41 protein-coding genes and 1 rRNA gene are annotated in these 46,449 nt (G+C 72.4%); 32 read left to right on the top strand and 10 right to left on the bottom strand.

Going from position 1 to position 46,449, the window contains the following annotated elements:
- From rrf to ACGFYV_RS34900, 3 genes are all read left to right on the top strand, one after another.
- Window positions 1–92 (top strand): 5S ribosomal RNA (rrf, locus tag ACGFYV_RS34890); the annotation flags it as partial.
- A 150-nt stretch (window positions 93–242) separates the two neighbouring features.
- Complete coding sequence (locus ACGFYV_RS34895) at window positions 243–1,562, top strand: hypothetical protein (RefSeq protein WP_393882589.1); 1,320 nt, start codon at window positions 243–245, stop codon at window positions 1,560–1,562.
- A complete protein-coding gene (locus ACGFYV_RS34900) occupies window positions 1,454–2,296 on the top strand; it encodes a hypothetical protein (protein ID WP_393882590.1) in 843 nt (280 codons plus the stop codon). Before ACGFYV_RS34895 ends, ACGFYV_RS34900 begins: the two co-directional genes overlap by 109 nt.
- 113 nt (window positions 2,297–2,409) lie before the next feature.
- Here ACGFYV_RS34900 and ACGFYV_RS34905 read toward each other — a convergent pair whose 3' ends face one another.
- The gene (locus tag ACGFYV_RS34905) at window positions 2,410–3,696 is read right to left on the bottom strand and encodes a DUF1015 domain-containing protein (protein WP_393882552.1); all 1,287 of its coding nucleotides are present in this window, start codon (window positions 3,694–3,696) and stop codon (window positions 2,410–2,412) included.
- A gap of 72 nt (window positions 3,697–3,768) precedes the next feature.
- Here ACGFYV_RS34905 and ACGFYV_RS34910 point away from each other — a divergent pair, with 72 nt between their 5' ends.
- The 4 genes from ACGFYV_RS34910 (at window position 3,769) to ACGFYV_RS34925 (ending at window position 7,843) form a co-directional block, all read left to right on the top strand.
- Complete coding sequence (locus ACGFYV_RS34910; RefSeq protein ID WP_393882553.1) at window positions 3,769–4,797, top strand: HAD hydrolase-like protein; 1,029 nt, start codon at window positions 3,769–3,771, stop codon at window positions 4,795–4,797.
- A 69-nt stretch (window positions 4,798–4,866) separates the two neighbouring features.
- The gene (locus tag ACGFYV_RS34915) at window positions 4,867–5,910 is read left to right on the top strand and encodes a FecCD family ABC transporter permease (RefSeq protein ID WP_393882554.1); all 1,044 of its coding nucleotides are present in this window, start codon (window positions 4,867–4,869) and stop codon (window positions 5,908–5,910) included.
- 14 nt (window positions 5,911–5,924) lie between these two features.
- Entirely contained in the window at window positions 5,925–6,980 is a 1,056-nt protein-coding gene (locus tag ACGFYV_RS34920) for a FecCD family ABC transporter permease (RefSeq protein WP_393882555.1), read from the top strand.
- Window positions 6,977–7,843, top strand: coding sequence for an ABC transporter ATP-binding protein (locus ACGFYV_RS34925; protein ID WP_393882556.1), 867 nt, complete (start codon window positions 6,977–6,979; stop codon window positions 7,841–7,843). Before ACGFYV_RS34920 ends, ACGFYV_RS34925 begins: the two co-directional genes overlap by 4 nt.
- Before the next feature lie 34 nt (window positions 7,844–7,877).
- Here the strand turns inward: ACGFYV_RS34925 and ACGFYV_RS34930 are convergent, their stop codons facing one another.
- Window positions 7,878–8,225: a sterol-binding protein gene (locus ACGFYV_RS34930; protein ID WP_393882557.1), complete on the bottom strand. Its 348-nt coding sequence runs from the start codon at window positions 8,223–8,225 to the stop codon at window positions 7,878–7,880.
- 42 nt (window positions 8,226–8,267) lie between these two features.
- Here ACGFYV_RS34930 and ACGFYV_RS34935 point away from each other — a divergent pair, with 42 nt between their 5' ends.
- The 6 genes from ACGFYV_RS34935 to ACGFYV_RS34960 all read left to right on the top strand — a co-directional run bounded on the left by ACGFYV_RS34935 (window position 8,268) and on the right by ACGFYV_RS34960 (window position 14,941).
- Window positions 8,268–8,657 (top strand): hypothetical protein, encoded by a 390-nt coding sequence (locus tag ACGFYV_RS34935; RefSeq protein ID WP_393882558.1) that lies wholly within the window; start codon window positions 8,268–8,270, stop codon window positions 8,655–8,657.
- A gap of 7 nt (window positions 8,658–8,664) precedes the next feature.
- The gene (locus ACGFYV_RS34940; protein ID WP_393882559.1) at window positions 8,665–9,480 is read left to right on the top strand and encodes a TlyA family RNA methyltransferase; all 816 of its coding nucleotides are present in this window, start codon (window positions 8,665–8,667) and stop codon (window positions 9,478–9,480) included.
- On the top strand, window positions 9,477–10,379 hold the full coding sequence (locus ACGFYV_RS34945; protein ID WP_393882560.1) for an NAD kinase: 903 nt from the start codon (window positions 9,477–9,479) through the stop codon (window positions 10,377–10,379). Before ACGFYV_RS34940 ends, ACGFYV_RS34945 begins: the two co-directional genes overlap by 4 nt.
- A 141-nt stretch (window positions 10,380–10,520) precedes the next feature.
- Window positions 10,521–12,263 carry a DNA repair protein RecN gene (recN, locus tag ACGFYV_RS34950; RefSeq protein WP_393882561.1) on the top strand — a complete coding sequence of 581 codons (1,743 nt, stop codon included), beginning with the start codon at window positions 10,521–10,523 and terminating at the stop codon, window positions 12,261–12,263.
- A 456-nt stretch (window positions 12,264–12,719) separates the two neighbouring features.
- The gene (locus tag ACGFYV_RS34955; protein WP_393882562.1) at window positions 12,720–13,475 is read left to right on the top strand and encodes a hypothetical protein; all 756 of its coding nucleotides are present in this window, start codon (window positions 12,720–12,722) and stop codon (window positions 13,473–13,475) included.
- 320 nt (window positions 13,476–13,795) lie between these two features.
- Window positions 13,796–14,941 (top strand): glycosyltransferase family 4 protein, encoded by a 1,146-nt coding sequence (locus tag ACGFYV_RS34960; RefSeq protein ID WP_393882591.1) that lies wholly within the window; start codon window positions 13,796–13,798, stop codon window positions 14,939–14,941.
- A gap of 55 nt (window positions 14,942–14,996) precedes the next feature.
- Here ACGFYV_RS34960 and ACGFYV_RS34965 read toward each other — a convergent pair whose 3' ends face one another.
- From ACGFYV_RS34965 to ACGFYV_RS34975, 3 genes are all read right to left on the bottom strand, one after another.
- On the bottom strand, window positions 14,997–16,646 hold the full coding sequence (locus ACGFYV_RS34965) for a PucR family transcriptional regulator (protein WP_393882563.1): 1,650 nt from the start codon (window positions 16,644–16,646) through the stop codon (window positions 14,997–14,999).
- A gap of 44 nt (window positions 16,647–16,690) precedes the next feature.
- Window positions 16,691–18,073 (bottom strand): FAD-binding oxidoreductase, encoded by a 1,383-nt coding sequence (locus ACGFYV_RS34970; RefSeq protein ID WP_393882564.1) that lies wholly within the window; start codon window positions 18,071–18,073, stop codon window positions 16,691–16,693.
- Between the two features lie 126 nt (window positions 18,074–18,199).
- Entirely contained in the window at window positions 18,200–20,002 is a 1,803-nt protein-coding gene (locus tag ACGFYV_RS34975) for a glycoside hydrolase family 15 protein (protein ID WP_393882592.1), read from the bottom strand.
- A gap of 554 nt (window positions 20,003–20,556) precedes the next feature.
- Between ACGFYV_RS34975 and ACGFYV_RS34980 the strand changes: the two genes are divergently transcribed.
- The 12 genes from ACGFYV_RS34980 (at window position 20,557) to ACGFYV_RS35035 (ending at window position 34,893) form a co-directional block, all read left to right on the top strand.
- Window positions 20,557–22,206: a CTP synthase gene (locus tag ACGFYV_RS34980; RefSeq protein ID WP_393882565.1), complete on the top strand. Its 1,650-nt coding sequence runs from the start codon at window positions 20,557–20,559 to the stop codon at window positions 22,204–22,206.
- 83 nt (window positions 22,207–22,289) lie between these two features.
- The gene (locus ACGFYV_RS34985) at window positions 22,290–22,916 is read left to right on the top strand and encodes an NUDIX domain-containing protein (protein ID WP_393882566.1); all 627 of its coding nucleotides are present in this window, start codon (window positions 22,290–22,292) and stop codon (window positions 22,914–22,916) included.
- A 268-nt stretch (window positions 22,917–23,184) separates the two neighbouring features.
- The gene (locus tag ACGFYV_RS34990) at window positions 23,185–25,260 is read left to right on the top strand and encodes a tetratricopeptide repeat protein (RefSeq protein WP_393882567.1); all 2,076 of its coding nucleotides are present in this window, start codon (window positions 23,185–23,187) and stop codon (window positions 25,258–25,260) included.
- A gap of 132 nt (window positions 25,261–25,392) precedes the next feature.
- Window positions 25,393–26,517 carry an alanine dehydrogenase gene (gene ald, locus ACGFYV_RS34995; protein WP_393882568.1) on the top strand — a complete coding sequence of 375 codons (1,125 nt, stop codon included), beginning with the start codon at window positions 25,393–25,395 and terminating at the stop codon, window positions 26,515–26,517.
- A gap of 414 nt (window positions 26,518–26,931) precedes the next feature.
- Window positions 26,932–28,065: a ParA family protein gene (locus ACGFYV_RS35000; RefSeq protein WP_393882569.1), complete on the top strand. Its 1,134-nt coding sequence runs from the start codon at window positions 26,932–26,934 to the stop codon at window positions 28,063–28,065.
- On the top strand, window positions 28,050–28,646 hold the full coding sequence (locus ACGFYV_RS35005; RefSeq protein WP_393882570.1) for a hypothetical protein: 597 nt from the start codon (window positions 28,050–28,052) through the stop codon (window positions 28,644–28,646). The genes ACGFYV_RS35000 and ACGFYV_RS35005 overlap by 16 nt, the downstream gene beginning before the upstream one ends.
- A 773-nt stretch (window positions 28,647–29,419) precedes the next feature.
- Window positions 29,420–30,490, top strand: coding sequence for a segregation/condensation protein A (locus ACGFYV_RS35010; protein ID WP_393882571.1), 1,071 nt, complete (start codon window positions 29,420–29,422; stop codon window positions 30,488–30,490).
- Window positions 30,487–31,140 (top strand): SMC-Scp complex subunit ScpB, encoded by a 654-nt coding sequence (gene scpB, locus ACGFYV_RS35015; protein ID WP_393882572.1) that lies wholly within the window; start codon window positions 30,487–30,489, stop codon window positions 31,138–31,140. The genes ACGFYV_RS35010 and scpB overlap by 4 nt, the downstream gene beginning before the upstream one ends.
- Window positions 31,140–32,264, top strand: coding sequence for a pseudouridine synthase (locus ACGFYV_RS35020; RefSeq protein WP_393882573.1), 1,125 nt, complete (start codon window positions 31,140–31,142; stop codon window positions 32,262–32,264). The genes scpB and ACGFYV_RS35020 overlap by 1 nt, the downstream gene beginning before the upstream one ends.
- Before the next feature lie 100 nt (window positions 32,265–32,364).
- Window positions 32,365–33,111: an NUDIX domain-containing protein gene (locus ACGFYV_RS35025; RefSeq protein WP_393882574.1), complete on the top strand. Its 747-nt coding sequence runs from the start codon at window positions 32,365–32,367 to the stop codon at window positions 33,109–33,111.
- Window positions 33,108–34,130 (top strand): ADP-ribosylglycohydrolase family protein, encoded by a 1,023-nt coding sequence (locus tag ACGFYV_RS35030; RefSeq protein ID WP_393882575.1) that lies wholly within the window; start codon window positions 33,108–33,110, stop codon window positions 34,128–34,130. The genes ACGFYV_RS35025 and ACGFYV_RS35030 overlap by 4 nt, the downstream gene beginning before the upstream one ends.
- 4 nt (window positions 34,131–34,134) lie before the next feature.
- The gene (locus tag ACGFYV_RS35035) at window positions 34,135–34,893 is read left to right on the top strand and encodes a DNA polymerase beta superfamily protein (RefSeq protein WP_393882576.1); all 759 of its coding nucleotides are present in this window, start codon (window positions 34,135–34,137) and stop codon (window positions 34,891–34,893) included.
- Here ACGFYV_RS35035 and ACGFYV_RS35040 read toward each other — a convergent pair.
- Complete coding sequence (locus ACGFYV_RS35040; protein WP_393882577.1) at window positions 34,810–35,571, bottom strand: DNA polymerase beta superfamily protein; 762 nt, start codon at window positions 35,569–35,571, stop codon at window positions 34,810–34,812. The genes ACGFYV_RS35035 and ACGFYV_RS35040 overlap by 84 nt on opposite strands.
- Before the next feature lie 105 nt (window positions 35,572–35,676).
- A complete protein-coding gene (locus tag ACGFYV_RS35045; protein WP_393882578.1) occupies window positions 35,677–36,174 on the bottom strand; it encodes a Rieske (2Fe-2S) protein in 498 nt (165 codons plus the stop codon).
- 247 nt (window positions 36,175–36,421) lie between these two features.
- Here ACGFYV_RS35045 and aroH point away from each other — a divergent pair, with 247 nt between their 5' ends.
- From aroH to der, 5 genes are all read left to right on the top strand, one after another.
- Window positions 36,422–36,784 (top strand): chorismate mutase, encoded by a 363-nt coding sequence (aroH, locus tag ACGFYV_RS35050; protein WP_393882579.1) that lies wholly within the window; start codon window positions 36,422–36,424, stop codon window positions 36,782–36,784.
- On the top strand, window positions 36,781–37,866 hold the full coding sequence (locus ACGFYV_RS35055) for a prephenate dehydrogenase (RefSeq protein ID WP_393882580.1): 1,086 nt from the start codon (window positions 36,781–36,783) through the stop codon (window positions 37,864–37,866). Before aroH ends, ACGFYV_RS35055 begins: the two co-directional genes overlap by 4 nt.
- A gap of 383 nt (window positions 37,867–38,249) precedes the next feature.
- Entirely contained in the window at window positions 38,250–38,942 is a 693-nt protein-coding gene (cmk, locus tag ACGFYV_RS35060) for a (d)CMP kinase (protein ID WP_393882581.1), read from the top strand.
- Window positions 38,900–39,607 (top strand): lysophospholipid acyltransferase family protein, encoded by a 708-nt coding sequence (locus ACGFYV_RS35065; RefSeq protein ID WP_393882582.1) that lies wholly within the window; start codon window positions 38,900–38,902, stop codon window positions 39,605–39,607. The genes cmk and ACGFYV_RS35065 overlap by 43 nt, the downstream gene beginning before the upstream one ends.
- A 75-nt stretch (window positions 39,608–39,682) precedes the next feature.
- A complete protein-coding gene (gene der / locus ACGFYV_RS35070) occupies window positions 39,683–41,173 on the top strand; it encodes a ribosome biogenesis GTPase Der (protein WP_393882583.1) in 1,491 nt (496 codons plus the stop codon).
- Window positions 41,174–41,245: 72 nt separating this feature from the next.
- On the opposite strand, the gene ACGFYV_RS35075 is transcribed toward der, so the two are convergent.
- Both ACGFYV_RS35075 and ACGFYV_RS35080 read right to left on the bottom strand, forming a co-directional pair.
- Window positions 41,246–41,653, bottom strand: coding sequence for a hypothetical protein (locus tag ACGFYV_RS35075; protein WP_393882584.1), 408 nt, complete (start codon window positions 41,651–41,653; stop codon window positions 41,246–41,248).
- Window positions 41,654–41,788: 135 nt separating this feature from the next.
- On the bottom strand, window positions 41,789–42,574 hold the full coding sequence (locus ACGFYV_RS35080) for a hypothetical protein (protein WP_393882585.1): 786 nt from the start codon (window positions 42,572–42,574) through the stop codon (window positions 41,789–41,791).
- 540 nt (window positions 42,575–43,114) lie between these two features.
- On the opposite strand from ACGFYV_RS35080, the gene ACGFYV_RS35085 reads away from it, so the two are divergent.
- On the top strand, window positions 43,115–43,810 hold the full coding sequence (locus ACGFYV_RS35085) for a transglycosylase family protein (protein WP_393882586.1): 696 nt from the start codon (window positions 43,115–43,117) through the stop codon (window positions 43,808–43,810).
- A gap of 19 nt (window positions 43,811–43,829) precedes the next feature.
- Here the strand turns inward: ACGFYV_RS35085 and ctaD are convergent, their stop codons facing one another.
- Window positions 43,830–45,527: a cytochrome c oxidase subunit I gene (gene ctaD, locus ACGFYV_RS35090; protein ID WP_393882587.1), complete on the bottom strand. Its 1,698-nt coding sequence runs from the start codon at window positions 45,525–45,527 to the stop codon at window positions 43,830–43,832.
- Between the two features lie 455 nt (window positions 45,528–45,982).
- On the opposite strand from ctaD, the gene ACGFYV_RS35095 reads away from it, so the two are divergent.
- A complete protein-coding gene (locus tag ACGFYV_RS35095; RefSeq protein WP_393882588.1) occupies window positions 45,983–46,198 on the top strand; it encodes an I78 family peptidase inhibitor in 216 nt (71 codons plus the stop codon).
- Window positions 46,199–46,449 lie beyond the last annotated feature (251 nt).

A 46,449-nucleotide genomic window follows, 5' to 3' on the forward strand; every position in this document is an offset into this window, starting at 1 on the left:
CGCCCGGTTACATTCCGAACCCGGAAGCTAAGCCTCACAGCGCCGATGGTACTGCAGGGGGGACCCTGTGGGAGAGTAGGACGCCGCCGAACAATCTTTGGAGGACCCCTGGTCCCAGCGTTCAGCTGGGACCAGGGGTCCTTTTGTTTTTACAATGCTTGCGGTACCTAAGACAGGAGTCACCATGTCCACCAACTCTCCCGACGACCGACCGGAGCGCGACCAGCGGCGACGGGACAGTGGTGACCGCGGTGATCGTGGCGGCTACCGCGGGGACCGTGGCGGCTTCCGGCGGGACAACGACCGTGGCGATCGCGGCGGTTACGGCCGGCGTGACGACAACCGCGGTGGCGGCTCCGGCGACCGGAGCGACCGCGGCGACCGTGGTGGCTTCCGTCGCGATGACCGACGTGACGACCGAGGTGGCGACCGTCGTGACGACCGCGGCGGGTTCCGCCGTGACGACCGAGGTGGCGACCGCCCCGCCTTCCGCCGCGATGACCGGCGCGACGACAATCGCGGCGGTAGCTATGGGCGACGTGACGACCGGGGTTCGCGTCCTGGGTTCCAGCGTGACGACCGCGACCGTGGGCCGCGTCGTGACGACCGCGGTGGTGAGCGCCCTGCCTTCCGGCGTGACGACCGTGGCGGTGAGCGCCCCGCCTTCCGCCGCGACGACCGCCGTGACGACCGCGGCGGGTTCCGCCGTGAGGACGACCGCGGCGACCGTGGTGGCTTCCGTCGCGATGACCGCCGTGACGATCGCGGTGGCGACCGTCGTGACGACCGCGGCGGGTTCCGTCGTGACGACCGCGGTGGCGACCGCCCCGCCTTCCGCCGCGATGACCGCCGCGACGACAATCGCGGTGGCGGCTACGGGCGCCGTGACGACCGTCGCGAGGACAGCCGTGGCGGCTACGGCGACCGGGGTTCGCGTCCTGGGTTCCAGCGTGACGACCGCGACCGTGGGCCGCGTCGTGACGACCGCGGTGGCGACCGTGGCGGGTTCCGTCGCGACGACCGCGGTGGCGACCGCCCTGCCTTCCGGCGTGACGACCGTGGCGGTGAGCGCCCCGCCTTCCGCCGCGACGACCGCCGTGATGACCGTGGCGGGTTCCGCCGTGAGGACGACCGCGGCGACCGTGGTGGCTTCCGTCGCGATGACCGCCGTGACGATCGCGGTGGCGACCGTCGTGACGACCGCGGCGGGTTCCGTCGCGACGACCGCGGTGGCGACCGCCCCGCCTTCCGCCGCGATGACCGCCGTGACGAGCGGCGCGACGACAGCCGTGGTGGCTTCCGTGGCCGGGACGACCGAGGTGCCCGTGGCCCCCGTCGGGACGACCGTGGCGGCCGGCCGACGGGCGGCGGCTTCCGGGGCCGGGACGACCGGCGTGATGGTGGCTTCCGCGGCCGGGACGACCGCGACCGCGACCGTGAGCCGATCAAGCGGCTGCCGATCCCGGAGGACGTCACCGGCGACGAGATCGACAAGGACGTCCGGCAGGAGCTGCAGAGCCTGCCCAAGACGCTCGCGGAGGACGTCGCCAAGAACCTGGTGATGGTCGCGCGGCTCATCGACGAGGACCCCGAGGGGGCCTACGGCTACTCCAAGGTGGCCCTGCGCCTGGCGTCCCGCGTGGCCGCTGTTCGTGAGGCCGCCGGGTTCGCCGCGTACGCCAGCCAGAAGTACAGCGAGGCGCTCGCCGAGTTCCGGGCCGCGCGGCGTATGTCGGGCAGCGTGGAGCTGTGGCCGGTGATGGCCGACTGCGAGCGTGGGCTCGGCCGCCCGGAGAAGGCGCTGGAGATGGCCGGCGCTCCGGAGGTGCAGAAGCTGGACAAGGCCGGTCAGGTCGAGATGCGGCTCGTCGCGGCGGGTGCCCGGCGTGACATGGGGCAGCTGGACGCGGCCATCGTGACCCTGCAGAGCCCCGAGCTGGCGTCCAACTCGGTCCAGCCGTGGACCGCGCGGCTGCGCTACGCCTACGCGGACGCCCTGCTGGCCGCCGGCCGGGAGGGCGAGGCGCGGGAGTGGTTCGCTAAGGCCGTCGAGGCGGACCGGGACGGCAGCACGGACGCCTCCGACCGACTGGCCGAGCTGGACGGCGTCGAGTTCGTCGACGCTCTCGACGAGAGCGACAGCGAGAACGACAGCGACAGCCAGGCCGAGTCCGGTACCGAGGCCCGGAGCGGCCGGGACGACGACGGCGACAGTGACGACGACAGTGACGACAAGGGCAAGGGCGTGAAGAGCGCCGAGTCCGCGGACGTCACCGCGACGGACGACGAGGACTGACCGACTGACCCGAACGGGTGAGGACGTGAGGACGTGAGCACGTGAGCACGTGACAAAGGGCGGGACCGAAACGGTCCCGCCCTTTTGTCGTATACGAGCGTCGTATATGGGCGTCACATCTCCAGGGCCCGCAGCACCAGCCCCGACGCCGGCTTGGGGCCGAACGACGTCGACTTGCGGGGCATCGTGACGCCCTGGCGGGCAAGATCGCGGACGACGTCCTCGCGCACGGGGTGCATCAGGACGGCCGTTCCGCCGTCGCGTTCCGCCTTGGCGACCGTGGCCGCCGTGTCGTGGATGTAGGCGATGTGGGCGGGGGAGTCCTCGGGGATGCGCCAGACGTGGTCGAGGAGCGTGGTGTGCAGGACGGTGGCGTCCAGGGAACGCCAGGCGGCCGGCCGGTCGGCCGGGATCGTCCGGGCGAGCAGGTCCGGGTCCGGGCGGTCGATCAGGTGGAAGGCGCCGTCGCCGGCCAGCAGGAAGGCGTTGCCCGCGCAGGACGCGTCCGCCAGCGCCTCCAGAGCCCCGGCCAGCGGCACGTCCGCGAGGTGCCGTACCCGGAACAGGCCGTCCAGGGCCGCCAGCGCGTCCGTGACCGGCAGCCGGTGCAGGAGACGGTGGATGGCGCGGACGCGCAGGGGATAGCGGGCGGTGTCGACCAGGAGGACCAGGCCGTGGTCCCAGGGGCTGGGGGAGGGGTGTTCGGCGCGCAGCCTGCGGTAGGTGGCCCAGCGGTGGTGGCCGTCGGCGATGAGGGCCTGGTGGTGGGACAGGTCGGCCTGGACGCGGGCCGTGTCGGCCGGGTCGGTGATCGCCCAGAGGCTGTGGAGGAAGCCGTCCTCGGTGGTCGTGGCGAGCAGCGGCGGCTGCTGCACCGTGCGCTCGACGACCTCGGCCGCACCGCCGTTGCCGTGGTAGGTGAGCAGCAACGGCTCCAGGTTGGCGCGGGTGGCGCGCATCAGGCCGGCGCGGTCGGCGACCACGGGCGGCATGACGTCCTCGTGCGGGAGGACGACGCCCTCGGCGGGGTCGGACACGCGCAGGGCGCCGATGACACCGCGCTGGAGCATCCCGTTGCCGTCGCGCTGCTCGTACACGTACAGGGCGGGGTCCGGGTCGGCGGTCAGGATGCCCTCGGCGAGCCAGCGGCGCAGGGTCTGCGCGGCCTGTTCGTTGCGGGCGCTCGGGTTGTCGGCCTGGGGAAGGATCAGCCGGACGATGTTGTGCGGATCGGCCGACTGGAGGTGGTACAGCCCGTCGGGGCGTACGACGACGTCGTACGGCGGGGAGGTGACGGAGGCCAGGCTGCCGACCCGGTCGGGGTCGTACCGAAGGCCGCGGAACGGGGTGAGTTCCAGGCCTCGGCGCGCCGTTGCTTCCGAGTGACCTGCAGTGTTCATCCCGGCATCGTACGTGTGTCAGTGGGGTGGGGGATGATCGGGGAAAGACGGTCGAACGAGGAGCGATGGGGAATGAGCCAGAGCGTCAGGACGAGGCCCGAGGGCGTGGGCCAGCCCCTGAGCGAGGCGTACGACACGGCGCTGCTCGATCTGGACGGGGTGGTGTACGCGGGCGGGAGCGCGATCGCGCACGCCGTCGACTCGCTGGCGCGGGCGCGTGTGGGCGGGATGCACCTGGCCTACGTCACGAACAACGCGCTGCGTACGCCGGACGCCGTGGCAGGGCACCTCACGGAGCTGGGGATACCGACGGGGGCGGACGACGTCATCACCTCGGCGCAGGCGGTCGCGCGGCTGATCAGCGAGCAGGTGCCGGCCGGGGCGAAGGTGCTGGTGATCGGCGGTGAGGGGCTGCGCGTGGCGCTGCGCGAGCGCGGGCTGACGCCGGTGGAGTCGGCGGACGACGATCCCGTGGCGGTCGCGCAGGGGTACGGCGGGCCGGATCTCGCCTGGGGGCGGTTCGCGGAGGCGTCGTACGCGGTGGCCCGGGGTGTGCCGTGGTTCGCGTCGAACACCGACCTGACGATTCCGGGCGACCGGGGCATCGCGCCGGGCAACGGCGCCGCGGTGGAGGTCGTACGGATCGCGACGGGCGCGGAGCCGCAGGTGGCGGGCAAGCCGCTGCCTCCCATGCACCGGGAGACCGTCCTGCGCACCGGGGCGAAGCGGCCACTGGTCGTCGGGGACCGGCTGGACACGGACATCGAGGGCGCGTTCAACGGCGGTGTGGACTCGCTGCTCGTGCTGACCGGTGTCACCGACGGTGCCCAGCTGCTGGCCGCGCCGCCGCAGCACCGGCCGACGTATGTGGACGCCGACCTGCGCGGGCTGCTCACCGGCCAGCCGGAGGTCGCGGGGACGGAGGCCGGCTTCCGCTGCGGAGGCTGGACGGCGACGGCCGGTGCCGACCGCCTGGAGCTGGAGGGGGACGGCGAGGCGCTCGACGGGCTGCGGGCACTGTGCGCGGCGGCCTGGACGGCGGCCGGGGAAGGGGTTTGCGCGCTGGACGGGGGCAAGGCGCTGGCCAGACTGGGTCTGTGACGCACGGGAACTTCGGGGACTTCCCGGCCCGCATCGAGATGGTTAGCGAGGGTAGGCTAACCTAACCTCGTGTTGGTTGACAGTCCTCCCGAACAGCGCGCGGAAACCGCCCCCGCGCCCCCAACCCGCCGTGCGGTACGCCCCCTTGGGCTCCTCCTGTCCCTCGTGGTCCTGGCGCTCGTGGCCCTCGTGAGCATCGCGATCGGGGCGAAAGCGCTGACGCCGGACCAGGTCTGGCACGGCCTGTTCCAGGACACGGGGACGTACGGCGACGTCGTCGTGGACGCGCGGATCTCGCGCACGGTCCTCGGGCTGCTGGCCGGTGCCGCGCTCGGGCTGGCCGGGGCCGTGCTCCAGGCGCTCACCCGCAATCCGCTGGCCGACCCCGGCCTGCTCGGCATCAACGCGGGTGCCTCCGCCGCCGTCGTCACCGCCATCACCTTCTTCGGCGTCACCAGCCTGACCGGATATGTGTGGTTCGCCTTCGCCGGTGCGGCGGCGGTCGGTGCGCTGGTCTGGTTCCTCGGCGGCAGCCGGGGCGCCACGCCGGTGCGGCTCGCGCTCGCCGGAACGGCCATCAGCGCGGCCCTGTACGGCTATCTCCAGGCCGTGATGATCATGGACGACGCGGCGCTGGGCAAGATGCGCTTCTGGACGGTGGGTTCGCTGGCCTCGGCCGACAACGCGACCATCGTGCAGGTGCTGCCGTTCCTCGCGGTGGGCACGCTGCTCGCCCTGGGGCTCGCCCGGCCGCTCAACGCCGTGGCCATGGGCGACGACACCGCCACCGCCCTCGGCGCCCACCTGAACCGCACGCGGGCGCTGTCCATGCTCGCCGCGACCGTGCTGTGCGGGGCGGCGACCGCCGCGTGCGGGCCGATCGCGTTCGTCGGGCTGATGGTCCCGCATGCCGTGAGGTCCTTCACCGGCCCCGACCTGCGCTGGATCCTGCCGTACGCGACGGTCCTGTCGCCCGTGCTGCTGCTCGGCGCCGACGTCATCGGCCGGGTGGTGGCCCGCCCCTCGGAACTCCAGGTCGGCATCGTCACCGCCCTCATCGGCGGGCCGGTCTTCATCCTTCTCGTGCGACGGCGCAGGACGGCCCAGCTGTGAAGACCGACCGAGTCATGAAGGCCAACCGAGTCAAGAAGGCCAACCATGTCATCAGGACGCCGGGCGGGCTCTCGCTGCGGCTGGACGTCCGTGCCGTCACCGTCGTCGTCCTGCTGCTCCTCACCGCGCTCGCCGCGAGCGTCGTACTGATCGGCACCGGCGACTTCCCGATCCCCGCGGGCGACGTCGTGAAGGCGCTGCTCGGCGACGGCAGCGCCGGCCAGGAGTTCGTGGTCAGGGAGCTGCGGCTGCCGAGGGTCCTGGTCGGGCTGCTGGTCGGCGGGTCCCTCGGGCTCGGCGGGGCGCTGTTCCAGGCCGTGACCCGCAACCCGCTGGGCAGCCCCGACGTGCTGGGCCTCGGGCAGGGGGCGACCGCCGGGGCGCTCGTGATGATCGTGCTGTTCTCCGGGAGCGCCACCCAGGTCACCGCGGGCGCGCTCGTGGGCGGTCTGGTGACCGGGTTCGCCATCTATCTGCTCGCCTGGAAGCGGGGCGTGCACGGATACCGGCTGGTCCTGGTCGGAATCGGCGTCTCCGCGATCCTCACGGCGGTCAACGGCTATCTGCTCACCGTGTCCGACATCGTCGACGCGGCCCGTGCCGTCGTCTGGATGACGGGCTCCCTCGACGGCCGCGACTGGGACCAGGTCGGGCCGCTGCTCGGGGTGTGCGCCGTGCTCGTACCGCTCGCGCTCGTCAACGCGCGCGGCCTCAGGACGATGGGGATGGGCGACGACGTCTCGAACGCCCTCGGCGTGCGCGTCGAACGCGTACGGGCCCTGCTGATGGTGACCGCCGTCCTGCTCACCGCGACCGCCACCGCCGCGGCCGGCCCCGTCGGGTTCGTGGCCCTCACCGCACCCCAGCTGGCCCGTCGCCTGACCCGTTCCCCGGGTCCGAACCTGCTGCCCTCCCTGTGCATGGGCGCCGCCCTCCTGGTCAGCGCCGACTGGGCCTCGCAGCGGGCCTTCGGCGCGGGACGGCTGCCCGTCGGCGTGGTCACCGGAGTCCTGGGCGGCGGCTACCTGCTCTGGCTGCTCGTCACCGAGCGCAGGGCGGGCCGGATATGAGCGCCGTCACCGAGTCAGACAGCACCGAGTCAGACAGCACGAGGAGCACCGTGAACCGCCTGTCCGCCGAGAACGTCACCCTCGCCTACGACCAGCGCGTCATCGCCGAACAGCTGTCGGTCCAGATCCCGGACCGGTCCTTCACGGTGATCGTCGGCCCGAACGCGTGCGGCAAGTCGACGCTCCTGCGCGGGCTGTCGCGGATGCTCAGGCCCAGCCAGGGCCGGGTGCTGCTGGACGGGCAGGTCATCCAGTCGATGCCCGCCAAGAAGGTCGCCCGGACCCTCGGCCTGCTCCCGCAGTCGTCCATCGCGCCCGAGGGCATCACGGTCGCCGACCTCGTGGGCCGTGGCCGCTACCCGCACCAGGGGCTGCTGCGGCAGTGGTCCGCCGAGGACGAGCGGGTCGTCCAGGAGTCCATGGCGCACACCGGGGTCGCCGAACTCGCGGACCGCTACGTGGACGAGCTGTCCGGCGGCCAGCGCCAGCGCGTGTGGATCGCCATGGCCCTCGCCCAGCAGACCCCGCTGCTGCTCCTGGACGAGCCGACCACCTATCTGGACATCCAGCACCAGATCGACGTCCTCGACCTGTGCGCCGAACTGCACGAGACCCAGGGCCGCACCCTCGTCGCCGTCCTGCACGACCTCAACCACGCCGCCCGCTACGCCACCCACCTCATCGCCCTGCGCGGCGGCCAGGTCATCGCGGAGGGCGCCCCGGCCGACATCGTCACGGCCGGGCTGGTCGAGGAGGTCTTCGGGCTGCGCTGCCAGATCATCGAGGACCCCGAGACGGGAACCCCACTGGTGGTGCCGGCCGCACGGCGGGCCAGGGCGGCGAAGGCCCCGGCGCCATCCTGAGCGGCGCGAACCCCGAGGGCGACCGGGCGGGGTGTCAGAGCAGCTTCCGCAGCCGGAACAGGTCCAGCAGGCTCGCCTCCAGCCTGACCCGTCCCGAGCCCCAGGCGGTCGCGAAGTTCAGCCCTCCGCCCACCAGGGCCACCAGGTCGTCGCCGGACATGGCGAGCCGGATCCGGGCCTTCTCCCGCGGCGGCCCCGGATACGTCTCGTCCACCTCCAGCCGGCCCCCGGTCATCCGGCCGGCGAAGGTCACGTCCAGGTCGGTGATGTGACAGCTCACCGAGCGGTCCAGGGCGGCGGCCTCGCCGACGTCGCCCTCGGCGCCCTGCATGTTGTCCGAAAGCTTTCCCAGTGCGGCGCGGCACTCCTCGATCGTGGCCATCGCGGACGACGGTACCGCAGCCGTTCGAGGTAGCGTCTGGGCATGAGCGAGTCCGTGTCAGAGGCCGTGGCCGGGGCAGAGGCCGAAACGCGAGCCGAAGCGCAAGCCGAAGCGCAGGCCGAGGCGCAGGTGGAAGCGGAGCCCGGGACGGGCGCCGGGCCCGAGGACGCCCCCGCCGCCCCCGCCGACCCCGCCCCCCTGGGCGTCCCCCGCGCCCCCACCGGCAACGCCGAGGTCGACGCCCGGCTGGAGCGGCTGGCCGACGCCGACCACCTCGCCACCGACGGACATCTCGAGGTGTACGAGGATGTACACGAGGGGTTGCGCGACGCGCTCACCGCGCTCGACGCCCGCCCGGGGCCGCCGGCCCCCTCACCCTCGTACCACCCACCGTCGTACAACCCACCCTCGTACCACCAGAGCAGGAGCTGAACCGAACGTGGCAGGAGTCGCACGCCGTCGTCTGGACGCGGAGCTGGTCCGCCGGAAGCTCGCGCGCTCGCGCGAGCACGCCAGCCAGCTGATCGCCGCCGGGCGGGTCACCGTCGGCAGGACCGTGGCGACCAAGCCGGCCACACAGGTGGAGACCGCCGCGGCGATCGTCGTCGAGACCGACGACAGCGATCCGGACTACGTCTCCCGGGGCGGCCACAAGCTCGCCGGCGCGCTGGAGGCGTTCGTACCGCAGGGGCTCGTCGTCGGGGGCCGGCGCGCGCTGGACGCCGGAGCCTCCACCGGTGGCTTCACCGATGTCCTGCTGCGCGCGGGCGCCGCGCACGTGGTCGCCGTGGACGTCGGCTACGGACAGCTCGCCTGGTCTCTGCAGAGCGATGAACGCGTCACCGTCAAGGACCGTACGAACGTACGTGAGTTGACGCTCGAAGCGATCGACGGGGAGCCGGTGGATCTTGTCGTGGGCGATCTGTCCTTCATCCCGCTCGGGCTGGTGCTGCCCGCCCTGAAGCGGTGCGTGAAGCCGGACGCCGACCTGGTGATGATGGTCAAGCCGCAGTTTGAGGTGGGCAAGGAACGGCTCGGCAGCGGGGGCGTCGTACGAAGCCCGCAGCTGCGGGCCGAGGCCGTGCGGGGGGTGGCCGAGAAGGCCTGGGAGCTGGGGCTCGGCGTGCGGGCGGTCACCGCGAGCCCGCTGCCCGGACCGTCCGGGAACGTCGAGTACTTTCTGTGGCTGCGTGCCGGGGCGCCCGCCCTGGACCCGGCCGATGTCGACCGAGCAGTGGCGGAGGGGCCGCGTTGACACAAGACCGAGCGCGTACTGTTTTCCTGCTCGCCCACACCGGGCGGCCCGCGGCGATCCGCAGTGCGGAACTGGTGGTCAAGGGACTGCTGGGGCAGGGCATCGGGGTGCGGGTGCTGGAGGAGGAGGCGCGCGACCTGCCGCTGCCCGACGAGGTGGCCCTCGTCAAGGAGGCGACACCGCAGTGCCTGGACGGCTGTGAGCTGCTGATCGTCCTCGGCGGCGACGGCACGCTGCTGCGCGGCGCCGAGTTCGCGCGGGCCTCCGGGGTGCCGATGCTCGGCGTCAACCTCGGGCGCGTCGGATTCCTCGCGGAGGCCGAGCGGGACGACCTCGACCGGGTCGTCGACCGGGTGGTAGCCCGCTCGTACGAGGTCGAGGAGCGGATGACCATCGACGTGGTGGTGCACCGCAACGGGGACATCGTGCACACGGACTGGGCGCTGAACGAGGCGGCCGTGCAGAAGGCCGGCGCCGAGAAGATGCTCGAGGTCGTGCTGGAGATCGACGGGCGGCCGGTCACCGCTTTCGGGTGCGACGGGATCGTGCTGTCGACGCCGACCGGCTCGACGGCGTACGCGTTCTCCGCCGGGGGCCCGGTGGTGTGGCCCGAGGTGGAGGCGCTGCTGATGGTGCCGATCAGCGCGCACGCGCTGTTCGCGAAGCCGCTCGTGACCTCGCCGGATTCCGTGCTCGCCGTGGAGGTTCTGCCGCACATCCCGCCGGGTGTGCTGTGGTGCGACGGGCGGCGGACCGTCGAGTTGCCGCCGGGGGCGCGGGTGGAGGTGCGGCGGGGGGCCGTGCCGGTGCGGCTGGCCCGGCTGCATCACGCGTCGTTCACCGATCGGCTGGTGGCGAAGTTCGCGTTGCCCACACATGGGTGGCGGGGGGCGCACTAGCGGAAGGCGGGGGGCGCGTGAGGAGCGTCGGCGGCCGTGGGAGCGTTGTGGCTGGTCGAGTGGTTCCCCGCGCCCCTGAAGCCGGACCACCCCTCGGAGTGACATGGGCAGCCTGTGTGCACTCTTCCGCCCGGACCTCGTATGGTCTGTTCCGTGTTGGAGGAGATGCGGATACGGTCACTCGGGGTCATCGACGACGCTGTCGTCGAGTTGTCGCCGGGGTTCACCGCGGTCACCGGTGAGACGGGTGCGGGCAAGACCATGGTGGTCACCAGCCTGGGGTTGCTGCTCGGCGGGCGCGCGGACCCGGCGCTCGTGCGGATCGGCGCCGACAGGGCGGTCGTGGAGGGACGGGTCACCGTGCCCGTGGGCGCCTCCGTCGCCGTACGCGCCGAGGAGGCCGGGGCCGAGCTGGACGACGGGGCCCTGCTGATCAGCCGTACCGTTTCGGCCGAGGGGCGCTCGCGGGCGCACCTGGGCGGGCGCAGCGTGCCCGTGGGCGTGCTCGCCGAGCTGGCCGACGAGCTGGTGGCCGTGCACGGCCAGACCGACCAGCAGGGGCTGCTGAAGCTGTCCCGGCAGCGGCAGGCGCTCGACCGGTACGCCGGGAACGCGGTCACGGTGCCGCTGGACAAGTACGGCGAGGCCTACCGGCGGCTGCGGGCCGTCTCCACCGAACTGGAGGAGATCGTCACGCGCGCGCGTGAGCGCGCCCAGGAAGCCGACATGCTCCGGTACGGGATCGAGGAGATCTCCGCCGTCGAGCCGCGCCCCGGTGAGGACGTGGAGCTGGCCGAGGAGGCGGAGCGGCTCGGGCACGCCGAGGCGCTGTCGTCCGCCGCGACCGCCGCACACGCCGCTCTCGCGGGCAATCCCGAGGACCCCGAGGGGATCGACGCCCAGGCGCTCGTCGCGGGCGCGCACCGCGCGCTGGAGGCCGTCCGGTCCCACGACCCGGCGCTCGCCTCCCTCGCCGAGCGGATCGGCGAGGTCGGCATCCTGCTCGGCGACGTGGCCGGGGAGCTGGCCGGGTACGCCGACGACCTGGACGCCGACCCGCTGCGGCTGGCCGCCGTGGAGGAGCGCCGGGCCGCGCTCACCGCCCTCACCCGCAAGTACGGCCAGGACGTCGGCGCCGTCCTCGTCTGGGCCGAGCAGAGCGCCGCGCGGCTGACCGAGCTGGACGGCGACGACGAGCGGATCGGTGAACTCACCGCCGAGCGGGACGCGCTGCGCACCGGACTGGGCGCCCTGGCACAGGCGTTGACGGACGCGCGCGCGGAGGCCGCCGAGCGGTTCGCCGCCGCCGTGACCGCCGAGCTGGCCTCGCTGGCGATGCCCCACGCGCGCGTGTCCTTCGACATCCGGCAGACCGAGGACCCCGAGGGCGTCGAGGTCGGCGGGCGCACGGTCGCGTACGGCCCGTCCGGCGCGGACGAGGTCGAGCTGCTGCTCGCCCCGCACCCGGGGGCGCCGCCGCGGCCGATCGCCAAGGGCGCGTCCGGCGGTGAGCTGTCCCGCGTGATGCTCGCCGTGGAGGTCGTGTTCGCGGGCACGGACCCCGTGCCGACGTACCTCTTCGACGAGGTCGACGCCGGTGTCGGCGGCAAGGCCGCGGTCGAGATCGGGCGGCGCCTGGCGAAGCTCGCCAGGACCGCGCAGGTCGTCGTCGTCACCCACCTCCCGCAGGTCGCCGCCTTCGCCGACCGTCAGCTGCTGGTCGAGAAGACCAACGACGGCTCGGTCACCCGCTCCGGCGTGAAGGTGCTGGAGGGCGAGGACCGCGTCCGCGAGCTGTCCCGCATGCTGGCCGGCCAGGAGGACTCCGAGACGGCCCGCGCACACGCGGAGGAACTGCTGGCCACGGCACGGGCCGAGGGCTAGGAAGCGGGCAGGGCGGCGGGGCGGGCGGGGCGGCGGGGCCGGGCACGATCCGTACCGGCCACGCCGTCGCCGCCGCCCGCTTTCCGCGCGTCACCGTCGACGCCCTTCCGCACGTCATCGGCAACTCCCTTCCGCACGCCATCGCCGGCCCCTTTCCGCACGCCATTGACGACCCCCTTCCGTGCGTCATCGGCAGCCGGCTTCCGCACGTCATCGCCGACCGCCTTCCGCAGGTCGTCGCCGCCCGCTTTCCGCGCGTCACCGTCGACTCCCTCCCGCGCGCCATCGTCGACTCCCTTCCGCGCGTCATCGGCAGCCGGCTTCCGCAGGTCGTCGCTGACCCCTTTCCGCAGGTCATCGGCAACCTCCTCCCGTGCGTCATCGGCAACCCCCTCCCACAGGTCATCGCCGACCCCCTTCCGCGTATCACCGTCAACCCCCTTCTACAGTGGCCGGATGAGTACGCGACCCGGCCGGTGTGCGGCCTTCCTCTCGGCGGCCGTGCTGAGCCGTGGGGCGAGCGCGGCGCTGCGCGTGGCCGCGCTCGGCGGGAGCGATCGCTGGCGGCGGAAGAACTACGCCGGCCGGAGCGTCGAGCTGTACGCCGGGCCCGCCACCGCCGTCGCCACGGCCCTCGCCGCCGCCCGGGTGCGTCCCTCGGCCGGGCTCGCCGTGCTTGCGGCCGGGGTCTGCGGGGCGTACGACGACGTCGCCGGGGCGGGTGACCCGCGGCGCGGCTTCCGGGCGCATCTTGGTGCGCTGCGGCAGGGTGAAGTGACCAGCGGTGCCGTCAAGTTGTTCGGGATCTCGGCCGCCGGGCTGGTGGCCGGCGTGCTGCTGAAGGAGCGTCCGCTCGACCGGCTGCCGGCGGGGGTCGTGATCGCCGGGGCCGCGCACTTCGTGAACCTCGTCGACGTACGGCCCGGACGCGCGGCCGTCGCGGTGCTCGCGCTCGGGGCGCCGGGGATGGCGCGGACGGGTGCGGGCGGCGCGCTGGCCGCCGTCGCGGCGGGTGGTGCCGCGGCCGTGCTCCCGGACGACCTCGGGGAGCGCGCGATGTTGGGTGACGCGGGGGCGCACGCCCTCGGGGCGGCGCTCGGCGGTGCGGTGGTGGCGTGCAACCAGCGCGCGGGACTGCTCGCGCACGCCGTCGCGGTGGTGGCCGCCGCGGTGTACGGGGACCGGGTGAGCGCGTGGGCGCGCGCCCGGTGAGCCGCTGACCTCGCGGTACGGTCCCGGGAGCCGCGCGTCCGCCCCCGAGCCTCCTTCACCCGTGTGGGTGATGTGCTCCGGCGCATTGCCCCGCCTGCCGCGCTGTGCGCCTGCCCGTGTTTCCCGGAACGGCCGTACGTACTGGCATGCTTGACGGGGAACGCGGGGCGGGCGGCGGACCGGACACGGTCCGCGTGAGAGGCGCGCGCGGTACGTCCTTCCGCTCCTTCCCGTCCGTCCCGCCCGCTACCGTCTGTACGTTCCCTCGTGACCCGTGACCGACCCGCGCCGACATCAGGAGCCCCGGCCCCGTGAGCCCCGTGAGTCCCGTGAGCAGCAACGCACCGCACGGCCAGTCGCCGCTGCGCACCGTGCAGGTGCTGGGCGGGGGCGACGCCGGAAGCAGTGCGCATGTGCGCTCCCTGGCCGAGGGACTCGTCGCCCGGGGCGTGCGGGTCACCGTGTGCGCCCCCGCCGAGGCCGACCACGCCTACGACTTCAGCGGCACCGGCGCCGACCACGTGCCCGTCCCGCGCAGCAGCGACCCCGGCTCCGTGGCCGCGCTCCGGGCGGCCTGCGCCGACGCCGACCTGGTCCACGCGCACGGCCTGCACGCCTCCTTCCGCACCGTCCTCGCGCTCGGCGGCCGGCGCACCCCGCTCGTCGTCACCTGGCACAACCGGGCGCAGGCCGAGGGCGCGCGGGCGCATCTGCTGCGGCTGCTGGAGCGGCGCGTCGTGCGTGCGGCCGCGGTGGTGATCGGCACCACGTCCGATCTGGTGGACCGGGCCCGCCGGACCGGCGCCAGGGACGCCCGGCTCGGTGCCGTCGCCCTGCCGGGGCGGCGCGTTCCCGTCAACACCGACGACACCGACGACACCGAGCGGCCGGGTCCCAAGCTGCGTGCCGAACTCGGCGCCACCGGGCGCCCGTTGCTCCTCGCGGTCGGTTCCCTCGACCGGCACCGGGGCTACGAGGTCCTGCTGGACGCGGCCCGGACCTGGCGCCGCCTCGACCCGCTGCCGCTGGTCGTCGTCGCCGGGGAGGGGCCCCTGCGGCCCGTGCTGCAGCGGCGGATCGAGGACGAGCGGCTGCCGGTCCGGCTCATCGGGACCCGCGACGACGTGCCGGAGTTGCTCGCCGCCGCCGACCTGGCGCTGCTGACCAGCAAATGGGAGTCCCGCTCCGTGCTCGCCCAGGAAGCCCTGCACGCACGCGTGCCGCTCGTCGCGACCGCCGTCGGCGGCGTCCCGGACCTCGTGGGCGACGCGGCCGAACTCGTCCCGTACGGCGACGCGCCGGCGCTCGCGGACGCCGTCGTACGGCTCATCGCCGACCCGGAGCGGCGCGAGCTGCTCCAGGAACTCGGCGAACGGCAGGCCGCGACCTGGCCCACCGAGGACGAGACGGTGGCCCAGGTCCTGAGCGTGTACGACGAACTGACCCAGCCGAGACCACTGGCCTGACCGCTGGCCCGGCCGCCGGAGTACTGGACTGCCGGGCTGCCGGGCTAGCCCTGGGCTAGGCCACGTGGCGGCGGGCGCGCAGGGCGAGGCTCAGGGCCAGGACCGTCTGCGGGTCGTCGAGGTCGGTGCCCAGCAACTCGCTGATGCGGGCGAGGCGGTTGTAGAGGGTCTGGCGGTTGAGGTGCAGCTCGCGGGCGGTCTCGGCCTTGCGTCCCGCGTGGGCGAGATAGGTCTCCAGGGTGGGCAGCAGCGGCGGCTTGGAGCGGTGGTCGTGGTCGCGCAGCGGGCCGATCGCGCGGTCCACGAAGGCCGCCAGGTCCGGGTGATCGCGCAGCCGCCACAGCAGCAGGTCGATGTCCAGGCGGCGGGCGTCGTACCAGGGGCGGTCGGTCAGGCCCTCCGCCGCCGTCGCCGTCTCCGCCGCGTGCCGCAGGCCCGCCGACGCGGCCGCCCAGCCGCCGGCCACCCCGACCACCACGACCGGCGGCGGGGTCCCCGGGCGCCGCATCCCGGCCCGCTCCACGCCCGCGCGCAGCGCCGCCGCGACCCGGTCCGCGACCGCCGCCCGCTCCGACTCCGAGCGCAGCCCGAGCAGTACGGGCACCCGGCCCTCGACCGGCCGCACACCCAGCAGCACCGGCACCCCCACCGAGGCCAGCTCCTCGGCGACCGCCCGCGCCAGCACCGCCCAGCCCCCGCCGGGGGAGAGGGCGTCCCCGACCCGCATCACCACCGGGAGCAGGGGGCTGTTGCCGGGCTTGAACCCCAGGACCCGGGCCTGCGCGGGCGCGTCCTCGGCGCTGACGCGGCCCTCGGCGAGATCGGTGAGGAAGTCGCCCCGGCCGCGCGCCGCCAGCTCCTCCTCCTGCCGGGCCTGCATCAGCACCACCGCCAGGATCCCGGCGGCCCGCTCGGCGGCGATCCGGTGCACCGGGGCCAGCGGCGCGCGCACCGGCAGCAGCACGAGGCGGGCCCGCACCGCACCCGGTCCCGCCCCGGGGCCGCCGCCGGGCACGTCCACGAGCACCGAACCGGCGGGCGGCGGCACGTCCTTGTGCGGGCCCCGCAGCCCCTCCCACACCTGCAGCGGATCGGCGCCCTCGGGGCCGGACCCGGCGGCGTACAGCAGCCGGCCGTCGGCCGTCTCCAGGAACACCGGGTTGTCGCTGAAGTCGGCCAGGATGCCCAGCACCTGCGGCACCCCGCCCCCGCCCAGCAGCGCCTCGGTACACCGCCGGTGCACCTCCTCCGCCCGCTGGAGCAGCGCGTAGTGCCCGTTGACGATCTCGGTGTGGATCTCCTCGGTGACGGCCACGAACGGCACCTCGCGGTGCAGCTGGACCAGCGGTAGCCCGGCGCTGCGGGCAGTGTCCACCAGGGCCGCGGGCAGCCGGGTGAAACGCGGGCCCAGCTCCACGACCAGCGCGGCGATGCCCCGCTCGGCGAGCGTGCGCACGAACGCCCGCTGCTCGGCGGGACGGGTGCCGAGGCCGTAGCCCGTGGTGAGCAGCAGCTCGCCGCCCTTGAGCAGCGAGGCGATGTTCGGCACCTCGCCCGCGTGCACCCAGCGCACGGTGCGCCCCAGCCGGTCGGCGCCCGCCAGGATCTCCGGGAGCCCGCTGCGCAGCCCCGGCAGCTCCAGGGCTCGCTGAACGGTGATCCCGGCGCCCTGCGTGGCGAGTCTGCTGTCCGTACCGCTGTCCATGCAGCGGACGCTACCTGCGCAAACGTCCGCAGGACAGTTCCAAACTACAGCGGCTTGATGTTGTGGTTGAAGCGGAAGACGTTGTCGGGGTCGTAGCGCCGCTTCACCTTCGCCAGGCGCAGGGTGTTCCCCTCGCCCAGGCCTGCCCGGACCCGCTCCGGGCCCTCGTCGCCGATGAAGTTCAGGTAGACGTCCCCGGTGCTCCAGGGCCGCATGGCCGCGCGCACCTCCCGTACCCAGGCGACGCACCGCTCGTCGTCGGCCGGGTCCGCCCAGATGCCGAACGGGTGCACCGCCCAGGGCGCGTCCCGGTACGGCACCGGGTACTCGTGCGGCCCTGCGGCGATCGCTCCGCCCTGCGGGAGCAGTGTGTGCCTGGTGCCGGTCGGCACCGGCATGCGGTCCCCGAGGGCGCAGAAGACGTCCACCGCCTCGTCGGGCAGGTCGCCGAGATACTCCGCCGACCAGTGGTTGCGCAGGCCGGCCGGCTGCTCGAACATGCGCTGGACGTCGGCGTACGGCATGACGCCGGCCACCTCCACCTCGTGCGGCAGCGCCAGCAGTGGCGCGGCGAGCGTGCGCAGGTCCTCCTCCGCGCCGGCGTAGGTGAGCAGCAGCCCGCACAGCAGCCTGCCGGCCAGCTCCGGCGGAACGAACGCCTCCGGCGGCCCCGTGACGTACAGGACAGTGCCGCTCACCTCGTCCGGACCGCCGAGGACGACCTCGCGGAAGGTGCGGACCGCCTCGGGGCCGAACCGCGGCCGGTACATCAGCAGCGCGGCGCAGAACACCGGCAGCTCGTGCAGCTCCAGGGTGAGCGCGGTGGCGATGCCGAAGTTGCCGCCGCCGCCGTGCAGGGCCCAGAACAGCTCGGGGTCGTCGTCGGCGCTCGCGCGCACCCGCTCGGCGTCGGCGGTCACCAGTTCCACCCCGATGAGGTTGTCCACGGCGAGACCGAAGGCACGGTCCAGCCAGCCGGTGCCGCCGCCGAGGACGAAGCCGCCGACCCCGGTGGTGGAGACACGGCCCCCGGTGGTCGCGAGGCCGTACGGCTGGGTGGCCCGGTCCAGATCACCGATGGTGGCGCCGCCTTCGACCCGGACCGCCTCGGCCGCCGGGTCGACGCTCACCTTGCGCAGACGGCGCAGATCCACCACGACCGCGCCGTCACCGAGAGCCGCCCCGGCCACGCTGTGCCCGCCGCCGCGCACCGCGACCGGCAGATCCAGATCGCGCGCGAAGCGCACGGCCCGGACGACATCGGTCACGTTCGCACACTGAGCGATCACGGCCGGACGGCGGTCGATCATCGAGTTGAAGACCGTCCGAGCGTCGTCGTAGCCCCCGTCCCCGGGGGCGAACACCTCGCCCGCGAGTTCCTCGCGCAGCGCGGCCAGCGCCGTGCGCGCCTTCGACGGGGGAGCCATGGCCACCCCCTCCCGAACCGAGGGGAACCATCCGCTTCCAGCCTAGGCGGGCACGGCCACCTGGGCACGGCCACCCGGGCATGGTCACCCGGGCGCGGTCACCTGGGCACGGCCACCCGGGCGCGGTCAACCCCCGTACGCCCCCGACGCCGTCAGCCGCAGTGCCGTGTCGATCAGGGGAACGTGGCTGAAGGCCTGCGGGAAGTTGCCGACCTGGCGCTGCAGGCGCGGGTCCCACTCCTCGGCGAGCAGGCCGAGGTCGTTGCGCAGGGCGAGGAGCTTCTCGAAGAGCTTGCGGGCCTCGTCCACGCGGCCGATCATCGCCAGGTCGTCCGCCATCCAGAACGAACAGGCGAGGAAGGCGCCCTCGTCGCCGGGCAGTCCGTCGACGCCCTCGTGCCGGCCCTCGGTGGGGTAGCGCAGGATGAACCCGTCCGTGGTGGACAGCTCGCGCTGGATCGCCTCGATGGTGCCGATCACCCGCTTGTCGTCCGGCGGCAGGAAGCCCATCTGCGGGATCAGCAGCAGCGAGGCGTCCAGCTCCTTGGAGCCGTAGGACTGCGTGAAGGTGTTGCGCTCCTTGTCGTAGCCCTTCTCGCAGACGTCCCGGTGGATGTCGTCGCGCAGTTCCTTCCAGCGCTCCAGCGGGCCGTCCGCGTCACCGGACTCGATCAGCTTGATGGTGCGGTCCACGGCCACCCAGGCCATCACCTTGGAGTGCACGAAGTGCCGGCGCGGGCCGCGAACCTCCCAGATGCCCTCATCCGGCTCCTGCCAGTGGTCCTCGAGGTAGCGGATCAGCTTCAGCTGGAGCAGCGAGGCGTAGTCGTTGCGGGCCAGGCCCGTCATGTGCGCCAGGTGCAGGGCCTCGGTGACCTCGCCGTACACGTCCAGCTGGAGCTGGTGGGCCGCGCCGTTGCCGACCCGGACCGGGGCGGAGTGCTCGTAGCCCGGCAGCCAGTCCAGCTCGGCCTCGCCCAGCTCGCGCTCGCCGGCGATGCCGTACATGATCTGCAGGTTCTCCGGGTCTCCCGCGACCGCGCGCAGCAGCCACTCGCGCCAGGCGCGGGCCTCCTCGCGGTAGCCGGTGCGCAGCAGCGAGGACAGGGTGATCGCCGCGTCCCGCAGCCAGGTGTAGCGGTAGTCCCAGTTGCGGACGCCGCCGATGTCCTCGGGGAGCGAGGTGGTGGGGGCCGCGACGATGCCGCCGGTGGGGGCGTACGTCAGCGCCTTCAGCGTGATCAGGGAGCGGACCACGGCCTCGCGGTAGGGCCCGTGGTAGGTGCACTGCTCCACCCACTCGCGCCAGAACTCCTCCGTCGCCTCCAGCGACTGCTCCGGCTCCGGCAGGGGCGGCGGCTGCTTGTGCGAGGGCTGCCACGAGATCGTGAACGCGATCCGGTCACCGGGGGCGACCGTGAAGTCCGAGTACGTGGTCAGCGACTTGCCGTAGGTCTCGGCCTCCGTGTCGAACCACACGGAGTCGGGACCGGCGACGGCCACCGTCCGGTTCTCGTGCTTGTGCACCCACGGCACCACACGGCCGTAGGAGAACCGCATCCGCAGCTCCGAGCGCATCGGCACCCGGCCGGTGACGCCCTCCACGATCCGGATCACCTGCGGGGCGCCGTCGCGCGGCGGCATGAAATCCGTCACGCGCACGGTGCCGCGCGGGGTGTCCCACTCGGACTCCAGGATCAGCGAGTCTCCGCGATAGGTCCGCCGGGCGGCCGTGGGTGGCGGGGAGTCGGCGGCGTGCGCCGGCCCGAGCCGCCAGAAACCGTGTTCCTCGGTGCCCAGCAGGCCGGCGAAGACGGCGTGCGAGTCGAAGCGGGGCAGGCACAGCCAGTCCACCGTGCCGTCCCGGCAGACCAGTGCCGCGGTCTGCATGTCTCCGATGAGTGCGTAGTCTTCGATGCGCCCGGCCACGTGCAACTCCAGTCGAACGGCCACGTCACCCCCACGCGTGGGGGGTTGTCGCTAGTGCGGTCAAGGGTCGTTGTTGTGCGTCGTTGAGCGGTGGAGCAAAGCAGCCCGCCGAGCCCTGAGGCGACACGGAGGTCCTTGCCCAACCGGCTGCCGTGCTCTCGTTGGTTCCGGGTGGAACGGGCGGGGGTGTGCCGTCGTTTCCGGCCGGGCCCGGCAGCGAATGTCCGAGCAGGATACGACGCACGTAGCTGGTCTGGGTGCCCCTCAGGGCAAGCTCTATGGGCCGAACGGGTGAGCAACGGGTGAAACCATGTGACCGGTGTGACTCGTGCAAGCGGGTGGGGTGACACCCCGTCCGTGTCCGTGGCGGAGCATGCGCGGAGCGTGGCCGGAAGCCATCCGGCTCGGGCGCTGATACCCTGGTAGCCCGTGGACCGGTGGGCCCGAAACCCCCGAACCGCAGCGACGGCGCCTCCGCGAAGAACCACACGGTTCCCGCGAGCCCGCAGCCGTTCCGCACGACAGATCGCGACCACGGGAGCACCCTCTTGGCCATGCCGCCGAAATCTACGACGACCAAGCACATCTTCGTCACCGGGGGTGTCGCCTCCTCGCTCGGCAAGGGCCTCACCGCCTCCAGCCTGGGCATGCTGCTCAAGGCCCGTGGCCTGCGCGTCGTGATGCAGAAGCTCGACCCGTACCTGAACGTGGACCCGGGCACGATGAACCCCTTCCAGCACGGTGAGGTGTTCGTCACCAACGACGGCGCCGAGACCGACCTCGACATCGGCCACTACGAGCGCTTCCTCGACCGCGACCTCGACGGCTCCGCCAACGTCACCACCGGCCAGGTGTACTCGACGGTGATCGCCAAGGAGCGGCGCGGCGAGTACCTGGGCGACACGGTCCAGGTCATCCCGCACATCACCAACGAGATCAAGCACCGCATCCGGCGCATGGCCACCGAAGAGGTGGACGTCGTCATCACCGAGGTCGGCGGCACGGTCGGCGACATCGAGTCGCTGCCGTTCCTGGAGACCGTCCGCCAGGTCCGCCACGAGGTCGGCCGGGACAACGTCTTCGTCGTGCACATCTCGCTGCTGCCCTACATCGGCCCCTCCGGCGAGCTGAAGACCAAGCCGACCCAGCACTCCGTCGCCGCACTGCGCAACATCGGTATCCAGCCGGACGCGATCGTGCTGCGCTGCGACCGCGAGGTCCCCACCGCCATCAAGCGCAAGATCTCGCTGATGTGCGACGTGGACGAGGCCGCGGTCGTGGCCTGCCCGGACGCCCGCTCGATCTACGACATCCCGAAGGTCGTGCACACCGAGGGCCTCGACGCCTACGTCGTGCGCAAGCTGGACCTGCCCTTCCGGGACGTGGACTGGACGACCTGGGACGACCTGCTGGACCGCGTCCACAACCCCGACCACGAGATCACCCTCGCCCTGGTCGGCAAGTACATCGACCTGCCCGACGCCTACCTGTCGGTCACCGAGGCGCTGCGCGCGGGCGGCTTCGCCAACAAGGCCCGCGTCCGGATCAAGTGGGTCACCTCGGACGACTGCAAGACCCCGGCCGGCGCCAAGGCCCAGCTCGCCGACGTCGACGGCATCTGCATCCCCGGCGGCTTCGGCGACCGCGGTGTGCTCGGCAAGGTCGGCGCGATCCGCTTCGCCCGCGAGAACAAGATCCCGCTGCTCGGCCTCTGCCTCGGCCTGCAGTGCACCGTGATCGAGGCCGCGCGCAACCTGCTCGGCATCCCGGACGCCAACTCCACCGAGTTCGACCCGGCCACCGCCCACCCGGTCATCTCCACCATGGCCGAGCAGATGGACATCGTCGCCGGTGAGGGTGACATGGGCGGCACCATGCGGCTCGGCATGTACCCGGCGAAGCTGGCCGAGGGCTCGATCGTGCGCGAGGTGTACGACGGCAAGGAGTACGTCGAGGAGCGCCACCGTCACCGCTACGAGGTGAACAACGCCTACCGCGCGGAGCTGGAGAAGCAGGCGGGCATCCTGTTCTCCGGCACGTCGCCCGACGGCAAGCTCGTCGAGTACGTGGAGTACCCGCGTGACGTGCACCCTTACCTCGTCGCGACGCAGGCCCACCCCGAGCTGCGCTCGCGCCCGACCCGGCCGCACCCGCTCTTCGCCGGCCTGGTGAAGGCGGCGGTCGAGCGGAAGATCTCGAAGTAGCACAAGGGTTGTACGGTGGCCGGGGCGCGCGAGTTCAAAACGATCGCGCCCCGGCCACTCGCGCACGTGGGGAAGGACAGGGCATGACGATCAGGGACACCCGGGAAGAGTGGGAGATCCGGGCGACGGAGACCCCCTTCGTGGGCAACAAGACCTCCGTGCGCACGGACGACGTGGTCATGCCCGACGGCTCGGTCGCCCGCCGTGATTACCAGGTCCACCCCGGCTCGGTCGCCGTCCTCGCCCTGGACGAGGAGGACCGGGTCCTGCTCATCAACCAGTACCGCCACCCGGTGCGGCACAAGCTCTGGGAGATCCCGGCCGGCCTGCTGGACGTGCCCGGCGAGAACCCGCTGCACGCCGCCCAGCGCGAGCTGTACGAGGAGGCGCACGTCAAGGCCGAGGACTGGCGGGTGCTGACCGACGTCTACACCACCCCCGGCGGCTGCGACGAGGCCGTACGGATCTTCCTCGCCCGCGATCTGTCCGAGGCCGAGGGGCAGCGGTTCGAGGTCGAGGACGAGGAGGCCGACATGCAGTACGCGCGCGTGCCGGTCGACGAGCTGGTGCGCCGGGCGCTCGCCGGTGACGTGCACAACAACTGCCTCGTCGTGGGCGTCCTCTCCCTGGTCGCGGCCCGTGGCGGGGACGGCCTCCAGGCCCTGCGCCCGGCCGACGCGCCGTGGCCCGCACGGCCCTTCACGTCCTGAACCCACCGCCCGAAGCGGTGTCCTGAACCCACCGCCCGAAGCGGTGTCCTGAACTCGCCGCCCGAAGCTTCCTGAACCCATGCCCCGAAGCACCCTGAACGCACGCCCCGAAGCATTCGTGTGACGATCGCCTGATCCGATCGGGGGATGTACCCGCCGTGCCCGCCTCGCTCCGCCGGGAACGTCGCAGAGCGTGAACTAGGCTCTGGAAATGCCCGTATCGGAGTCCCGGCGGGCTTGCGCGTGCGGTGGGACGGGAGTGTGGCCCGTGACGGATCAGGCGGTGGACACAGGCGACGTGCGGTTGTCGGCACCGCAGGCCACGGAGGACCAGTTCCTCGGTCGTACACGGGAGTTGAAGGAACTGCGCGCCGACATCGAGCGCGCGGGCCTGGACACCATCTCCGGCCGCAAGGCCCCCCGCGCGCGCGTGCTCCTCATCGCGGGCCGGCCCGGTTCCGGCCGCAGCGCCCTCGCCGAGGAACTCGTCCGGCAGGTCGCACAGCGTTACCCCGACGGCGTGCTGCGCGCCCGGCTCAGCGAGCCCGACGGCACCCCCGTACCGATCGAGCGCACCGCCCGCGAACTGCTCACCGCGCTGGGCGCACAGGCACCCGCGGGCGCCGCCGAGGACGACCTGACCGAGGCGCTGCGCGCCGCCCTCGCCGAGCGGCGGATGCTGCTCCTGCTGGACGACGCACCCGGCGCCGAACAGGTCGACGCGCTGCTGCCTGACACCCCGGACTGCCTGGTCGTCGCCGTCTCCGGCGGCCCGCTCACCGGCATCTCCGACGTCCGCCCCTGCACCCTCGGCGGCCTGGACACCAAGTCGGCGGTGGAACTCCTCACCCGCTGGACGGGCTCGGTCCGCATCACCGTCGACCCGCGCTCCGCCGAGAGCCTGGCCGAGGCCTGCCAGGGCCAGCCCGCGGTGCTCACGCTGGCCGGCGGCTGGCTCGCCGCCCGGCCCCAGGCGGCCGTCTCCGACCTGGCCAAACGGCTGCACACCTACGCCCCCGACGGTGCCGTCGGCGCCGACGGCACTCCGTTGGCCCGCGTCCTGCGCCTCGTCCACGACCAGCTGCCCGGTCAGGCCGCCCGGATACTGCGACTGCTCTCCCAGGCCCCGGCCGGGACCGTCGACCCGCACACCGCCTCGGCGCTGGCCGGCTGCACGGTGAGCCGGGCCCGCACCACGCTGGGCGAGCTGGCCGCCCTCGGCCTGCTGCGGGCCGTGGACTCCCCGCTGCCCGAGTACGACGTCCCCGGCTGTCTGCACCCCCTGCTGCGCGCTCTCGCCGAGGCCCAGGACCGCCCGGCGGAGCTGCAGCTGGCCCGCGCCCGGCTGCTGGAGCGGGACGTGCGGCTGCTGCAGTCCTGCCGGGCGATCACCGAGCCGGACAGCCCGCAGGCCCGGGAGAAGCTGCAGACCATGCCCTCGGCGCTGCGCTTCGCGACCGCCGAGGCAGCCGCCGAGTGGCTGCGGGTCAGACGGCCCGCCCTGCTGGCCGCCGCCCGGCTCGCGGTGGCGGACGGGGAGCTGGACACCCTCGCGCGCCGGCTGATGTCCCAGCTGGTGCGGGCCATGGTGGCGCACTTCGGCACCCAGGCGTCCGCACCCGATCTGTACGGCGTCCACGGCCTCGTCCTGGACGTGGCCGAGCGGCGCGGACTGCCCCGGGAGAAGGCCGCGGCGCTGCTGAACCTGGGAGATCTGGACGCCCGGACCGGCCGTACCCGGGACGCCCTGGCCCGCTACCGGGCCGCTCTGGACGCCGGACGCGAGGCGAACGACCCGTACGCGACCGGCCGCGCGATGGAATCCGTAGGCGGCGCGTACCAGGAGCTGGGCGACTACGACCGGGCCGCCGACTGGTTCGGCCGGGCGCTCGCCGAGCGGCTGGCCCGGGACGAGCGCACGGAGGCCGCCCGGCTGTACGGCCGGATCGCCACCGCCCACACCTACGCGGGCCGCTACGGGGAGTCGCTGCGCGGCTGGCGGGCCGCCGTCGCCGGATACCGCAAGGACGGCGATGTCGCGGCCCATGCGCGGGCGTTGAGCGAGCTGGCCCGGGTCCAGGAGTACGCGGGGCGGCCCGAGGAGTCGCTGCGGACCTGCCGGGAGGCGGTGGAGTGGGCGAGGCGCGCCGAGGACGCCCGGCTCCAGGCCGCGCTGCAGCTCCGGCTGGCCGACACGCTGGACCGGCTCGGTGACCCCGCGGCCGCGCACCTGCACCGCGCGGCGGCGGAGCGCATGCTGGGTGAGGAGGCCCAGGACGGTGAGGAAAGCCAGGAGCCGGCCGCTGAAGCCTGCGAAATCCGTAGTACATCTGATGAAGATTGATGCAATGAAAGGCTAGACACGCGGAACACCTTCATTAAACTGGCTCTGCCGCACGTTCTCCTGCGGTGTCTCCCGGTGTGCCGCGGTATGCCTGGGTATGTCTTGTAAGAACCCCCCTCTGAGCCAAGGACCGTGATCCACGTGAAGGTCGGCATCCCCCGCGAGGTCAAGAACAACGAGTTCCGGGTGGCCATCACCCCCGCCGGTGTGCACGAGCTGGTGCGCAACGGCCACCAGGTCGTCGTCGAGCGGGGCGCCGGTGTCGGCTCCTCGATCACCGACGCGGAGTACGCCGCCGCCGGCGCCGCGATCCTCGACACGGCCGACGAGGTGTGGGCCACCGCTGACCTGCTGCTGAAGGTCAAGGAGCCCATCGCGGAGGAGTACCACCGCCTCCGCAAGGACCAGATCCTCTTCACCTACCTGCACCTGGCCGCGTCCAAGGAGTGCACGGACGCCCTGCTGGAGTCCGGCACCACGGCGATCGCCTACGAGACGGTCGAGCTGCCCAACCGCGCGCTGCCGCTGCTCGCCCCGATGTCCGAGGTCGCGGGCCGCCTGGCCCCGCAGGTCGGCGCCTACCACCTGATGGCCCCGGTCGGCGGCCGCGGTGTGCTGCCCGGCGGCGTCCCCGGTGTGACCCCGGCCAAGGCCGTCGTCATCGGCGGTGGCGTCTCCGGCTGGAACGCCACCCAGATCGCCATCGGCATGGGCTTCGAGGTCACCCTGCTGGACCGCGACATCAACAAGCTGCGCGAGGCCGACAAGATCTTCGGTACGAAGGTCAAGGCCGTCATGTCCAACGCCTTCGAGCTGGAGAAGGCCGTCCTGGACGCCGACCTGGTCATCGGCGCGGTCCTGATCCCGGGCGCCAAGGCCCCGAAGCTGGTCACCAACGAGCTCGTGTCCCGCATGAAGCCCGGAAGTGTCCTTGTCGACATCGCGATCGACCAGGGCGGCTGCTTCGAGGACTCCCGTCCCACCACGCACGCCGAGCCGACCTTCAAGGTCCACAACTCGGTCTTCTACTGCGTGGCCAACATGCCGGGCGGCGTGCCGAACACCTCCACCAACGCCCTCACCAACGCCACGCTGCCGTACATCGTCTCCCTGGCCAACAACGGCTGGGTTGAGGCGCTGCGCCGTGACGCCGCGCTCGCCAAGGGTCTGAACACCCATGACGGCAAGGTCGTTTACAAGGAGGTCGCCGAGGCCCACGGCCTGGACCACCTCGACCTTGAGGCCGTCCTCGGCTGACGTCCCTGACCCGGTGAGTCACTAAGTCACCATCAGGTAAAAGGCGATTCGTCAACACAGGTCGTCAACACCGCGCACCCGGCCGGACCTTGCCCGACAAGGTCCGGCCGGATGTGTGTATGGTCACTTTGCGGCACTCGGTCAACTCGCCTCGAACGTAACTCTTCGACCGATTCGTACACCGGTGAAACCTGCCGTGCGACGGCCGTACGCCCTTGACAGCAGGATGTTTCATTGCCGACACATCCAGCCGGGTCCGGCGGATTGTGTTGCTGCGGACCGCCGACACGCCATAGAGTCGCCAACCGTCGGCATGGTGCCACGCTGACCTTGTCTAGAAGTTTCCTGGTCACCAAGGAGGTAAGACGACTTGTGAATGAGTCGACATTTTCTCCCGGGGGTGGTCAACCAGGAATGCCGGCACGGGGCCAGGGCCCCGCGGGATTCGAGGCTGTCGGCTCCGTCGCAGTGCGCACCTTCGCAGCCCACCAGAGTCCGGGTCCGCAGGCGACCCGGACAGCACACCAGAGCATGGATGGCCATCACGTGAACGCCATGGCCGGCGACGGAAGTGGCGCGCCCCACAGCCGGTTCGCCGACTACGACGAACTGCCCGAGGGGCACTTCTACGACCCCGACGCCGAGTACGAGCCCGATCCTGAGTACGCGGCCACGCTCGCGCCCGACGCGGCCCGCCAGCGCCGCGAGCGCATCGGTCCGACCGGACGCCCGCTGCCGTACTTCCCGATCCCGGGCCCGCTGACGGACCACGGCCCCGCGAAGATCATCGCGATGTGCAACCAGAAGGGCGGCGTGGGCAAGACGACGTCGACCATCAACCTGGGTGCCGCGCTCGCGGAGTACGGCCGGCGTGTGCTGCTCGTGGACTTCGACCCGCAGGGCGCGCTGTCGGTGGGGCTCGGCGTCAACCCGATGGAACTCGACCTGACGGTCTACAACCTGCTCATGGAGCGGGGCATGTCCGCGGACGAGGTCCTGCTGAAGACGGCGGTCCCCAACATGGACCTGCTGCCCTCCAACATCGACCTGTCGGCCGCCGAGGTCCAGCTGGTCTCCGAGGTGGCCCGCGAGTCGACGCTGCAGCGCGCCCTGAAGCCGCTGATGTCCGACTACGACTACATCGTGATCGACTGTCAGCCCTCGCTCGGCCTGCTCACCGTCAACGCCCTGACGGCGGCTCACAAGGTGATCGTGCCGCTGGAGTGCGAGTTCTTCGCGCTGCGCGGTGTGGCCCTGCTGACCGAGACGATCGAGAAGGTCCAGGAGCGGCTCAACCCCGACCTGGAACTGGACGGCATCCTCGCCACGATGTACGACTCGCGCACCGTGCACAGCCGTGAGGTGCTCGCGCGTGTCGTCGAGGCGTTCGACGACCACGTCTACCACACGGTCATCGGGCGCACGGTCCGCTTCCCGGAGACCACGGTCGCCGGTGAGCCGATCACCACCTACGCCTCCAACTCCGTCGGTGCCGCCGCCTATCGTCAGCTCGCCAGGGAGGTGCTCGCCCGGTGTCACGCCGAGTGAGTCTGCCCGGGGCCGACGAACTCTTCCGTACGACAGGGGGGACGGCGCTCCAGCCGTCGACTCCGCGGCGCCCGGCGGGTGGTGAGGCCCGGGTGCCTGCCCCCGCGGGGGAGAGCGACCCGGCGTCCGCAGCCGCGCCTGCCGCTGCCGCTGCCGCGCAGGACGCGCCGCAGTCGGTGCCCGTGCAGGGCGGCGACGGCCAGGGCGCCGAGCACGTGGCGGCGGTCGAGGCGGAAGGGGCCGAGCCCGGCGAGTCCCGCACGCGGCCGGCCCGGCGGCAGGCGCCGCAGGACGATTCTTCCGCCGCCTCCGCCGACGCGGCTGCCGCGCAGCCCCGCAAGCGCGGGCGGGCGGCCAACCGGCGGCCCAGCGGGCGCGAGCGCCACGACGAGAAGATCACCGTGTACGTCTCGGCCGAGGAACTCATGGACCTCGAACACGCGCGCCTCGTCCTGCGGGGCGAGCACGGACTCGCCGTCGACCGGGGCCGCATCGTCCGTGAGGCGGTCGCCGTGGTCCTGGCCGACCTGGAGTCCCGCGGGGAAGCGAGCATCCTGGTCCGGCGGCTGCGGGGTCGATAGCCCGCCCCGCGCGCGTCAGGCGATAGCCTGCCACGGCCATGACCTCGAACGAATCCGGCTCCGCCGGACGCCGCCGAGTCCTGGGGCGAGGCCCCGGGACCGCACCCCCGCCTCCCCCTTCCCAGGAGGGAAGCCACCTTGCGAGGGAGCGGTCGGCAGCGGAGGATTCCGCGGCGAACCGGCCGGCGGCGGAGGATTCCGTGGCGGAGTGGTCCGGGGCAGAGGGTTCTGTGGCGGCGCGGTCCGCGGTCGACGCCGTGGCTCCTGGGGAGCCCGGTGGGCACGATGACGGCGAGCCTGACGAGGCACCCGGAGCTGCCGTCCCTGACGAGTCTGCGTCTGCCGCCGTCCCCGACGAACTTGCGGCTGGCGTTCTTGACGAGCGTGCGGTCGGCGCATCCGAAGGGCGTGGGGCCACCGCATCCGGGGAGCCGTTGGCTGCCGCACCCGAAGGGCCTGCGGTCGCTGTATCCGAGGAGCCTGCGGCTAGCGCGCCCGACGGGCCTCTGGCCGTCGGACCTGAAGGGCCTGGGGTCACCACACCCGAGGAGCCTGGGGCTGCTGCTGCCCTCGAAGCGCTTGCGGTCACCGCACTCGACGAGCCTGCGGTCGCCGCGTCCGAGGTGCCTGGGGCTGTCGCGTCCGACGAGCCTGGGGCTGCTGCATTCGAAGCGCTTGCGGCTGCCGCATCCGACGCGCCTGCGACTGCCGTCTGCGACGAGCCTGCGGTCGCCGCATCTGAGGATCCTGCGACTGTTGCGTCCGATCGGCCTGTGGCTGCCGCATCCGACGAGCCTGCGGCTGCCATCCCCGGCGAACTTTCGGTCGCCGAGTCCGAAAAGCCTTCGGGCGCGGAATCCGAAGTGCTGTCGGCCGCCGGGCCCGGAACGCCCCAAGCCTCCACACTCGAAGCCTCCGTGCCCCAAGCTCCCGCGCCGAAAGCCTCTGCGCCCCAAGCCTCCGTACCCCAAGCTCCCGCGCCCGGAACCCCCGCGCCCGGAGTCCCCGGAGATCATGAGGTCGGGGAGTCCCGTGATGGTGTGTTCAAGGTTCGTCTCGCCAATTTCGAGGGGCCCTTCGATCTGCTCCTTCAGCTCATCTCCAAGCACAAGCTGGACGTGACCGAGGTCGCGCTGTCCAAGGTCACCGATGAGTTCATGGCGTACATCCGGGCCATGGGGCCGGACTGGGACCTGGACCAGACGACCGAGTTCCTGGTCGTGGCGGCCACGCTGCTGGATCTGAAGGCGGCCCGGCTGCTGCCCACCGCCGAGGTGGAGGACGAGGCGGACCTGGCGCTGCTGGAGGCCCGGGACCTGCTGTTCGCGCGGCTGCTCCAGTACCGCGCGTACAAGCGGATCGCCGACATCTTCAACGAGCGCCTGGACGACGAGGCCCGCCGATACCCCCGTACCGTCGGCCTGGAACCCCACCACGCCGAGCTGCTGCCCGAGGTCGTCATCAGCATCGGACCCGAGGGGTTCGCCAGGCTGGCGGTCAAGGCGATGCAGCCCAGGGCCAGGCCGCAGGTGTACGTGGACCACATCCACGCCCCGCTGGTCAGCGTGCAGGAGCAGGCCGGGATCGTCGTCGCGCGGCTGAAGGAACTCGGCGAGGCCAGCTTCCGCGCGCTGGTGGAAGACACCGACGACACCCTGACCGTCGTCGCCCGCTTCCTCGCGCTGCTGGAGCTGTACCGCGAGAAGGCCGTCGCCCTGGACCAGGAGACCGCCCTCGGGGACCTGATCGTGCGCTGGACCGGCGGCGACGCGGACACGGCGCCGAGGGTCACCGACGAGTTCGACCGGCCGCCCGAGGTGCCCAAGGAGGGGAAGAAGGTATGAGCGAGGACACCGCGGAGCGTCCGGCGGGACCCCGTTCCGTCGCCGATCTCGATCTCAGGCCCGCCCTGGAGGCGGTCCTCATGGTCGTGGACGAGCCCGCGACGGAGGAGCACCTGGCGAAGATCCTGGAGCGGCCCAGACGGCAGATCGGCGACGCGCTGCGGGAGCTGGCCGACGACTACACCGTGCAGGGCCGCGGCTTCGAGCTGCGGTTCGTCGCGGGCGGCTGGCGTTTCTACAGCCGCGCGGAGTTCGCGCCCGCCGTCGAGCGGCTCGTGCTGGACGGCCAGACGGCCCGCCTCACCCAGGCGGCGCTGGAGACCCTCGCCGTCGTCGCCTACCGCCAGCCGGTCAGCCGCAGCCGCGTCTCCGTGGTGCGCGGAGTGAACTGCGACGGTGTGATGCGCACCCTCCTGCAGCGCGGTCTGGTCGAGGAGGCGGGCACGGAACCCGAAACAGGTGCGATCCTGTACAGGACGACGAACTACTTCCTGGAGCGAATGGGCCTGCGCGGCCTGGACGAGCTTCCGGAACTCGCGCCCTTCCTCCCCGAGGCGGAGGCGATCGAGGCCGAGACCCAGGAGGGCGTACCGTCGTTCGATCCGGACGCTCCGGATTCCGAGGACGCAGACGACAAGACGGAACTTTGATGCGAAGCAGCAGCGGCAGGAACAGCAGCGGAAACAACGGCGGGAGCCGTGGTGGCAACAGCGGCGGCCGCGGCGGGAGCAGCGGTGGCCGCGGTAACTACCGCGGCGCCGGCAATGCCCGCGATGACAAGCAGGGCACCGGCCGGCCGAAGAAGCCGCGTCCGGAGGAGCGGCGTTACGACGTAGGCCCGGGTGCTACCCAGGACGGCCCGAAGTCGGGCCGTGGTGCCTCGGCGCGCGGCGGCGCCAAGGGCGGACCCCGGCAGGGCCAGGGCACCGGGCGCGGCCGTACGGCTCCGGCGAGTTCCCGTGAGTACGACGCGCGTGCCGAGGAGCGCAACCGCGAGCGGTACGCGGGCAAGAAGGACGTCAAGCCGCCCAAGACCTTCCCCGGCGCCGAGCAGGAGGGCGAGCGGCTGCAGAAGGTCCTCGCGCGCGCGGGCTACGGCTCCCGGCGCGCCTGCGAGGAGCTGATCGAGCAGGCCCGCGTCGAGGTCAACGGCGAGATCGTCCTGGAGCAGGGCAAGCGCGTCGACCCGGAGAAGGACGAGGTCAAGGTCGACGGCCTCACCGTCGCCACGCAGTCGTACCAGTTCTTCTCGCTCAACAAGCCCGCCGGTGTCGTCTCCACCATGGAGGACCCGGAGGGGCGCCAGTGCCTCGGCGACTACGTCACCAACCGCGAGACCCGGCTGTTCCACGTGGGCCGGCTCGACACGGAGACCGAGGGCGTCATCCTGCTCACCAACCACGGCGAGCTGGCGCACCGGCTGACCCACCCGAAGTACGGCGTGAAGAAGACCTACCTCGCCGCCATCGTCGGCCCGATCCCGCGCGACCTCGGCAAGCGCCTTAAGGACGGCATCCAGCTGGAGGACGGCTACGCGCGCGCGGACCACTTCCGGGTCGTCGAGCAGACCGGCAAGAACTACCTGGTCGAGGTGACCCTGCACGAGGGCCGCAAGCACATCGTGCGCCGCATGCTGGCCGAGGCCGGCTTCCCGGTCGAGAAGCTGGTGCGTACGTCCTTCGGGCCGATCACTCTGGGCGACCAGAAGTCGGGCTGGCTGCGCCGCCTGTCCAACACCGAGGTCGGGATGCTCATGCAGGAGGTCGACCTCTAGGCCCCTTCAGGCCCCTTAAAGGTCTCTCCAGGCCCCTCCCGGCGCCTCCAGGCGGCCTTCGAGGGCTTGTGCGCCACCGCACCCCCCTTTTATAGTCATCATGACTATTGAAAGGGGGGTGGGTGCTGTGCGGAGCTACGACAAGCACGCGTACGAGCCCTTCGCCGTCACCGTCGACCTCGCCGTCCTGACCCTGCGCGAGGGCGCCCTGCGCGTGCTGCTGGTCGAGCGCGGGCAGGAGCCGCACGCCGGGCACTGGGCGCTGCCCGGCGGCTTCCTGCTGCCCGAGGAGTCCGCCGAGACGGCGGCCCGGCGCGAACTCGCCGAGGAGACCGGGCTCGACGACGTCTCCGGGCTGCGCCTTGAGCAACTGCGCACCTACAGCGATCCCGGCCGCGACCCCCGGATGCGCGTCGTGTCGGTGGCGTTCACCGCGCTCCTGCCCGAGCCCCCCGAACCGCGCGGCGGCGGCGACGCGGCCCAGGCCCGCTGGCTGCCGTACGACGCGGTCCCGCCGCTCGCCTTCGACCACGACCGGATCCTCGCCGACGCCCGCGAACGCGTCGGCGCCGAGCTGGAGAACACCCGCGCCGCCACCGCCTTCTGCCCGCCCGAGTTCACCCTCGGCGAGCTGCAGCAGGTCTACGAGGCGGTCTGGGGCACGCCCCTGGACCGGCCCAACTTCCGCCGCAAGGTGCTCGGCACGCCCGGCTTCGTCGAACCCGTCCCCGGCGCCGCCCGGCTGACCGGAGGCCGTGGCAAACCGGCCGCCCTCTACCGGGCAGGCACCGCCACCGCCCTGCACCCGCCCCTGCTCCGACCGTCCCGGGAAGGACGCCCCGCATGACCACCCTCCAGGCGAGCAAGCACGCCGCCACCGGTTCCCTGCTCGGACTCGCCCTCGGTGACGCCCTCGGCTTCCCGACCGAGTTCAACGACGTGCCCTCGATCCTCGCCAAGTTCGGGCCCTGGCGGGAGATGGAGCTGCCCCAGCGGGCCCTCGTCTCCGACGACACGCAGATGACCCTCGCCCTCGGACGCGGGCTCCGTACGGCCATGGAGCGCGGGTACCTCGCGCCCAAGCGGCTGGAGCGGTCGCTGCGCGAGGAGTTCGTGGACTGGTACCAGTCGCCGGACAACAACCGCGCCCCCGGCAACACCTGCCTGAAGGCCTGCCATCTCCTCAAGGAGGACGGCCGGGCCTGGCAGGACGCCAGCCAGATCGGCTCCAAGGGCTGCGGCGCCAACATGCGCGTCGCCCCCGTCGGACTCGCCCCCGGCCTGAGCGACGAACAGCGCGCCGGCGCCGCCCAGTTGCAGTCCGCGCTCACCCACGGCCACCCCACCGCACTGGCCGCCTCCGACCTCACCGCCCACGCCGTCCGGCTGCTCGCCCAGGGCACCGACCCGGCGGGCCTCGTCGGACAGCTGCGGTCCTACGCGCTCGAGAACCGCACCCGCTACGACCACACCTGGCTCGGCGACCTGTGGACCCGCTCCCAGGACCCCAGCCCCGAGCACTTCATCGCGCGCGGCTGGGACGAGTGCCTGGCGATCCTCGCCCGGCTCCAGGAGGCCGTGCGCACCGTCTCCCCGGAGACCGACCCGTGCCTGGCCACCGGCGAGGGCTGGATCGCCGAAGAGGCCCTCGCCACCGGACTGCTCTGCTTCCTGCTCTTCCCCGACGAGCCCGTCACCGCCCTGCGCCGGGCCGCCTGCACCGCCGGCGACTCCGACTCGATCGCCTGCCTCACCGGCGCCTTCGCGGGTGCCTGGCTGGGCGCGGACGCCTGGCCCGCCGCCTGGACCGAGCGGATCGAGTACCGGGGCGACCTGTTGGCGCTGGGAGCGCTCTGGGACGCTTAGGCCCATGATCGACGACCTCGGCATGGACCTCGCGCCCGTGATCGACGAGCAGCCCCACCCCGTGCTGTTCGCGACCGTCTCCGGAGCGCACCTGTACGGCTTCCCGTCCCAGGACTCCGACCTGGACCTGCGCGGCGTCCACCTGCTGCCCGCGGCCGACCTGGTCGGACTCCACGAGCCGGAGGAGACACGCTCGCGCGCGTGGGTGCGCTACGACGTCGAGATGGACCTCGTCACCCACGACCTGCGCAAGTTCGTACGGCTGATGCTCCGGCGCAACGGCTATGTGCTGGAGCAGCTGCTCTCGCCGCTGGTCGTGCACACCGGGGACGTACACCGCGAGCTGACCGGGCTCGCCCCGGGCGTGCTCACCAGCCACCACGCCCACCACTACCGGGGGTTCGCGGTCACCCAGTGGCGGCTGTTCGAGAAGACGGGCGAACTCAAGCCGCTGCTCTACACGTTCAGGGTGCTGCTCACCGGCGTCCACCTGATGCGCGGCGGCGAGGTGCAGGCCCATCTGCCCACCCTCCTGGAGCAGGTGGACGCGCCCGGCTACCTGCCCGAGCTGATCGCCGCCAAGTCCGCGCGGGAGCACGGCGGCGCCGACGTCGACCACGCGCGCGTGGAGGCCGACGTGGAGCGGCTGCACGCCGTGCTCGACAAGGCGCAGGCCGCCTCAGCCCTGCCCGATACCCCGAGTGCGTACGACGCCCTGCACGACCTCGTGGTCCGCGTCCGGCTGGCAGGCCCGCAGGGCTGAGGCGCGGCGCGTGCGGAAGAGGAAGTCGGCCACACGCGCGTGGTCCGGCTCCGGGGGAAGCGGGCTGCCGCCCAGGGCCTGCTCGGTCTCGGCGGCCAGCCGGACCATCCGGGCCTCCACCTCCGCCCAGGGCACCTCGCCCCGCTTCACCGCCAGCAGCGGCTCCCGCTGATCGCCGACGTCGATCCGCAGCTCGCCGGTGCGCAGCAGATCCCGGGCGCTCATCAGCAGGCGGAGCAGGTGCATGGCGTGCTTCCAGCGCGGGGCGCCGGTCGTGCGGACATCGGCGTCGAGCTTGCGGCGCTGGCCGAGGGCGTAGCGCGTGAACGTGTCGTACGTCTGCCGGGAGAGGAACGCGTCGCGCAGGCCCAGCAGTTCGCGGCCGGTGTCGTCGACGTGTTCCACGAGCGGCGAGTGCAGACACTCCAGGATGTTCGGATTGCCGCGCAGTGCCAGCTCGCAGAACCGCTCCAGCTCCCAGGAGAAGCGCTCCTCGCCCGGCCCCTCCACGTGCGTCGGCGGCTTCTCGAACCGCCAGAACAGGGGAGCGGGGGCGAGGAAGACGCCCCGCCGGTCCGTGTCGCTGGTGTCCGTCGCCAGGCCGAAGGCCCGCGAACCCATGACACAGGCGTAGATGGTGTGGTCGCGCACGAGGTTCTCGGCGGTCTCGGGCTGCATGCCGGGAGGGTACGCGACCTGCTCGGGCCTGGTGGGACCCCGGTCGGGCCTGGTGGGACCCCGGTCGGGCCTGGTGGGATCCCGGTCAGGTCAGGCGGGGCCCGGTCAGGTCAGGCGGATCGAGTCCTTCTCCACCTTGATGTGCTTGGCGGGCAGCGGCCGGGTCGCCGGGCCGTGCGCCACCGAGCCGTCGGCGATGTGGAACTTGCTGCCGTGGCAGGGGCAGTCGATCGTGCCGTCCGCGACCTTGGCCACCGTGCAGCCCTGGTGCGTGCAGATCGCCGAGAAGGCCTTGAACTCGCCCTTCTTCGGCTGCGTGACCACGACCTTCTTCTCCTTGAAGATCTTGCCGCCGCCTTCCGGGATGTCGCTGGTCCGCGCCAGCACCGATCCGCTGACCGCGGTGTCCTGCCGGTCGGCGGGCGTCGCGCTCCTGCTGTCGGGCGAGGCGGACGTGTCGGCCGGGGAGGCGGACTTGCCGGCGGGCGAGGTGCTGGAGGACGCGGCGCTCTTGCTGTCGTTGCCGCCGCATCCCACACAGCCGACGGCGATCGTCGCCGCACCCGTCGCGAGAACCGTACGGCGCGTCGCGGGCTGGGTCATGAGTTCACTCCGAACGTCAGAGGGAGGAAAAGGGGTGATAAACGGCATACTCGCATTTAAGGGATCAAGGGTGAAGGAACCAGGAACAGGCCATCACCGGATCGGCCCCGCCGCGACACGGGGCGTCCGTCTCAGCGACCGGGCGTCGTGCGCCCGGCCCGTCCGCCCTGACTACGCTGGACGCAGCACGAGCCGACGACAGTCGACACGCACGTCATGAACACGCACGTCATGAAGGAGCAGCGCCGTGGCGGTACGAGCGGTCCGGGGGGCCGTCCAGCTGGAGCGGGACGAGGCCGCTCACATGGACGAGCAGGTCGGGGCTCTGCTCACCACCGTCCTCGAACGGAACGGACTCACCGCCGACGACCTGATCAGCGTCTGGTTCACGGCCACTCCCGACCTGCACAGCGACTTCCCGGCCGCCGCCGCACGCAAGCTCGGCATCGTCGACGTCCCGCTGATCTGCGCCCAGGAACTCGACATCGAGGGCGCCATGCCCCGGGTCGTCCGGATCCTCGCGCACATCGAGACGGAGCGGCCCCGCGCCGACATCGCCCACGTCTACCTCGGCGCCGCCGCCGCCCTGCGCAAGGACATCGCCCAGTGAGGACCGCTCTCGTCATCGGCACCGGCCTGATCGGCACGTCCGCCGCGCTCGCCCTGACCCAGCGGGGTGTCACCGTCCACCTCGAGGACCACGACCCCGAGCAGGCCCGTACGGCCGCCGCGCTCGGCGCCGGCACCGAGGCGGCCCCCCAGGGCCCGGTGGACCTCGCGATCGTCGCCGCCCCGCCCGCCCATGTGGCGGCCGTCCTCGCCGACGCCATGGCCCGCGGGCTGGCCCGCGGCTACGTCGATGTCGCCAGCGTCAAGGGCGGACCGCGCCGCGAGCTGGAGGCGCGCGGCCTGGACCTGTCCACGTACATCGGCACCCACCCCATGTCCGGCCGGGAGAAGTCCGGCCCGCTGGCCGCCACCGGCGACCTCTTCGAGGGCCGCCCCTGGGTGCTCACGCCGACCCGGGACACCGACACCGAGGTCCTCAACCTCGCCCTGGAGCTGGTCTCGCACTGCCGTGCCGTGCCGGTCGTCATGGACGCCGACGCCCACGACCGTGCCGTCGCCCTCGTCTCCCACATGCCCCACCTGGTCTCCAGCATGGTCGCGGCACGCCTGGAGAACGCCGAGGAGGCCGCCGTACGGCTGTGCGGGCAGGGCATACGGGACGTCACCCGGATCGCCGCCTCCGACCCCCGGATGTGGATCGACATCCTCTCCGCCAACCCCGGCCCGGTCGCCGACCTCCTCGCCGACGTCTCCGTCGACCTGGACGAGACCGTACGGGCCCTGCGCGCCCTGCAGTCCTCCGACGAGGACAAGCGGAGCGAGGGCAGCCAGGGCATCGCGGACGTGCTGCGGCGCGGGAACGCGGGCCAGGTGCGGGTGCCGGGCAAGCACGGGTCCGCTCCGCGCGTCTACGAGACCGTCGTCGTGCTGATCGACGACCAGCCGGGACAGCTGGCCCGGATCTTCGCCGACGCCGGCCGCGTCGGAGTCAACATCGAGGACGTCCGCATCGAACACGCCACCGGACAACAGGCCGGCCTGATCCAGCTCAGCGTCGACCCCAGATCCGCCCCCACCCTGAAGGACGCGCTGCGGGACATGGGCTGGGCGTTGCGCCAGTAGAGCAACGGGGCCGACTGGATCGGGCGCGTGGGGTGGCCTGACTGGTGTGTGCGGGGCCGAGTGCCTGGGCCGCCGGGGTCGCGGGTGTGGGTCCGCAGGGGCGGGTGACTGGGGCCGGCCGGTGGGCGTGAGTCGCCGGGTCCGGTGTGGGGCGGGTGTCTGGGGTCGGGTGGTATGCGGGACTCGCGGCCGGCCCGGTGCGTGTGGGCAGGGCCGGCCGGTGTGGACTGGTCCAGTCCTGGGGCTGCGTGGGGCGTGGGTGTGGCTTCGGCGGAGCCGGTACGTGGGGGTCCGGACGAGTGACCCGCACCCAGTAACCTTGTGCAGGGCGCTCTCGCTCCCCGTACCCCGCTCACCGCACCGCACCAGGAAGGTGTTCCCCAGTGGAAAACGGCGCCCCGACCGCCAAGCCCGTGATCGTCGCGATCGACGGCCCCTCCGGCACGGGCAAGTCGAGCACGTCGAAGGCCGTGGCCCGGCAGCTCGGCCTGAGCTACCTGGACACCGGCGCCCAGTACCGGGCGATCACCTGGTGGATGGTGACCAACGGCATCGACCTGGAGGACCCGTCCGCGATCGCCGCCGTCGCCGGCAAGCCGGAGATCGTCTCCGGCACCGACCCGGACGCCCCGACCATCACGGTCGACGGCGTCGACGTGGCCGGCCCGATCCGGACCCAGGACGTCACCTCCAAGGTCAGTGCCGTCAGCGCGGTGCCCGAGGTGCGCACCCTGATCACCGAGCTGCAGCGCACGCTGGCCCGCGGCGCCGAGGGCGGCATCGTGGTCGAGGGCCGGGACATCGGCACGACCGTGCTCCCGGACGCCGACCTGAAGATCTTCCTCACCGCGTCCGCGGAGGCCCGCGCCGCCCGCCGCAGCGGCGAGCTGAAGAACGCCGACGTCGACGCCACCCGCGAGGCCCTGATCAAGCGGGACGCGGCCGACTCCGGCCGGAAGGCCTCGCCGCTGGCCAAGGCCGGGGACGCGGTCGAGGTGGACACCACCGAGCTGACCCTCGCCCAGGTCATCGAGTGCGTCGTCACCCTGGTCGAGGAGAAGCGGGCCGGGAAGTGAGCCTTCCGTCACGCGGGGAGGGCGACCTCCCGTCCGAGCGGGGTGCCGAGGTCGGCCGGCGCATCGGCGTCGGCCTGATGTACGGACTGTGGAAGCCGCGCGTGCTGGGCGCCTGGAAGGTGCCCGCCACGGGTCCGGTGATCCTCGCCGTCAACCACTCCCACAACATCGACGGCCCGATGGTCATGGGCGTGTCGCCCCGGCCGACGCACTTCCTGATCAAGCAGGAGGCGTTCGTCGGCCCGCTGGACCCCTTCCTGACCGGCATCGGCCAGCTGAAGGTGGACCGCACGGCCGCCGACCGCACCGCGATCACCCGCGCCCTCGGCCTGCTGGAGGCCGGGGGAGTGCTGGGCATCTTCCCGGAGGGCACCCGGGGCGGCGGCGACTTCGCCTCGCTGCGCGCCGGCCTCGCCTACTTCGCGGTCCGCAGCGGCGCGCCGATCGTGCCGGTGGCGGTCCTGGGCAGCGCCGACCGGCGCGGGCGCGTGGTCAAGGCGCTGCCGCCGCTGCGCTCCCGCGTCGACGTCGTCTACGGCGAGCCGTTCGAGGCGGGCGACGGCACCGGGCGGCGGACGCGCTCGGCGCTGGACGCGGCCACCGAGCGCGTCCAGAAGCAGCTCACCGCCCACCTGGAAAACGCCAGGCGCCTGACCGGGCGCTAGGCGACACTTGAGTAGTGGTCCGGCCCACCGGGGCCCGGTCCACCGATCACCACGAACGAACGAGGTACGGACTTCATGAACGACCAGATCCAGCCCGACGGCTCGGACGCGTACGGCGCGCACGAGTACGACCACGGGGCGCTCGGCGACGCCGAGTACGCGGAGTTCATGGAGCTCGCCGCCGAAGAGGGCTTCGACATCGAGGACGTCGAGGGCGCCATCGAGGAGGCGGGCCACGGTCCGCTGCCCGTGCTCGCCGTCGTCGGCCGTCCCAATGTCGGCAAGTCGACTCTCGTGAACCGCATCATCGGCCGCCGCGAGGCCGTCGTCGAGGACAAGCCCGGCGTCACCCGTGACCGCGTCACCTACGAGGCCGAGTGGGCGGGCCGCCGCTTCAAGGTCGTCGACACCGGCGGCTGGGAGCAGGACGTCCTCGGCATCGACGCCTCGGTGGCCGCGCAGGCCGAGTACGCGATCGAGGCGGCCGACGCCGTCGTCTTCGTGGTGGACGCCAAGGTCGGCGCGACCGACACCGACGAGGCGGTCGTACGGCTGCTGCGCAAGGCCGGCAAGCCCGTCGTGCTGGCCGCCAACAAGGTCGACGGCCCGAGCGGCGAGGCCGACGCGTCCTACCTGTGGAGCCTCGGCCTCGGCGAGCCGCACCCGGTCTCGGCGCTGCACGGCCGTGGCACCGGCGACATGCTGGACGCCGTCCTGGAGGCGCTGCCGGAGGCGCCCGCGCAGACCTTCGGCACGGCGGTCGGCGGCCCGCGCCGCATCGCCCTCATCGGCCGCCCGAACGTCGGCAAGTCCTCGCTGCTGAACAAGGTGGCCGGCGAGGAGCGCGTCGTCGTCAACGAGCTGGCGGGCACCACCCGTGACCCGGTCGACGAGATGATCGAACTGGGCGGTGTGACCTGGAAGTTCGTGGACACCGCCGGTATCCGCAAGCGTGTCCACCTCCAGCAGGGCGCCGACTACTACGCCTCCCTGCGCACGGCCGCGGCCGTGGAGAAGGCCGAGGTCGCGGTCATCCTGATCGACGCCTCCGAGAACATCTCCGTGCAGGACCAGCGGATCGTCACCATGGCCGTCGAGGCGGGCCGCGCGGTGGTCCTCGCCTACAACAAGTGGGACACCCTCGACGAGGAGCGCCGCTACTACCTGGAGCGGGAGATCGAGACCGAGCTGGCCCAGGTCGCCTGGGCGCCCCGCGTCAACGTCTCGGCGCGCACCGGCCGGCACATGGAGAAGCTGGTCCCGGCGATCGAGACCGCGCTGGCCGGCTGGGAGACCCGCGTCCCCACGGGCCGTCTGAACGCCTTCCTCGGCGAGCTGGCCTCCGCCCACCCGCACCCGGTCCGGGGCGGCAAGCAGCCGCGCATCCTGTTCGGCACCCAGGCCGGCACCAAGCCCCCGCGCTTCGTGCTCTTCGCCTCCGGCTTCATCGAGGCGGGCTACCGGCGCTTCATCGAGCGCCGGCTGCGCGAGGAGTTCGGCTTCGACGGCACCCCGATCCACATCTCGGTGCGGGTGCGCGAGAAGCGCGGCGCGAAGAAGAAGTAGCGGCGCGAGGAGGACTCCGAGTCCGTCGCATGCCGAAGGGCGGCCCCGTCACCGGGGCCGCCCTTCGGTGTGTCAGGCGCCGCGGCGCGGGGCCGGGGGCAGGGCAGCCGGGGCGGGCATCGCCCCGGAGTCCTGCTGCGACCGCCCGATCGTGCCGATCCGCTGCCACTGTGTCTGCGACTGCTGCCGGGCGCTGTAGGCCCCCGCGCTGTAGGCGCTGTACGAGCTGCTGAACGAGCCCGGACGGTAGCCCCCGTACGCACCCGTGCTCTGCGGAAGGCTCCCGAACGCGACGAAGCCCAGATCCTCCTCACCACTGCGGTCCCCCGGCAGTGTCCGGAAGGTCCGCACCCACTCCGCGTAGAGCGAGTCGTAGATCGGCGTGGCCGACGTCACGCCGGAACTCTCCTGCCCTCTCCGCGCGGAGGGGATGGGGGAGAAGCCGGACCGGCGGGGAGGAGGAGTGTCGTATGCGTGCACGTATGTCCAAACGACGGCAGTGGTGAAGAGATGCGGCCGGTGTCAGGCTTTCGGGGGCGCGGGCCCGTCTCCCCGGGGCGAACTCCCACACCGGCACTCACACCGGCACTCACACCGGCTCTCACGTACCGGCTCTCACGTACCGGCGAGGGGCAGCGCCGCCGCCACCAGCTGTCCGTTCGCCGCGGCCTTGTCGAGCGCGTCGCGCAGCAGGTCCTCGCGCGGCTGGCGCCCGATGGAGCCCACCGGTGCCGCGAACATCAGCACCTGCTGGTGCTTGTTCGCGGCGGCCCGCCAGCCGTCCGTGACCTGCAGCGGCTGGTGCGCCTGCCACCAGGCCACCGCCCGGCCCCCGTTCACCCCGGGCTGGAGGACCGCGTGCAGCTGGCCCACGGCGAGCAGCACCGACCAGCCGTGCAGCACCGGCGGGACGGTCGCCAGCTCGGTCACCGGCAGGTAGCCCTGCTCGATGAGCAGCGGCAGGAAGTCGTCGCCGGGCCCGGTGGAGCCCGGACGCGCGATCGGCGCGGTCGGCTCGACCACGAGCGCCGGGTGCAACTCGCCCTCGATGAGGACGAGTCCGCTGGTCACGCCCAGCACGGCCTGCTCGGGCACGGACGCGCCGGGGCCGGCGTCCGTGGCGATGTCGCCGCCGATGGAGCGCACCGCGCCCTGCAGCTGCTCCTCGGTGACCTGGACGACCTGTGAGGGCAGGCAGCTGGCATGGGCGAAGGCGAGCACGGCGGTCTCGTCGCCGACGAACAGAACGGTGCTGGTGCGCTCCTGCTCGGAGTCGCCCGGGGTGCGGCAGGAGGTGCAGTCGTAACTGCCCGGGGCGTTCTCTCCGGCGAGCAGCCGGTCGGCTTCTTCGTCGCCGATCTCGGCGCGTACTGCGTCACTGACGTCGAGCATGCGCGGCACGGTGGCTCCCTCGGGATGCGCTGCTGGAGACGGCCGGGTGGCTCCCGGTCGCTGAGCTCCGGGGTTCCGGGCTCATGAAGAAGACAACGGACGTGCTGTGGTGGTGGTCACGCCCGGAGGGAAACGGAGTAGGACCGTCCGCCGCGCAGCGTCACCATTGGTTCGGAATCGGCCACTCATCGTCAACTTTGCTCGCTGTCAAGGAACTTGATCGGGTGAAGTGAATCACACGCCGCCTTGACGGCTGGTCGAAAAGTCATGAAATCAGCACACAAAGCGGTTGGCCAAAAATCGCCGATACCGACGGTAACGGGGAACTGGCCTGGAATGACAGGGAGTTGGTTGATATCTACCGCCAGATCTCCGTACATTCCTCCGCCGTGTGCAGCGAGCACCGCTCGGGTATGTCCGCCGACCGGCACCAGGCAGAGCACGATCGACGCCCGGTCAGGCGGACGGGGCAGGCACGGGGAACCGCGGTCCTTCGCGGGACGTCGTGCCACGCCTTGGGGGATCCCGGGTTCGTGGAGAGGGAATTACATGTCCGAGTGTGCCGATACCACCCGCAACACCGAGCGTCGTGACAGCGCCCGCAAGGGCCGTACGACGGCCGCCCTCGCCGGGGCGGCGCTGCTGGCCCCGCTGGGGCTTCTGGCCGCGACCGGCAACGCCGCCGCCGCGGACAACGGAGTGTGGGACCGCATCGCCCAGTGCGAGAGCGGCGGCAACTGGCACATCAACACCGGCAACGGCTACTACGGCGGGCTCCAGTTCTCCGCCGGCACCTGGCGCGCGTACGGCGGCACCGCCTACGCCCCGACGGCCGACCAGGCCTCCAGGAGCGCCCAGATCGCCGTCGCCACCAAGGTCCAGCACGCCCAGGGCTGGGGCGCCTGGCCGGTCTGCTCGGCCCGCGCGGGAGCCTCCGGCGCGGCACCGGCGGCCGCCTCCTCGGGTACGACCGCCTCGCAGGGCAGCGCGACGAAGAAGTCCGCCCCCGCGAAGGAGGCCCCCATGAAGTCAGCCCCCGTGAAGTCCGTCTCCACGCCGCAGCGCCCGGCCGGCCACACCAGCCGCAGCGCCTCCCGCGGCGACTACACCGTCCGCGAGGGCGACACCCTCAGCCTCATCGCCGCCCGGCACGGCACCACCTGGCAGCGGATCTACGCCGACAACAAGAAGGTCATCGGCGCCGACCCCGACCTGATCGTGCCCGGCCAGCGCCTCGCACTCTGAAGCGGGCGCCGGGTGCCGGTCACCTGACGCGCGAACGGCCGCCGTTCCCCCTCCCGCGGGGGCGGCGGCCCTGCGCGTACTCGGCGAACTGCGGGTGGTGCAGGTCGAACGCCGGCGCCTCGGAGCGGATCCGGGGCAGGGCGGAGAAGTTGTGCCGGGGCGGCGGGCAGGAGGTCGCCCACTCCAGCGAGCGGCCGTAGCCCCAGGGGTCGTCCACCTCGACCTTCTCGCCGTACCGCGCGGTCTTCCAGACGTTGTACAGGAACGGCAGCGTGGACAGGCCGAGCAGGAAGGAGCCGATGGTGGAGACCGTGTTGAGCGCGGTGAAGCCGTCGGCGGCGAGGTAGTCGGCGTACCGGCGGGGCATGCCCTGCGCGCCCAGCCAGTGCTGCACCAGGAACGTGGTGTGGAAGCCGACGAACAGCGTCCAGAAATGGATCTTGCCGAGCCGCTCGTCCAGCATCTTCCCGGTGAACTTGGGCCACCAGAAGGAGAAGCCGGCGAAGATCGCGAAGACGACCGTGCCGAAGACGACGTAGTGGAAGTGGGCCACGACGAAGTACGAGTCGGTGACGTGGAAGTCCATGGGCGGGGACGCCAGGATCACCCCGGTCAGGCCGCCCAGCAGGAACGTCGCCAGGAAGCCCGTCGCCCACAGCATCGGGGTCTCGAAGGACAGCGAGCCCTGGAGCATCGTGCCGGTCCAGTTGAAGAACTTCACGCCCGTCGGCACCGCGATCAGGAACGACATGAAGGAGAAGAACGGCAGCAGCACCGCGCCCGTCGCGAACATGTGGTGCGCCCACACCACCATCGACAGACCCGTGATCGCCATGGTCGCGCCGACCAGCGTCAGATAGCCGAAGACCGGCTTGCGGCTGAAGACCGGGATGATCTCCGTGATGATCCCGAAGAACGGCAGCGCGATGATGTAGACCTCCGGATGCCCGAAGAACCAGAACAGGTGCTGCCACAGCAGCGCCCCGCCGTTCGCCGCGTCGAACACGTGCGCGCCGAACCGCCGGTCCGCCTCCAGGCACAGCAGCGTGGCCGCCAGCACCGGGAACGCCATCAGGATCAGGATCGACGTGAACAGCGTGTTCCAGGTGAAGATCGGCAGCCGGAACATCGTCATGCCCGGCGCGCGCATCACGACGATCGTGGTGATGAAGTTGACCGCGCCGAGGATCGTCCCGAAGCCGGCCAGCGCGAGCCCCGTGATCCACAGGTCCGGGCCGATGCCACGGGAGTGCGTGGCGTCGTTGAGCGGGGCGTAGGCGAACCAGCCGAAGGCCGCCGGCCCCTCGGGGGTCAGCACCGAACCCAGCACGATCAGACCGCCGAACAGGAAGAACCAGTACGACAGCATGTTCAGGCGCGGGAACGCCACGTCAGGAGAGCCGATCTGCAGCGGCATCAGCTCGTTGGCGAAGCCCGCGAAGCTCGGGGTCGCGAACAGCAGCAGCATGATCGTGCCGTGCAGCGTGAACAGCTGGTTGTACTGCTCGTTGCCCATGAGCTGCAGCCCCGGCCGGGCCAGCTCGGCGCGCATCAGCAGCGCCATGACACCGCCGGCCAGGAAGAACAGGAAGGACGTGATCAGGTACAGATGCCCGACCTTCTTGTGGTCGGTGGTGGTGAGCCAGTCCACCACCAGCCGCCCCGCCCGCCCGCGCGGCCCCGCCAGCGCCGTCGCCCGTACGGTGTCGGTCCCCATCGCTCCCTCGCCCCTTCGCTTGTCGCGCCCCTTCGCTCGCCGCGCCCCGGGGCCGCCGCGGCCCGGGGCGCTCCCGCCCGCGAGCCGCCGTCACCTGCCCGCGTGGCCGTGCGCCCCGGCCGGGGGGACGCGGCGGCCCTGTGCCGAATCCGTGAAATTCCTATGCGGTGTCAGTTCCTCGGACAGCGCGCCGGATTCCGCGGGGAATGACCTTCCGGACCCCGCCCCGGACATCACGTGGGCACTTTCCGCCGGGTAATTCGGAGGGGCACCGCGACACGCGGGAATTCTGTTCGATTGCCCCGGGAAGGGGAACAGAAACCCCCGTACGTGTGACGGAGTTCGAAGGAATCGCGCGTCGGCAAGCTGTGACAGAAGTGTGACCGGGCGCGGGAACTCCCGATACCCGACGGGCCCGGCTTCCGTCGCCGCCCGATGCGCCCTAGCGTGGCCGCATGGCACCGATTCCCACTCCGCCCGCGGAGCCCAAGGACAGTCCCGACGGGTACGTCGGCCTCGACGCCGAGCATGCCGAGCGGCGCGCGAGGGAGCGGGGGTGGTCGACGGTACGGTCGCTGCCGCCCGGCGCGATCATCACCATGGAGTACCGGGTGGGCCGGCTCAACTTCGAGGTGAGCGACGGCCGCGTGACCCGCTGCTGGAAGGGCTGACCGGGCTCCCGCCGGGCCCGCCACCACAGGCCCTGACCGTGTAGGCCTCTGACCACGTAGGCCCCTGACGGCGAAGGCCCCACTTCCCGGCGACCCTTGAGTTCTAGCGATCGTCGCAACACCCCAGCTCAAGGGGTGCGATGTTCGAGATCCGCAAGACCCGGACGGTGGCTCAGGGCCGTAGAAAGCTGACCCGTGAGCGGGAGGAATACTTCCGGCTCGTGCAGCAAGGCGTGAGTTACGCGGAGGCA

Source organism: Streptomyces sp. NPDC048297 (genome assembly GCF_043201585.1).
In the GTDB taxonomy this organism is placed as follows: Bacteria; Actinomycetota; Actinomycetes; order Streptomycetales; family Streptomycetaceae; genus Streptomyces.

Coding starts and splice junctions, on each gene's coding strand:
- ACGFYV_RS35095 (WP_393882588.1), top strand. CDS start 45,983: ATGGCACCGATTCCCACTCCGCCCGCGGAGCCCAAGGACAGTCCCGAC.
- ACGFYV_RS35045 (WP_393882578.1), bottom strand. CDS start 36,174: ATGACCCAGCCCGCGACGCGCCGTACGGTTCTCGCGACGGGTGCGGCG.
- ACGFYV_RS34905 (WP_393882552.1), bottom strand. CDS start 3,696: ATGAACACTGCAGGTCACTCGGAAGCAACGGCGCGCCGAGGCCTGGAA.
- ACGFYV_RS35020 (WP_393882573.1), top strand. CDS start 31,140: ATGCGAAGCAGCAGCGGCAGGAACAGCAGCGGAAACAACGGCGGGAGC.
- ACGFYV_RS35035 (WP_393882576.1), top strand. CDS start 34,135: ATGATCGACGACCTCGGCATGGACCTCGCGCCCGTGATCGACGAGCAG.
- recN (WP_393882561.1), top strand. CDS start 10,521: ATGGTCTGTTCCGTGTTGGAGGAGATGCGGATACGGTCACTCGGGGTC.
- ACGFYV_RS34985 (WP_393882566.1), top strand. CDS start 22,290: ATGACGATCAGGGACACCCGGGAAGAGTGGGAGATCCGGGCGACGGAG.
- der (WP_393882583.1), top strand. CDS start 39,683: ATGAACGACCAGATCCAGCCCGACGGCTCGGACGCGTACGGCGCGCAC.
- ACGFYV_RS35030 (WP_393882575.1), top strand. CDS start 33,108: ATGACCACCCTCCAGGCGAGCAAGCACGCCGCCACCGGTTCCCTGCTC.
- ACGFYV_RS35085 (WP_393882586.1), top strand. CDS start 43,115: ATGTCCGAGTGTGCCGATACCACCCGCAACACCGAGCGTCGTGACAGC.
- ACGFYV_RS34970 (WP_393882564.1), bottom strand. CDS start 18,073: ATGGCTCCCCCGTCGAAGGCGCGCACGGCGCTGGCCGCGCTGCGCGAG.
- ACGFYV_RS34910 (WP_393882553.1), top strand. CDS start 3,769: ATGAGCCAGAGCGTCAGGACGAGGCCCGAGGGCGTGGGCCAGCCCCTG.
- ACGFYV_RS34935 (WP_393882558.1), top strand. CDS start 8,268: ATGAGCGAGTCCGTGTCAGAGGCCGTGGCCGGGGCAGAGGCCGAAACG.
- ACGFYV_RS35000 (WP_393882569.1), top strand. CDS start 26,932: ATGCCGGCACGGGGCCAGGGCCCCGCGGGATTCGAGGCTGTCGGCTCC.
- ctaD (WP_393882587.1), bottom strand. CDS start 45,527: ATGGGGACCGACACCGTACGGGCGACGGCGCTGGCGGGGCCGCGCGGG.
- ACGFYV_RS34930 (WP_393882557.1), bottom strand. CDS start 8,225: ATGGCCACGATCGAGGAGTGCCGCGCCGCACTGGGAAAGCTTTCGGAC.
- scpB (WP_393882572.1), top strand. CDS start 30,487: ATGAGCGAGGACACCGCGGAGCGTCCGGCGGGACCCCGTTCCGTCGCC.
- ACGFYV_RS35040 (WP_393882577.1), bottom strand. CDS start 35,571: ATGCAGCCCGAGACCGCCGAGAACCTCGTGCGCGACCACACCATCTAC.
- ACGFYV_RS34920 (WP_393882555.1), top strand. CDS start 5,925: ATGAAGGCCAACCGAGTCAAGAAGGCCAACCATGTCATCAGGACGCCG.
- ACGFYV_RS34955 (WP_393882562.1), top strand. CDS start 12,720: ATGAGTACGCGACCCGGCCGGTGTGCGGCCTTCCTCTCGGCGGCCGTG.
- ACGFYV_RS34980 (WP_393882565.1), top strand. CDS start 20,557: ATGCCGCCGAAATCTACGACGACCAAGCACATCTTCGTCACCGGGGGT.
- ACGFYV_RS35025 (WP_393882574.1), top strand. CDS start 32,365: ATGACTATTGAAAGGGGGGTGGGTGCTGTGCGGAGCTACGACAAGCAC.
- ACGFYV_RS34925 (WP_393882556.1), top strand. CDS start 6,977: ATGAGCGCCGTCACCGAGTCAGACAGCACCGAGTCAGACAGCACGAGG.
- ACGFYV_RS34965 (WP_393882563.1), bottom strand. CDS start 16,646: ATGGACAGCGGTACGGACAGCAGACTCGCCACGCAGGGCGCCGGGATC.